The 56,746-nt window shown below is 74.8% G+C and carries 45 protein-coding genes (1 of these 45 cut by a window edge); 14 read left to right on the top strand and 31 right to left on the bottom strand.

Annotated elements, in window-relative coordinates; translation table 11 throughout:
* Positions 1-38: the 5' end (the start) of a hypothetical protein gene (locus ABZ873_RS18915; protein WP_360872889.1), read on the bottom strand. Its footprint begins 796 nt before the window's first position; 38 of the gene's 834 nt are visible here — the first part of the coding sequence; it begins with the start codon at positions 36-38; the stop codon falls past the left edge of the window.
* 588 nt (positions 39-626) lie between these two features.
* On the opposite strand from ABZ873_RS18915, the gene ABZ873_RS18910 reads away from it, so the two are divergent.
* Complete coding sequence (locus tag ABZ873_RS18910; protein ID WP_360872886.1) at positions 627-1,910, top strand: helix-turn-helix domain-containing protein; 1,284 nt, start codon at positions 627-629, stop codon at positions 1,908-1,910.
* 338 nt (positions 1,911-2,248) lie between these two features.
* Here the strand turns inward: ABZ873_RS18910 and ABZ873_RS18905 are convergent, their stop codons facing one another.
* From ABZ873_RS18905 to ABZ873_RS18890, 4 genes are all read right to left on the bottom strand, one after another.
* Positions 2,249-3,625, bottom strand: coding sequence for a DUF1996 domain-containing protein (locus tag ABZ873_RS18905; protein ID WP_360872883.1), 1,377 nt, complete (start codon positions 3,623-3,625; stop codon positions 2,249-2,251).
* Between the two features lie 9 nt (positions 3,626-3,634).
* Positions 3,635-4,276 carry a DUF4142 domain-containing protein gene (locus ABZ873_RS18900; protein WP_360872880.1) on the bottom strand — a complete coding sequence of 214 codons (642 nt, stop codon included), beginning with the start codon at positions 4,274-4,276 and terminating at the stop codon, positions 3,635-3,637.
* A gap of 401 nt (positions 4,277-4,677) precedes the next feature.
* Positions 4,678-5,379, bottom strand: a complete 702-nt coding sequence (locus tag ABZ873_RS18895; protein ID WP_360872877.1) for a sigma-70 family RNA polymerase sigma factor — start codon at positions 5,377-5,379, stop codon at positions 4,678-4,680.
* A gap of 157 nt (positions 5,380-5,536) precedes the next feature.
* The gene (locus tag ABZ873_RS18890; RefSeq protein WP_360872874.1) at positions 5,537-6,205 is read right to left on the bottom strand and encodes a hypothetical protein; all 669 of its coding nucleotides are present in this window, start codon (positions 6,203-6,205) and stop codon (positions 5,537-5,539) included.
* 226 nt (positions 6,206-6,431) lie between these two features.
* Here ABZ873_RS18890 and ABZ873_RS18885 point away from each other — a divergent pair, with 226 nt between their 5' ends.
* Together ABZ873_RS18885 and ABZ873_RS18880 are read left to right on the top strand one after the other, a co-directional pair.
* Positions 6,432-7,682, top strand: a complete 1,251-nt coding sequence (locus ABZ873_RS18885) for an MFS transporter (protein ID WP_360872872.1) — start codon at positions 6,432-6,434, stop codon at positions 7,680-7,682.
* A complete protein-coding gene (locus ABZ873_RS18880) occupies positions 7,679-8,839 on the top strand; it encodes a sugar ABC transporter permease (RefSeq protein WP_360872869.1) in 1,161 nt (386 codons plus the stop codon). Before ABZ873_RS18885 ends, ABZ873_RS18880 begins: the two co-directional genes overlap by 4 nt.
* Here the strand turns inward: ABZ873_RS18880 and ABZ873_RS18875 are convergent.
* Positions 8,826-9,995: an acyl-CoA dehydrogenase family protein gene (locus tag ABZ873_RS18875; protein WP_360872918.1), complete on the bottom strand. Its 1,170-nt coding sequence runs from the start codon at positions 9,993-9,995 to the stop codon at positions 8,826-8,828. The genes ABZ873_RS18880 and ABZ873_RS18875 overlap by 14 nt on opposite strands.
* A gap of 215 nt (positions 9,996-10,210) precedes the next feature.
* Between ABZ873_RS18875 and ABZ873_RS18870 the strand changes: the two genes are divergently transcribed.
* Both ABZ873_RS18870 and ABZ873_RS18865 read left to right on the top strand, forming a co-directional pair.
* The gene (locus ABZ873_RS18870) at positions 10,211-12,067 is read left to right on the top strand and encodes a CoA transferase (RefSeq protein WP_360872866.1); all 1,857 of its coding nucleotides are present in this window, start codon (positions 10,211-10,213) and stop codon (positions 12,065-12,067) included.
* Positions 12,064-13,713, top strand: coding sequence for a class I adenylate-forming enzyme family protein (locus tag ABZ873_RS18865; protein WP_360872863.1), 1,650 nt, complete (start codon positions 12,064-12,066; stop codon positions 13,711-13,713). The genes ABZ873_RS18870 and ABZ873_RS18865 overlap by 4 nt, the downstream gene beginning before the upstream one ends.
* An 88-nt stretch (positions 13,714-13,801) precedes the next feature.
* Here the strand turns inward: ABZ873_RS18865 and ABZ873_RS18860 are convergent, their stop codons facing one another.
* Genes ABZ873_RS18860 through ABZ873_RS18850 form a run of 3 tightly spaced genes read right to left on the bottom strand, consistent with a single transcriptional unit; the run spans position 13,802 to position 16,061 of the window.
* Positions 13,802-14,605 (bottom strand): zinc ABC transporter substrate-binding protein, encoded by an 804-nt coding sequence (locus ABZ873_RS18860; RefSeq protein ID WP_360872860.1) that lies wholly within the window; start codon positions 14,603-14,605, stop codon positions 13,802-13,804.
* Positions 14,563-15,429, bottom strand: coding sequence for a metal ABC transporter permease (locus tag ABZ873_RS18855; protein WP_360872856.1), 867 nt, complete (start codon positions 15,427-15,429; stop codon positions 14,563-14,565). The genes ABZ873_RS18860 and ABZ873_RS18855 overlap by 43 nt, the downstream gene beginning before the upstream one ends.
* Complete coding sequence (locus ABZ873_RS18850) at positions 15,426-16,061, bottom strand: ATP-binding cassette domain-containing protein (RefSeq protein WP_360872854.1); 636 nt, start codon at positions 16,059-16,061, stop codon at positions 15,426-15,428. The genes ABZ873_RS18855 and ABZ873_RS18850 overlap by 4 nt, the downstream gene beginning before the upstream one ends.
* Positions 16,062-16,274: 213 nt before the next feature.
* Here ABZ873_RS18850 and ABZ873_RS18845 point away from each other — a divergent pair, with 213 nt between their 5' ends.
* A complete protein-coding gene (locus ABZ873_RS18845; protein WP_360872915.1) occupies positions 16,275-17,132 on the top strand; it encodes a hypothetical protein in 858 nt (285 codons plus the stop codon).
* Here ABZ873_RS18845 and ABZ873_RS18840 read toward each other — a convergent pair.
* The 3 genes from ABZ873_RS18840 to ABZ873_RS18830 form a co-directional block, all read right to left on the bottom strand.
* Positions 17,123-17,968 (bottom strand): aldo/keto reductase, encoded by an 846-nt coding sequence (locus ABZ873_RS18840; protein ID WP_360872851.1) that lies wholly within the window; start codon positions 17,966-17,968, stop codon positions 17,123-17,125. The two genes, ABZ873_RS18845 and ABZ873_RS18840, sit on opposite strands and share 10 nt — an antisense overlap.
* Positions 17,902-19,113, bottom strand: a complete 1,212-nt coding sequence (locus tag ABZ873_RS18835) for a cupin domain-containing protein (protein WP_360872848.1) — start codon at positions 19,111-19,113, stop codon at positions 17,902-17,904. Before ABZ873_RS18835 ends, ABZ873_RS18840 begins: the two co-directional genes overlap by 67 nt.
* 98 nt (positions 19,114-19,211) lie before the next feature.
* Entirely contained in the window at positions 19,212-19,367 is a 156-nt protein-coding gene (locus tag ABZ873_RS18830; RefSeq protein ID WP_360872845.1) for a hypothetical protein, read from the bottom strand.
* Between the two features lie 275 nt (positions 19,368-19,642).
* Between ABZ873_RS18830 and ABZ873_RS18825 the strand changes: the two genes are divergently transcribed.
* Complete coding sequence (locus ABZ873_RS18825) at positions 19,643-21,001, top strand: helix-turn-helix transcriptional regulator (protein ID WP_360872842.1); 1,359 nt, start codon at positions 19,643-19,645, stop codon at positions 20,999-21,001.
* On the opposite strand, the gene ABZ873_RS18820 is transcribed toward ABZ873_RS18825, so the two are convergent.
* Entirely contained in the window at positions 20,971-21,504 is a 534-nt protein-coding gene (locus ABZ873_RS18820) for an NUDIX hydrolase (RefSeq protein ID WP_360872840.1), read from the bottom strand. The two genes, ABZ873_RS18825 and ABZ873_RS18820, sit on opposite strands and share 31 nt — an antisense overlap.
* Before the next feature lie 375 nt (positions 21,505-21,879).
* Here ABZ873_RS18820 and ABZ873_RS18815 point away from each other — a divergent pair, with 375 nt between their 5' ends.
* A complete protein-coding gene (locus ABZ873_RS18815) occupies positions 21,880-25,083 on the top strand; it encodes a hypothetical protein (RefSeq protein ID WP_360872837.1) in 3,204 nt (1,067 codons plus the stop codon).
* A gap of 10 nt (positions 25,084-25,093) precedes the next feature.
* On the opposite strand, the gene ABZ873_RS18810 is transcribed toward ABZ873_RS18815, so the two are convergent.
* Positions 25,094-25,510, bottom strand: coding sequence for a VOC family protein (locus ABZ873_RS18810; protein ID WP_360872834.1), 417 nt, complete (start codon positions 25,508-25,510; stop codon positions 25,094-25,096).
* A 254-nt stretch (positions 25,511-25,764) separates the two neighbouring features.
* Between ABZ873_RS18810 and ABZ873_RS18805 the strand changes: the two genes are divergently transcribed.
* Positions 25,765-26,184, top strand: coding sequence for a TOBE domain-containing protein (locus ABZ873_RS18805; RefSeq protein WP_360872831.1), 420 nt, complete (start codon positions 25,765-25,767; stop codon positions 26,182-26,184).
* A 12-nt stretch (positions 26,185-26,196) separates the two neighbouring features.
* Here the strand turns inward: ABZ873_RS18805 and ABZ873_RS18800 are convergent, their stop codons facing one another.
* The 3 genes from ABZ873_RS18800 to ABZ873_RS18790 form a co-directional block, all read right to left on the bottom strand.
* Positions 26,197-26,637, bottom strand: coding sequence for a molybdopterin-dependent oxidoreductase (locus ABZ873_RS18800; protein ID WP_360872828.1), 441 nt, complete (start codon positions 26,635-26,637; stop codon positions 26,197-26,199).
* A gap of 83 nt (positions 26,638-26,720) precedes the next feature.
* A complete protein-coding gene (locus ABZ873_RS18795; RefSeq protein WP_360872825.1) occupies positions 26,721-29,489 on the bottom strand; it encodes a molybdopterin-dependent oxidoreductase in 2,769 nt (922 codons plus the stop codon).
* Positions 29,486-30,310 (bottom strand): FAD binding domain-containing protein, encoded by an 825-nt coding sequence (locus tag ABZ873_RS18790; protein WP_360872822.1) that lies wholly within the window; start codon positions 30,308-30,310, stop codon positions 29,486-29,488. Before ABZ873_RS18790 ends, ABZ873_RS18795 begins: the two co-directional genes overlap by 4 nt.
* 226 nt (positions 30,311-30,536) lie before the next feature.
* Here ABZ873_RS18790 and ABZ873_RS18785 point away from each other — a divergent pair, with 226 nt between their 5' ends.
* Positions 30,537-31,991, top strand: a complete 1,455-nt coding sequence (locus ABZ873_RS18785) for a PucR family transcriptional regulator ligand-binding domain-containing protein (protein WP_360872819.1) — start codon at positions 30,537-30,539, stop codon at positions 31,989-31,991.
* A 45-nt stretch (positions 31,992-32,036) separates the two neighbouring features.
* Here ABZ873_RS18785 and ABZ873_RS18780 read toward each other — a convergent pair whose 3' ends face one another.
* Both ABZ873_RS18780 and ABZ873_RS18775 read right to left on the bottom strand, forming a co-directional pair.
* A complete protein-coding gene (locus ABZ873_RS18780; RefSeq protein WP_360872816.1) occupies positions 32,037-32,498 on the bottom strand; it encodes a GNAT family N-acetyltransferase in 462 nt (153 codons plus the stop codon).
* Positions 32,499-32,629: 131 nt separating this feature from the next.
* Positions 32,630-33,046: a VOC family protein gene (locus ABZ873_RS18775; protein ID WP_360872813.1), complete on the bottom strand. Its 417-nt coding sequence runs from the start codon at positions 33,044-33,046 to the stop codon at positions 32,630-32,632.
* Between the two features lie 173 nt (positions 33,047-33,219).
* Between ABZ873_RS18775 and ABZ873_RS18770 the strand changes: the two genes are divergently transcribed.
* The 3 genes from ABZ873_RS18770 to ABZ873_RS18760 all read left to right on the top strand — a co-directional run bounded on the left by ABZ873_RS18770 (position 33,220) and on the right by ABZ873_RS18760 (position 35,233).
* A complete protein-coding gene (locus ABZ873_RS18770; protein WP_360872811.1) occupies positions 33,220-33,495 on the top strand; it encodes a hypothetical protein in 276 nt (91 codons plus the stop codon).
* A gap of 203 nt (positions 33,496-33,698) precedes the next feature.
* The gene (locus ABZ873_RS18765) at positions 33,699-34,307 is read left to right on the top strand and encodes a DUF5133 domain-containing protein (RefSeq protein ID WP_360872808.1); all 609 of its coding nucleotides are present in this window, start codon (positions 33,699-33,701) and stop codon (positions 34,305-34,307) included.
* 137 nt (positions 34,308-34,444) lie between these two features.
* Positions 34,445-35,233, top strand: coding sequence for a VOC family protein (locus tag ABZ873_RS18760; RefSeq protein ID WP_360872805.1), 789 nt, complete (start codon positions 34,445-34,447; stop codon positions 35,231-35,233).
* A 10-nt stretch (positions 35,234-35,243) separates the two neighbouring features.
* Here ABZ873_RS18760 and ABZ873_RS18755 read toward each other — a convergent pair whose 3' ends face one another.
* The 5 genes from ABZ873_RS18755 to ABZ873_RS18735 all read right to left on the bottom strand — a co-directional run bounded on the left by ABZ873_RS18755 (position 35,244) and on the right by ABZ873_RS18735 (position 41,329).
* A complete protein-coding gene (locus ABZ873_RS18755) occupies positions 35,244-37,142 on the bottom strand; it encodes a siderophore-interacting protein (RefSeq protein ID WP_360872802.1) in 1,899 nt (632 codons plus the stop codon).
* Positions 37,143-37,263: 121 nt separating this feature from the next.
* Positions 37,264-38,325, bottom strand: a complete 1,062-nt coding sequence (locus tag ABZ873_RS18750) for an ABC transporter substrate-binding protein (RefSeq protein WP_360872799.1) — start codon at positions 38,323-38,325, stop codon at positions 37,264-37,266.
* 21 nt (positions 38,326-38,346) lie between these two features.
* Positions 38,347-39,165, bottom strand: a complete 819-nt coding sequence (locus tag ABZ873_RS18745; protein ID WP_360872796.1) for an ABC transporter ATP-binding protein — start codon at positions 39,163-39,165, stop codon at positions 38,347-38,349.
* Positions 39,162-40,316, bottom strand: a complete 1,155-nt coding sequence (locus ABZ873_RS18740; RefSeq protein WP_360872793.1) for an iron ABC transporter permease — start codon at positions 40,314-40,316, stop codon at positions 39,162-39,164. The genes ABZ873_RS18745 and ABZ873_RS18740 overlap by 4 nt, the downstream gene beginning before the upstream one ends.
* Before the next feature lie 5 nt (positions 40,317-40,321).
* Entirely contained in the window at positions 40,322-41,329 is a 1,008-nt protein-coding gene (locus tag ABZ873_RS18735) for an iron ABC transporter permease (RefSeq protein ID WP_360872790.1), read from the bottom strand.
* Positions 41,330-41,513: 184 nt separating this feature from the next.
* Here ABZ873_RS18735 and ABZ873_RS18730 point away from each other — a divergent pair, with 184 nt between their 5' ends.
* The gene (locus ABZ873_RS18730) at positions 41,514-42,356 is read left to right on the top strand and encodes an AraC family transcriptional regulator (RefSeq protein ID WP_360872787.1); all 843 of its coding nucleotides are present in this window, start codon (positions 41,514-41,516) and stop codon (positions 42,354-42,356) included.
* A 7-nt stretch (positions 42,357-42,363) separates the two neighbouring features.
* On the opposite strand, the gene ABZ873_RS18725 is transcribed toward ABZ873_RS18730, so the two are convergent.
* The 7 genes from ABZ873_RS18725 to ABZ873_RS18695 all read right to left on the bottom strand — a co-directional run.
* On the bottom strand, positions 42,364-42,819 hold the full coding sequence (locus tag ABZ873_RS18725) for a DoxX family protein (RefSeq protein WP_360872784.1): 456 nt from the start codon (positions 42,817-42,819) through the stop codon (positions 42,364-42,366).
* A 68-nt stretch (positions 42,820-42,887) separates the two neighbouring features.
* Complete coding sequence (locus ABZ873_RS18720) at positions 42,888-43,520, bottom strand: isochorismatase family protein (RefSeq protein ID WP_360872781.1); 633 nt, start codon at positions 43,518-43,520, stop codon at positions 42,888-42,890.
* A 96-nt stretch (positions 43,521-43,616) separates the two neighbouring features.
* Positions 43,617-45,329: a (2,3-dihydroxybenzoyl)adenylate synthase gene (locus ABZ873_RS18715; RefSeq protein WP_360872912.1), complete on the bottom strand. Its 1,713-nt coding sequence runs from the start codon at positions 45,327-45,329 to the stop codon at positions 43,617-43,619.
* A 41-nt stretch (positions 45,330-45,370) separates the two neighbouring features.
* A complete protein-coding gene (locus ABZ873_RS18710; protein ID WP_360872909.1) occupies positions 45,371-46,501 on the bottom strand; it encodes an isochorismate synthase in 1,131 nt (376 codons plus the stop codon).
* Positions 46,502-46,838: 337 nt separating this feature from the next.
* The gene (locus ABZ873_RS18705) at positions 46,839-47,663 is read right to left on the bottom strand and encodes a 2,3-dihydro-2,3-dihydroxybenzoate dehydrogenase (RefSeq protein WP_360872778.1); all 825 of its coding nucleotides are present in this window, start codon (positions 47,661-47,663) and stop codon (positions 46,839-46,841) included.
* Positions 47,664-47,777: 114 nt separating this feature from the next.
* Positions 47,778-54,962 (bottom strand): amino acid adenylation domain-containing protein, encoded by a 7,185-nt coding sequence (locus ABZ873_RS18700; protein ID WP_360872775.1) that lies wholly within the window; start codon positions 54,960-54,962, stop codon positions 47,778-47,780.
* On the bottom strand, positions 54,959-56,746 hold a 1,788-nt coding region (locus ABZ873_RS18695), incomplete at its 5' end, for a condensation domain-containing protein (protein WP_360872773.1). The genes ABZ873_RS18700 and ABZ873_RS18695, both read right to left, overlap by 4 nt.

Here is a 56,746-nt window from a genome sequence, read left to right as displayed (position 1 = left end):
ACGGCCGCGCCGACGGCGCAGATCGCGCCGGGGCTCATCCGGCCGGCTGTCGGAAGGAGGGAGGGCCGCCGGACGGCCCTGCGGCCGGTGGCCTGGACCGGCATCGATGCCGCGTGGCGGCTCTTCCGGCGGGCTCTGTGCGGGCGAGGCATGTGAGGCTGGGGCAGGGGCATCCAGTTCTCCTGTGCGCCTGGGCTCCGAGCACTCCACCTGGCGCTCGGCGCCCTGGGTCGTTGTCGTCAGTGCCCGGCAGCGCTTGAAACTCCGCGCCGGCCGCGGGAACTTGGGGCCGGAGTGCAGCAGCATCGTGGAGCTGCACAGCACCTCCACGGGATTTATCGAAACGTGATAATTTCTCGCACCGCGTCTCCGACGCATCGAACAACACCGGAAGATTCCCCTCCAGCGGAGGTTGCGACAGGCCACCGCGCCGCCCGCCACCTACGCGTCCCCGACCGTAAAAACACGGTAAAACCGGGGATCCGTAGGTGACCGGACCTCTCAAGAAGGGAGTGCGAGGGCCGCAACTCCCGTGCCAGGCAACATTGTTGGCGCGGGGGGCAACCTCGGCGGGCTTGCCACACCCCTCTCGGGCAAGCCTCACCCCGGCACGAACGAGGAAAACGATGTGCGAACTTCTGAACCGCATCTGGTCCCGCCCACGTGGCGAGTGGACCCGCGTCCTGCGCAGGGAACTCCCCGCGCTGGCCGCCGAGATAGTGGAGGAGCTTCTGCATGGAATTCCGGAATTTTCCGCCCTTATCGATGACAACGATGCCATTGATGAAGAAGTGCTCCGCCAGGCAGTCGAGGAAGCCCTCCTCACCGCCCTCGGCTACCAGGCGCACTCCAGGGAGCACGGACCGGACGAGAACGAGGACCCGGCCGAGAGCCAGGTCGAAACCCAGGCCGGAGCCTGCGCCAAGGAGGCGAGCAGGGACGAATGCGAGATCATGCACGAAGGCAGGGAAGAAGGAGTGCGCGAGGCGGTCCGGGAGGTCGCCCGTGACGGCACCCGCGAGGACGGCTTCCGCGACAGCGCCCGGGACAGCCTCCGGGACACCGTCCGGGACGGCATACGCGACAGCGCCCGGGACGGCGGCGCCCGCGGCTACGAACGGGCGCGCCACGAGCTGTTCAGGGCGCTCACCGACGACCGCGCCGCATCCGACAGCTCGCTCGTCGAGCTCGCCGAGGCGGCCGGCTGGCCCCTCCCGCTGGCCGTCCGGGCCATTGTTCCGGCCACGCCCGGCGAGGCCCAGCAGCTGACCGGCCTCCTGGACGACGCCCTCGTCGGCGTCTTCGCCGGCCGGCCCTGCCTGCTGGTCCCCAGCCCCGACGCGGACGTCCGCGGCCCGCTGGAACACCTGCTGCGCGGCCGGTTCGCCGCCGTCGGCCACGCCGTACCGCTCCGTGACACCGCCTCCTCGCTGCGCTGGGCGCTGCGCCTGATCGCGCTGACCCCGGCGCGGCCGGGCATGGAGCCGCGGGCGGTGTTCGTGGACGACCACCTCTCGACCCTGCTGCTCCTCCAGGACGAGCCGCTGGCCCACGCGCTGGCCGCCCGGTGGCTGCGCCCGCTCGCGGATCTGACCCCGCGCCAGAGCGAGCGGCTGGAGGTGACCCTGCTCGCCTGGCTGGAAGGCGGCGGGGCCCCCGAGGCGGCCAAGGCCCTCAGTGTGCACCCGCAGACCGTGCGGTACCGCATGCGCCAGCTGGAGAAGCTGTTCGGAACCGGTCTGCGTGATCCCCGGACCCGGTTCGAGCTGGAGATGGCCCTGCGCAGCCGCCGGCTGATGGCCCAGGTGCGGCGTCAGCACTCGCGCGTCAGCCGCAGGACGGCCCGTGTGATCCAGGCCGACTTCACCCCCCTCGTCGTCGGCCGCATGGCCCGCGTCAACGGCCTCTGACACCACCCCACCCCCCCCTCCGGCCACAAGCCCGGCCCGGCCCCCCACCCACGGGGCCGGGCCGGGCTTCTTCGTACGCGCGCGCCCCCGCACCCGCGAGTCCGTACCTACGGCCCGTACCTCCAAGCCCGTACCTACAGGCCCCTGCCTACGAGCCCCCGTACCCGCGAGCCCCCCACCCCCGCGCGCCGCGGTGCCCGGCCGCGCCCGAACGCGGCCGGACACACAGAAGCGGTGTCGGCCCGAAGCCGGCTTCGGGCCAACACCTGTCCCGGGCGGGCGCGGCGTGGGGTGAGGGGGCGCGCCCGCCCGGGAGTGGAGGGGAGTTCCCGCCGCCGTCAGCGGCAGTTGCGTCCTTCGTTGATGCAGCCGACGGCCTTGTTCATCAGGTTGTTCGACATCACGTTGATGAAGTCGTCGTGGTCGGTGATCGGCTTGTGCAGCTGCTCGGGGAAGGTGTCCACGGCGATCCGCGCCCCCGGCGCCACCCCGTAGGTCAGGCGCATCACCAGCTGCGGTATGGCCTTGAAGCCGTTCTGGCAGCGGCCGTTCTTGTCCGGGAAGGCCACGTGCGTGCGGTGGTTGGCGCTGTCGATGTTCTTGCCGTCCCAGCAGCTCTGGAAGGTGAAGCTGCGCACCACGTCGCTGCCCTTGGGGCAGACCGGGTACTTGTCCTTGAGCTGGCGGTTCTCGAAGCCGGTGCAGCTCCAGGAGGAGTTGGCGTTGGCCGTGCCGTTGGTGAACGCCTTCGCGTCACCGGTGATGATGCGCAGGAAGCGGGGCATCGCGGTGACCTTGTCGGTGGGGCTGCCCTTGAAGGTGATGGACACCTGCTTGGGCTTGAGGATCGTGCCGACGTTGGCGTCCTGGCCGCCGCCGGGCGCGTTGGCGTCGCGCTCCGCCCTGCCGTCGCGCAGGCGCAGCACGGGCCAGTAGTAGCTGGACTGGTCGCCGTTGGTGCAGGTGGTGCCGGAGCGGGCGAGGCTGTCGTTGGTGGAGAAGGCGTCGGTGGAGTTGTTGCCCACGTAGTCGTGCATGTGGTGGGCGCCGTTGGAGACGCCGGGCGCGACGATCACGTTGTCCGGGTTGAAGTGGCCGTTGTCGTTGCGGCCGCACTGCGAGGTGAACGAGCCGGTGGAGGCGCCCCGGCCGGGCGCGGGCGTGCGGACATTGGGCCGGACCCGGGTGATGTCGGCGAAGTCGCTCTTGGCCGGGCCGGCCTTCTGCCCGGCGGCGGAGGCCGCCACCCCGGCGTTGGCCGCGGCCGCGCCCTCCTGGGCGTTCTCCTCGGGGGCGGGTGCCTTCTTCATCTCGCAGGCGCTCAGCCGGCTCAGTTCTCCCGGCCGCTGGCCGCCCCGGCCGATCGCGTCCTGCATGCCCGAGATGGTCTTGTCCCGCTTCTGCTTGAGCTCGCCGAGCAGCTGGTTGCCCTGGGCCTGCCCGGCGGCGAGCCGCCGGTAGGCGTCGGCCACCTGGTCGTCCAGCTTGGCCAGGCCCGTGTCCACCTCGGCCTTCGCCTGGTCGGGCACGGCCTTGATCTGTTCGCCCACGTCCGGGCAGTCGATGGTGGAGGTGAGCCGTCCGGCACGGTCCTCCTGTCCGGCGTTGGCGTTGCCGGCGACGACGGCGACACCGCCGCCGCCGAGGACGAGCGCGGAGACCAGTCCCAGCACTTTCGCCGTCAACCGGGGGCGCTTGTGGCCCTTCTGACTCATGAGATCACTTCACTTCTTCGGGGGGACAGTGTCGGAGAGCGCGTCGAAGTCGACCAGTCCGGTGTCCTCAAGGACCGTGATGTGGTCCAGGACGGTGGTGTTGGCGGACGTGGCGAGCGCCCGGACCATGGAATTGCGGGTCTGAGCCCGGATCCCGGCCAGGAGTGCGAACACCTTTCCGTGAGCGCGGCGCAGCAGGTCCACGAAGATCCGTTCGTACTCGTCTCCGCGGGCGCGGCTCATCTGGCCGAGCCAGTCCTGCTGCTGGGCCGAGGGCTGGTTGGGGAGATCGATGCCGAGGGCCTGGCCGACCTGGATGACCTGCCGGTCGAGCTCGGTGTGGCCCTCGACGAGATGGTCTCCCGCGGTACGGATCGCGGGCTTGCTCCCGCGCTGCTGGGCCTGCCGGCCCGCGGGCAGCTCCCACAGGCCGGCGAGGCGGACCTTGCGCACGAAGTCGCGGTCCGCGGCCGTCAGCGGCCCGAAGGCGGTGCTGATCGTGCCGAGGCCGTCGTCGTCGGCCGCCGCCGGGGTGGCCGCGGCGGCCTGGGCCCGGTTGCCGAAGCTGTCCACCGGGACCAGCAGCGCGATCAGGGTCAGGGCGAGGGCGGTGATGACGATGCCGCTCGCGAGCGAGTATCTGGTGGCCACCGACCAGCTGCTGATGCTTCTCCGCCGCGTTGAAAGCAATGTGCCTCCTTGCTCCGTGGGGCCGGGAGGTGGCGGGGCAGGAGGGGCCGCACGCCGTGCGGTGCACACCCGCATTCCCGGGGGTGTCACGGGACGCTAGTGGCAGGCGTGTCGGCGCTGCGGGAGGAAGTCACCATCGGACAAACATCAGGGGGACTCCCCGAAAGGCTGATATCTTGCCGCGCGCGCCCCCGTCTCGGCCGGGCCGCCGCGCGGTGCCCTCGTACGGGCGTGCCCGCGTGCGCGACAGGATGGCGCGGGCCCTGAACTCGCCCTGCTGGAGCGGTGGTTGAGCATGCGGCGCAGGGGCCGGGCGGGGCGTGTACGACGCCCCGCCCGGCCCCTCCGGCCGTCCCGGGAGATCAGGCGGTGGCCGCCGCCAGGGCGGTCTCGCGTGCCGCCCCGGGGGCGGAATCCGGCCGCGCCCCCGCCGCCGTCCCGTCCGGCTCCGCCACGGGCGCCGGGGCGTCCGTCAGCAGGGCGATCAGGGAGGTACGGGCGCGGGCCACGCGGGAGCGCACCGTTCCGATCGGGCAGCCGATCGCCGTGGCCGCCTCGGCGTAGGGCAGCCCCAGCAACTGCGTGAGCACGAAGGCTTCGCGCCGCTCCGGGGGGATCGTCGCCAGCAGCTCCGCCAGCGCGATGCCGTCCTCGAAGCCCGGTACCCCGTACGGCTGGGCCTGTTCGGCGGCCGTCTGCCAGTCGCAGCGGTCCGAGAGTCTGGGGCGGGCGGCCGCGTGGCGCAGGCTGTCCACGACGGTACGGCGCGCGATGGACAGCAGCCACGTCCGCGCGGAGGAGCGGCCCTCGAAGCGGTGCAGCCCGGCGAGCGCCCGCAGGAACACGTCCTGCGTGAGGTCGTCGGCGGCCTGGGCGTCGGCGCTGAGGTAGGCGACGTATCGCCAGACGTCGCGGTGCAGCGCGCGCACGAACCGGTCGGTCTTCACCCGGTCGCCGTCCCGGGCGGCCAGCGCCAGCCGGGTCACCTCCGCGTCGGAGTCGTGGGTGTGCCGGGCCGGCCTCTCGGCGGCGGGACGGGTGGGGGCGTGCAGGGCAGGAGTCATCGCCAAAGGTCCTTATGTACAAGGGGAGTCCGGCGCCGCGAGCGGAGTCGCGGACCGGTGAGGGGTGCGGCCTGCCGGAGGGCATGACCGAGGCCCGAGGCACGGGGGTCGACCGCGACGGGAGGAAGGTCGCGGGCACGGCTCGGGTGACCGGCTGTCAGAGGACAGCAGACTCCGCCGGAGGACCCCTCGAGGTGATGGCGTGTACGAGGAACAGCCGGCGCGGCGCGCGCTGCCGGCGGCGTCGGCCCATCCGCTGCCGCGGCGGGACCTCCACCGCGGCCGGCGGGCGCAGCAGCAGACCGAGCGGGGTCCACAGCCGGGCGGCGACCGCGCGCAGCACGCGGAACGCGGCGCGCTCACCGTGGGCGAGCCAGAGGCCGCACAGGACGGCGGCCAGGAGGTGGACGGCCAGCATGCCGGCCGGGGACATCAGGGCCGGGGGCAGCCAGTCCGCCGGGGCGGAGGCCATGTCGTGGCCGGAGCCGAGGGAGCTCATGGACCCGGCGGAGGCCAGGTCCGCCGCCCCGTGCGGGCCGTGCGCGCCGTGGTGGGCGTGCGCCGCGAGGGCGGGTGATCCGGTGCCCGGCGTCGGCCGGGCTTCCGGGGCCGGGGACTGGGCCAGGGAGAAGACCGTGTGGAGCACGGCCTGCGCGAGGACCGCCGCCGAGGTGACCGCTAATGTGCCGCGCTCGCGTCCGGCGAGGGTCCAGGCCGCCGCCGAGGTCCCGGCGAAACCGGCGGACAGGGCCCACCAGGGCACCGTCGCACCGGACATGAGCACGTGTCCGACCGCCGCGAGCACCACACAGAGGGCTGCGAACATCGCAGCCCTGAGGGCACGTGAACAGCGGACCGGCTTCATGGCGGGCTCATCCTCGCACCGGCCTCCCGAGCGGCACACCGTGGTGCGCACTTCCGGACAAGTTCCCGCGGCCCACCTTGTCAGAAGGGGGTCGCCTGCCTCATGTGGTGCAGGGCACAGAGGAGAGCGGGGAACCGTCCCGCCGCTCCGACCGACTGCCTACCCGGGCGGTCGGAGAGTTCAACCTATGGGCGAGGGAGAGTTTGTGGCGGCGGAGGGTACGGCGGCCGTGACACCGGCGAAGACGGACGACGGCGGCGGCGACGACCGCGACGGCGGCGGCTCGGGGCGGCAGCTGACGGCGCTGCTCACCTGCGCCATGGCCTTCTCCATGCTCCAGTTGTTCCTGCTGGGAGCCCTCGGGCCACGCCTCGTGGCCGAACTCGGTGTCTCGCCTGCGGTGTTGGGCCTGACTACCACCATCGGCTTCGGCACGGCCGCCGTCCTGTCGCCGGCCGGCGGGCGGATCGTGGACCGGATCGGACCGCGCCGCTCGCTCGTCGCCCTGCTGCTGGTCTCCGCGGTGGCGCTGGCCCTGATCGGCGCCGCGCCCGGCGCCGCTCTGCTGCTGGCCGCCGTCGCGCTGGGCGGCGTACCGCAGGCACTGGCCAATCCCGCCACGAACAAGGCGGTGCTGCGGGCGGTCCCGCCGGAGCGGCGCGCGGCGGTGACCGGGCTCAAGCAGTCCGGGGTGCAGCTCGGGGCCTTCGCGGCGGGCGCGCCGCTGGCGCTGCTCGCGGGCGGGATCGGCTGGCGCGGGGCGGTCTGGGCGGGTGCCGGGGCCGCGCTGCTCGCGGGGATGTGGGCGCTGCGCGCGCTGCCCGCCGATCCGCCGCCGGGGCCCGCGGGGCCGCGTACGGCGCTCGTACCGCGCGGGATGGTGGCCTGGCTGGCGGCCTTCTCGCTCTTCCTCGGAGCCGGGATCGCCTCGGTCAACACGTACGTGGCCCTGTTCGGCGTCCAGCGGCTGGGCCTGGGCCCGACCGCCGCGGGCGCGCTGGTCGCCGTACTGGGCGTGGCCGGGATCGCGGGCCGCGTCGGCTGGTCGAAGGCGGCCCGCCCCGGCCGTGCCGAGTGGCTGCCCGGACTGCTGGCCGTCGGGGCGCTGGGCGCGGCGGGCCTGCTGGTGGCGGCCGTACTGGTGGCTCCGCTGGTGTGGCTCGGCGCGGTGGCGGTCGGGGTCTTCGCGGTCGCGGGCAACGCGGTCTCGATGGTCCTGATCCTCCAGCGCGCCGCCCCGGGCCGCGCGGGCCAGGACTCCGCCCTGGTGGCGGCGGGCTTCTTCGCCGGCTTCGCGGCGGGCCCACCGCTCTTCGGCCTCCTGGCGCAGAGAGACCAGTACGGGCCGGCCTGGCTCCTCGTGGCGGCGGAATTCGCCGTGGCGGCGGCGACAGCCATCACCTGGGCCGCCCGGGACCGCGCGGGGGTGCGGCGATGACGGCGGAGGAACGGACCGCCCCGGGGCGCGCCGAAGCAGGCGCCGCGGTGCCCGTGCCGGTGGACGCGCGGTGGGTGGAGGGTGCGCTGGAGCTGGTGATGGAACGGGTGGCGGGGACCGCTCGTGAGGTGGGGGAGCGGTTCCCGTTGTATGCCGGGGCCGGGGACGGCCGCTGGGCCACCACCGCGCGGGGCTCCTGGACCGGGGGGTTCTGGGCCGGGCTGCTGTGGATGCGCGCCCGGTACACCGGGGACGCGGGGGACCGGCGGGCGGCCCTTGACTGTACGGCTCGGCTGGAGCAGTGGACCGGGGCCGATACCGCCACGCGGGGGCTCATCTTCTGGTACGGGACCACGCCGGCGGGGGACGAGCCCGAGGCCGTCGCCCTGCGGGAGCGCGCGGCTCGGGCCTGCCTGGCGGACTTCGACCACGGGCTCGGGATCCTGCCCTGGGGCGGGGCGCTGGGCGGGCCGCGCCTGCTGGCCCGGGTGGACGCCGTGCCCGGTACGGTGCCGCTGCTGGCGGCGGCCGGGGCGCGGGGCGCGGAGGCGGCCGCCTCCCATCTGGAGCGGCACCTCGACCTCTGCCTGGACCGGCGGGCCGACGCTGCGGCGGGCCTGTACCCGTGGTTCCGCCCCGCGCTGGACTTCGACGCGGTCTGCGGGTGGCGGCCCCTGGCCGATCCGCCGCAGGGCTGGACCCGGGGCCGGGCCTGGCTGCTGCTCGCGGCCGCCGACGCACTGCTGCGCCCGGACACCGCCGCCGGTCCCCGGGCCGCCGAGGCCGCCGCGCTGCTCCTGGAGCGGGGCGGATTCCTGTCCGGGCCGCCCGTACCGCCCGCCGACACCGACCTGCCGGACGGCGGCCCCCTGGACAGCTCCACCGCCGCCATCGCCGCGGTCGCACTGCTGAGACTGGCCCGCGTGCCCGGCCCGCGCGCCGCCTGGTACGCGCACCGGGCCGAGACCGTGCTGCGCGGACTCGTCGGCTCGCACCTCACCGGGCGCGGCGAGGACCGCCCGCCCGGCATGCTGCTGGACGGCTGCTACGACGCGGCCAAGGGGCTGGCGGTCCGTCATGAGCTCGTCTGGGGAGACTACTTCCTCGCGCTGGGGCTGTCGGCCCTGCACGGCTCCGTCGACCTCACCCGCGTGTAGCCGCGCCGTAGTCCCGCAGCACCCGCCGGGCCACCGCCGTGATGTGCAGCTCGTCGGGCCCGTCGAGGATCCGCGCGGCCCGTCCCGTACGGAACAGCGCGGGCAGCGGGGTGTCCGGGCCCAGCCCGGCGGCCCCGTGGACCTGGATGGCGGAGTCCGCCACCCGCTGGAGCATCCGGGCGGCGGCCACCTTCGCCAGACCCACCTCGGTCCGGGCGTCCCGCCCGGCGGCGACCAGTGCCACCGCCTCCATGACCAGCGGCCGGGTGGTGCGCAGCGCGAGCAGCGCGTCGAACACGTGCTGCTGCACCAACTGCTGCTCGGCGAGCGGCCCGTGGGACCCCTCGTGCGTCGCGGCCCGCTCGCACATCAGGTCGAAGGCCCGCCGCGCCTGCCCGAGCCACCGCAGGCAGCGCAGCGTACGCCCCAGCTGCAGCCGCTCGCCCGCGATGTCCAGGGCCCGGCCCGGCTCCGCGAGGAGGTGGTCGGCGGGGACGCGCACCCGGTCGAGCTGGATCTCGTACGGGCCGGAAGCCCCCAGCACGGGCAGTTCGCGTACCACCCGGAAACCGGGCGAGCCGGTGGGTACGAGCAGCAGCGACAGGCCCTCGCGGTCCCCGGCGGCGCCCCCGGTGCGGGCCAGGACCGTCACCAGGCCGGCGCCCGCCGCGCCGGAGGTGAACCACTTGCGGCCGGTGACCAGCCAGCCGCCGTCGGGCTGCCGCTCGGCCCGGGTGGCGGTGCGCAGCGGCGCGGTACCGGGCACCCCGGGCTCGGTCATGGCGTAGCAGGCCCGGATCTCCCCGGCGACCAGCGGTTTCAGATACGCCTCGCGCACGCCGGGGCTGCCGTGCCGCGCCAGCATCCGTACGTCGAGCAGCGCGGCCGATCCCACGGCGGCGGGCCCGTGGTCGCTGGCCCCCTCCGCCTCGGCCAGCTCCGCGTACTCCTCGAAGGGCAGCCCGCCGCCGCCCAGTTCGGCGGGGAGCGGCAGCGCCCACAGGCCCGCCGCGCGGGCCTCGTCCCGCAGGGCCGCCAGGATCGCGGCCGCCCCGGGACCGCCCGCGTCCAGCGCGGCCTCCTGCGGGAAGACGCGCTCGCGGACGAACCGGGCCATGCGCTCGCCCAACTCCGCTCGTGCGGGCGTCCGTTCCAGGCCCTCGGCGTTCTCCGTGCGGCGATTCTCCACTGTCTGTCTCCAATTCCCCGGTGTTTTCCGGGCCCTGCCGGAATTCGCGGGAGCGTGCGGGAACTCGTACGAACGGCCGAGCGACTGTCTGTCCGTGGAACTGGTCGGGCGTACACGCTCCCCGGTTCCCGCATCCCGCAAGACCCCGGCTGCGGCCATCGCCGCGCCAGGAGAGGAGAGGCATGGCGTCACCAGCACCCACGCAGACGGTCCGGCCGCTCGACACACTGCGCTTCGAGACCTCGGGGCCCCCGCAGATCACGAGCGTCGTCGCCGAACACCTGCGGCTGCTCGGCGCGGCACCGGCCGCCCGCCACGGACGCGAGGACCGGCCTGCGGCACCCCGGCGCGCCCGGACCGCACCCACCGGCCCCGCATCCGCCCCGGGCGCCACCGCCCCCGGCGCCACCACCCTCGGCGGCCCCGGCTTCGGCCCGGCGCGGGCCACCACCGGCTGGGCCGACCCCGCGAGCGGCCTCGTCGACGAGGCCACGATCCAGGCGGCCACCGGCATCATGGCCGTCCACGGCCGCCGCGACGGCGGCCCGCGCGGGCTCGCCGTCGACTACGCGGCCACCGCCACGGCCGTCCTGACCGTGCAGGGCCTGCTCGCGGACCTGGTGGGCCAGGCCCGCGGCCGGACCGCCACCGGCCCCCTCGCCACCAGCGCGGACCGGGCGGGCCTGCTCGCCGTCTCCCAGTACCTGGCCGCCGCGGGCGCCGACGAGGGCGAGGCCGCCGACATCGCGCCGGGCGGGCCGCCGTTCACCTCCGCCGACGGGATCCTCTTCGAGCTGGAGACGCTCGACCCGGGCGCCTGGGCCGCCTTCTGGAAGGCCCTGGACGCCCCCGCCGAGGCCCTGCGGGCCGGCTGGCGGCCCTTCCAGTTCCGCTACGCCACCGCCTGCGCCCCCTTCCCGCCCGCCCTCCACACCACGGCCGGCTCCCACGGCTGGGAGCGGATCCGCCGGGCCGCCGCCGCCTCCGGCGCCGAGGTGTGCGCGCTGCGCCCGCTCGCCCGGCGCGCCGCCGAGCACGACGGGGCCGCGCCCTGGTCGCTGACCCCGGCGGCCACCGGAGCACCCGCCCTGTGGCCGGGCCCGGCGGTCGCCGCCGCGGCCGGCCGCCCGCTCGCCGGACTGACCGTGCTGGAGGCGGGCCGCCGCATCCAGGCCCCGCTCGCCGCCCATCTGCTCGGGCTGCTCGGCGCCGAGATCATCCGGATCGAGCCGCCGGGCGGGGACCCGCTGCGCGGTATGCCCCCCGCCTGCTCGGGGATCTCCGCGCGCTGGCTCGCCCTCAACCGGGGCAAGAAGGCCGTCGAGATCGACATCAAGTCCGAGAGCGACCGGCACCGGCTGCGCGAACTCGCCGCCGGGGCGGACGTCTTCCTGCACAATTGGGCGCCGGGCAAGGCCGCCGCCCTCGGCCTGGACGCCGATGACCTGGCCCGCGTACATCCGGCGCTCGTGTACGCGTACACCAGCGGCTGGGCCGGACGGCTCGACGGCGCCCCCATGGGCACCGACTTCATGGTGCAGGCCCGCACCGGGGTCGGGGAGGCCGTCCGGCCCTCCGACGAACTGCCCGCGCCCTCCCTGATGACCCTGCTCGACGTGCTCGGTGGACTGCTCGGCGCCGAAGCCGTCCTCGCCGGTCTGCTGCTGCGCGAACGCACCGGCCGCGGCGTACGGGTGGACTCCTCGCTGCTCGGCGCCGCCGACACCCTCACCGGACCCGTGCTGCGCCGCGCCGCCCGGGGCGCGAACCCGCGCCGCCCCGCCGGTTTCCGCCGCCCGCTGCCCACCGCCGACGGCTGGGTCGCCCCCGCCGACGCCGACGCCCGGGCCGCCGCCGCGCACGACCTGCGCGGCCTCACCACGGCCGAGGCGCTGACCCGGCTGCGCGAGCGCGGACTGAGCGCGACCGCCGTCACCACGGACCTGTCCGCCCTGCACCACGACCCCCGCCTCACCGCCCCGATCGGCCGCGACGCGTACGGCGCCCCGGCGGTCCCCGACCCCTGGAGCTTCGCGTGACCATCGCCCTGCACGACCTGCTGCCCGCCGAACTCCGCCGCGCCTGGGTGGTCGACGGCACCTGCCCCGACCTCGACCTCTACAGCCTCTTCCGGGCCCGCCAGATCGCCGACCTGCACCGCACCGCCGTCATCGACGCCAAGGGCTCGCTCTGCTACACGGCCCTCGACCGCAAGGTCCGATGTCTGGCCACCGGCCTGCGGGGGCTCGGGATCGGCCCCGGCGACGTGGTCGGCGTCCAGCTCCCCGACGGCCGGGCCGCCGTCATCGCGGACCTGGCGCTGGCCGCCCTCGGCGCGGTCTCCCTGCCCTTCCCCGTGGGCCGGGGGGTGCTCGAAGCGGAATGCCTGCTGCGGCGGGCCGAGGCCGTCGCCGTCATCGCCGCCGTCGAGCACCGCGAGTTCCGGCACGCGGCCGATCTGCTGACGCTGGCCGGCGCCCTGCCGGGGCTGCGCCACGTCATCGCCGCCGGGCCCGGTACCGCGCCCGAAGGAACGATTCCGCTGGCCGGGCTGCTGCGGGCCGACCCCACCGGCTTCGTGCCCGCCCGTCCCGACCCCGACAGCGCGGCCCGCATCCTCGTCTCCTCCGGCTCCGAGGCCGAGCCGAAGATGGTCGCCTACTCGCACAACGCGCTCGCCGGCGGCCGCGGCAACTTCCTGGCCTCCCTCATCCCGGACGGGACACCCCCGCGGTGCCTCTTCCTCGTCCCGCTGGCCTCCGCCTTCGGCTCCAACGGCACGGCCGTCACCCTCGCCCGGCACGGCGGCACCCTGGTCCTGCTCGACCGGTTCAGCGCCGAGGCGGCCCTGGACGCCGTACGCGCGCACCGGCCGACGCATGTCCTCGGCGTCCCCACCATGGTCCGCATGATGCTCGAACGCCTGGACGGAACGGGCGAGCGGCTGCCCGCCCCGACCGCGCTGGTCCTGGGCGGGGCGCCGCTGGACGAGACCACCGCGGCGGCCGCGGCGGAGGCGTTCGGCTGCGCCGTCGTCAACCTCTACGGATCCGCCGACGGGGTCAACTGCCATACGGGGCTGGGCAGTACGGTGCCCCCGACCGACGGCTCCGGCGTGGTCGCGGGCCGCCCCGACCCCCGGGTCGCGGAGATCCGTATCGCCGACCCCGACACCCACGCACCGCTCCCCGACGGCGCCGTCGGCGAGATCATCTCGCGCGGGCCGATGACCCCGCTGTGCTACGTCGGCGCCCCCGAGCTCGACGCCCGCTACCGCACGCCCGACGGCTGGGTGCGCACCGGGGACCTCGGCTACCTCGACGCCGACCGCGTGCTGCACGTGGTCGGCCGCCTCAAGGACATCGTCATCCGCGGCGGCGCCAACATCAGCCCGGCCGAGGTGGAACGCGCGCTCACCGCGCACCCCCAGGTCCGGGACGTGGCCTGCGTCGGCGTCCCCGACCCGCTGATGGGCGAACGGCTCGCCGCCTGCGTGGTCGCCCGGGGCGCGCAGGCCCCCACCCTCGCCTCCCTTGGGGAACACCTCACGGGGCGGGGGCTGGAGCGCCGCAAGCACCCCGAACAGCTGCTCCTCGTACCGGAACTGCCGCTGACGGCGGCCGGGAAGCCCGACCGGGCCGCGCTGCGCAGGCGGCTGACGGAGAGCGTCGCCCTGCTGCCGTGAAGCCCTGATGCCCTGATGCCCTGATCCGCGGGAGCGGATGCCGAAGGGGCCGCCGGTTCACCACCGGCGGCCCCTTCGTGCGGGCGGGTCAGGACCCGGACATCGCCTTCTTGAGCTCCGCCGCGGCGTTGCGGTAGACCGGCAGCAGATCCAGGTCGTCCCCCGGATAGTTGACGATCTTCACCTGCCGGGCACCGGAGTCGGGCAGTACCGGACCTGTCGACATGTGCGCGTTGTCCAGCACCAGCGCGGGCTTCTTCGCGGCGAGTTCGGCGAGCTGCGCCGGGGTCACCGCCTCCGGACCGTACGTCCCCACCGTCGTCGCGCCCGCCAGCTTCGCCGACCAGGCGGTGAACACCTGCGTCACCACCGCCGGGCTGCGGCCGCCGGGCCAGCCGGCCTCCAGCTCCTTGTTCAGCTTCGCGTACTCGGCGTCGAAGCCCGTCTTCCATCGCGCGGCGGCGTCCGCCGTGCCGAACAGCCCGGCCAGCCGCCCGACTTCGGCCGACACCTTCGCCGGGTCGTTGTCGAGCTCCACCTCGACCAGCTTCGCCTTCGACCCGGCGGCCTCCTTGATCTTCGCCGCGTACGGTTCGAAGGGCGCGTACAGCACGAAGTCGGCCTTGGCCACCGCCGCGAGGTCCGAGGGCTTGGGATCGTAGTCCGGGGCGTGGTGCACGGACTGCGGCACGATCACCTGGATGTCCTCGGCGCCCGCGGCCTTCGCGAAGGCGCCCTCCCAGGTGGTGGTGACGACCACGGACGGCTTGCCCTCGGGCGGCCGCGCCCCGTCCTTCGGGGCGGGATCGTCGGCGGCTCCGCAGCCGGTGGTCAGGAAGAGGGCCGCGCTCAGTGCGAGGAAGGAAGCGATACGGACGCGGGTGCGCGCCATGAGCTGATTCTCCGTTCGGGTATGAAATGCACCGCGAGGACCACTGCCCCCGCGGTCAGGACGAGGACCGGGCCGGGCGGCCAGTCCAGCCACAGGGCCAGCAGGAACCCCGTCAGATTCACCGCCACACCGATGCCGACCGCCCACAGGGTGATCGACCGCAGCGAGCCGCCGAGGCGGCGCGCGGCGAGGGCGGGCAGCAGGGTCAGCGCGTCGACGAGCAGCGCGCCGGTGAGTTTGATCGCCCCGGCGACCGCGACGGCGACGAGCAGCAGCAGCGCCGCCGTCAGCGCCCGCACCGGGACACCGGAGCACTGGGCGAGCTCGCGGTCGTGGAGCAGCAGGCCGATCTCGCGCCGCCGCCACCAGAACAGGCCCGGTACGGCGACGGCCAGCACCCCGAGGACGACGAGGTCCGGGGTCCCGACGGACAGGATCGAGCCCCACAGCAGGGCGAAGGCGCCGGAGGCGTTGACCCCCGACACGGCCAGCAGGAGCAGCGCCGCCGCGATGGCCAGGCTCATCAGCAGGCCCATGGCCCCGGAGAGCCCGTCGGGGGTGCGGGCGAGCGGGGCCACACCGACCCCGGCCAGCGCGCAGGCCACCAGCGCGCACACCATGGGGTCCAGTCCGGTGAGCAGGCCCACGGCGATGCCGAGCAGGGCCACGTGCATCATCGCGAACCGGACCGGCATGATGTCGAGCCCGACGATGACGACCCCGATGACCGGCAGCCCGACCGCCGCCAACAGCAGGGCCAGGCCCGCGCGTTGTACGGGGAGCAGCTGGAGGAGCGTACCGAGGTCGGCGGTGGCGAGGCTCACCGCACCTCCCGCAGCCGGCCCGCGGCCATCTCCAGGACGCGGTCGCAGCGGTCGGCGAGGGCCCGGTCGTGCGTGACGACGATCAGGGTCACGGGGAGCGAGGTCAGTACGTCGGCGGCCTCGGCCTGCCCGTCGAAGTCGAGGGCGGCGGTGGGCTCGTCGGCCAGCAGCAGCTCGGCCCCCGCGGCGACGCAACCGATGGCCCGCGCCAGGTACATGCGCTGCAACTGGCCGCCGGAGAGGGTGTGCAGGGGCCGGCCCGTGAGCGCGCCCACCCCCAGCCGCTCGGCGGCCTCGGCCGCCTCGGCGGGGGCGTGACTGGCGGCGAGCAGTTCCCGGCCGAGCAGCGGGAAGCGGCCGGCGGCCGGCTTCTGCGGGATCCACGCGCAGGCCCTGCGCCGCCAGGCCCACTCCGCGGGGGAGCGGCCCTCCCGCCCGCCGACCAGGATCGACCCGGTCGTCTGCCGGTGCAGCCCGAGCACGGCCCGCAGCAGCGTGCTCTTCCCGGACCCGTTGGTCCCGGTCAGCGCGACGCGCTCCCCGGCGGCGAGCTCCAGATCAACCCCCGTGACGGCCTCATTCCGCCCATGCCGGCACCCGACCCCCCGCATCCGCACATCAAGCCCACCCATGCCACCCGCCTCCTTACCCCTGCCATCCCGCACGCGGGGTCTGGTCACGAAGCCCCCGCGCAGCAGTAGTCGGGCGCGGGGGGCGGGGGGTTCCCGGGGGCGGGGAATCGGACCCGGACCGGGCGGGATCGGCCGATGCGCTGATCGGGTGCTGATCCGGCACGACGGCCGAGGCGGCCCTGCTACGGTCATCCGTTCGCCGAGGAGGTCATGATGGCTGTTTCCCCGCCTGTCGCTGCCCCAGTGGATCTGCGTCGTCAGCCGGTCGACGACGTACTGGAGCGCGTGGAGCAGGCCCTGCACCTGCGAGTGGACCGGCAGACGCTGGTACGCAAGCGCCGCTCCCTGGGCGGCCCTACGGACCGGGGCACATGGGTGCGCATCGAGCGGCGGGGGTTCGAGCGGATCGGGCCGCAGGGCTGGAACGGGACCGAGGCCGCTGCCGTGCTGCAAGGGGTCGCGATGCCCGAGTGGTACCAGGGCGTGGCCTGGCGCGAGCCCGGCGAGCCGGTGATGTGGCGGGCGGACGAGCTGGAACTGCTGGCGTCACCGTCCGTCGGCAAGGGCGCCCTGGTACTCGAAGACCCGGGTCTGCCGGACTCATGGTGGGCGGCGCTGAACGCTTCGCTGGACGCGCTGGCCTCACAGCGGACGCCGCGGATCGCGACGCCGGACACGGTGACGATCACCCAGGAGCAGGTGACGCAGACGCTCGGGGCGGTGTTCCCCGGGGTGGCCGATACGCGGATCGAGCGGTGGGCGCCGGCTCACGCGGATCTGACCTGGGCGAACGTGATGGGACCGGAGTTCTCGATCATCGACTGGGAGGACTGGGGCATGGCGCCCCGTGGCCTGGACGCCGCGACGCTCTGGGGCAACGCGCTGGCCGTCCCGGCGCTCGCGGACCGCGTCCGCCAGGAGCGGCGCGCGGACGTGGAGAGCCGGGACGGCAGGCTGATGTCCCTGTACTTCCTGTCGAAGGTCGTCGGACCCCACGCGTACGAGGAGGATCCGCTGCTGGCGCCGGCCCGGAAGGAGGCCGAGCGCCTGGTGGCCGCTCTTCAGCGCTGACGGAGCCCTTGGAGGGCGCGGACGTACTGGCTGACGGCGGCGGTGTCCACCTCCGCGCCCAGGGCATGGACCAACTGCGCCAGGTGAGCGCGGTCGTCGGTGCCGACGGCCACCGCGGCAGCGCGCGGCAGGTGGAAGGCTGTACGGAAAGCCGCCTGCACGCGGGACCAGCCATCGCGTGGTGATCTGAGGAACGGGCGGGGGTCGAAGCCCTCCCAGACCTTCGCGTGGCCGCCCCCGAAGGGGCTCATGCCCCAGACCTCGCCCGCCTGCCAGGCGGCGCGCAGGACGGTGGTGACGTCGAGCAGGTCGATACCGACGAGGAACCCGGCGCGGACCATCAGGACGTCCGGCGACGGCAGGCCGGTCACCTGGACCGGGCCGAGGGGCCGGGTGTCCCAGGAGGCCACGCCCCAGGCGCCGCACAGACCGTCCCGGGCGGTGTCTGCCAGGGCGGTGCAGGCGTTGCCGAGGGCGGCGTGGCCATCGGCCGGGGAGAGGCTCGCGAGGCTCCGTTCGGGGTTGTGGAGGAGGACCGTGTCGGGTTCCCTGCCGAGCTCCTGGGCCGCCCGCTCGACAGCCCGGCGCAGCCGGACCGGATCAAGGGAATGCTCTGCGCCTCCGGCGCTCGGGAAGAAGCCCACCTTGGTGGAGAGGGTGAACTCCGGGAGCAGATCCGCGGCCGTCCCGGCCAGTACCGCGTGCGAGCGGAAGCCGAGGTAGGGAGCCGCGGTGTCCAGGGCGGTGACGCCGAGGTCGAGTGCGGCCGTCAGGAGGCCACGGTGGTGACGAGACCGGTGAAGGCCGAGGACAAGGCGGGGGTCAGCTCCGTGCACAGTTCCTCCCTCAGCAGGGTCCCGGCCAGCTGTTCCACGTCCAGGCCGGTCTTCTCGGCGGCGTGGGCGATGTCGACGGGGTGGCCGCTCAGCAGCAGGGCGAGGGCGGGGAACGCCTTGCCGGCGAAGGTGAGCTTCTTGCCTGCGGCGAGCACGTCCACGGTGTCGTGGTGCTGCTCGATCACGGGCTCGAAGTCGGTGACGCACACGACGGCCTCGGGCTTGCCGAACAGGTCGGTGGACGGGACATGCCGGGCGGCCAGGCGTTCCCGTTCCCGTGCGTCGAGGAAGTCCTGCGGGGTCAGCTTCGTAGCCAACTCGGCGACGGCGTCGGTCAGGAGTCGCTGCTGTCCCTCCCACTGTCCGGGGGAGTTCCAGCGGTCCAGGTCGTACCGGAACACCAACTGCGTACGGGCCTGGTCCGCGAGCCAGGCCAGCCAGTTCACGCCGACGCGCTTCACGATGCCGAAGGTGGCGTGCAGGCTGTAGCCGTCGCCCTGGTCGTCGCGGGTGGCCTGGTGCCAGAAGCCGCGGGGAATGTGCATCACGTCGCCCGGCTCCATGACTCCCCGCCACGTGATCTCTTCGCTGGGCTCGGAGTTGGGCGCGGAGTCGCGGTACATCGGAGCCTTGCGCGAGGCGCCGCGGACTTCCCAGCTCTTGCGGCCGGCGAGCTGGACGATCACCACGTCGTGGTCGTCCCAGTGGAGCTTGAAACCGCTGGCGTCCTGGGTGGTCAGGTAGGCGTTCACCTGCACCAACTCATGGGCCCACCACTGGAGTGCGCGGCAGGTGGTCTCCATGGCCGGGTCGAAGAAGTCGACCTCGTCCAGGACCATGGTGCAGCCCTCGCGCATGAGCGCGCCGACCCGGCGCATGTTTGCCACGGGGATGGCCTGCCCCCGCCGGGTGACGGCGGGGTGGATGTAGCGGCCGGGGTGCAGCTCGGTGCCGTCCTGGAAGATACGGAACTGGGGGGTGGTGAGGCTGCGACGCATCACCAGATCCAGCAGTTTCTGCGGGTTGAGCAGGCGATCGAGCAGTTCCAGATCCTCGATCGTCCCGCGGGCGAAAGCGGCGCCGAGTTCCCTGGGTCCGTCCCAGCCGAGGGCCTTCTCCAACGCGGTGACGAAGGGGTGGTCCATACGTTCCTCCGGTCTGTGCCGTGGGCGTGAGGGCCGGGGGCCCGCCGTGGACGGCGAACCCCCGGGGTGGTGCTGTGCCGTACTGGTGCCGGGTGCCGCTACTCCTGCGGGAGGTTCAGACCGTCGCGGTTCTCGCCGTCGTCGCCCGCGGAGGTGCCGGTGGGGTCGGACTCCGCCGCCTCGGCGGTGAAGCGGTCCTGCACCCTGATCAGGCTCTCGACGCCGATCAGCAGGTCTTCGTTCTGCGCTGCCATGTGTGTCTCCGATTCCTGGACTTCCAGGGCCGACGAGCGCCGGCCCCGGCCCCGATGCGGGGCACGCCTCACCAGCCCGGCTGGTTGTTCGGGACAGTGAGGAGACGGGGGTGTCAGCCACGGATCGAGCGAACTCGGGATTCATGAGGGCTGTTCGCTGAGCATCGCGATCAGGACGCCGGCCCAGAAAGGCCCAGCGGGTTACCCAACTTGGGTAACATCACCGTCGGTTGAGCCCTTGAAGCGATCCGTGGTCATCCTCCGGAGCGTGCCCGATGCCCGAGTCACGTCACACGAAGGAACTACCGGCCAGTCTGCTCACCGATCCCGAGATGATCGACGCGTGCCGCGAGCGGGACTTCGCGAGGGTGTTTCGCCTGCTCAAGGCGCACGCGGGTATCTATCCGTCCATGATCGCGCGTCGGTGCGAGCTGACCCCGAGCCGGGTGGGGGAGGTCGTCGCCGGCCGACGACAGCTGCTCCACATGGACGTGATCGAGCGGATCGCAGACGGGTTGCGCATCCCGGGGCACATGCTCGGGCTTGCCCGACGGGAGTGGGAAGCGCCGCTCGCGCGGGCCGCGGTAGAGCGAGAGCCATCGGAGTCGGTGCACCCACCTGGCCGGCTCAAGCCGCTCGCGGCCCTCCCCGGGGTGGAGGTCGACAGCGTCCTCGCCCTGGCTGCCGGGACCAGGCCGAGCCCTTCCACCCTGCAGGCGCTCCAATCCTCGATCGAGGACTACTGGCGCCGCGACGACGAGCACGGAGGGGAAACCCTCCGACCGGCCGTCGTCGGTCAGCTGCGGTACGTCGAAGGGCTGCTCAACAGCGGGAGGCCGGCGCCGATGCAGAACGGCCTCTACGGCATCGCGGCGGAGCTGGCTCGGCTGACAGGCTGGACGTACTTCGACGCCCGGCAGTACCAGCAGGCCCGCGCGTACTTCTCGGAGGCTCTGCGCCTGGCCAGGGAGATCGACGACCATCCGTTCATGGCCAATGTGCTGGCCTGCATGAGTTTGCAAGCCACCTATCAGGACAGACCTGCGGACGCGCTTGCACTGGTGTCCGCCGCCCAGGACCAGGCTCGTGCCGCCAGCGGGGCGACGCCGAGAGTACGGGCGATGCTGGCCATGCGCGAAGCCTTCGCCCACGCGGCCTTGGGGGACCGGAAGGCGACACATGAGGCGATCTCCGAGGCCCACCGCCGGTTCGAGCGCATCCGCGAGGGCGACCCGGACCCGGCGTGGGTGGCGTACTTCGACGAGCCGAAGCTCATCGTGGACACGGGCATCGCCTACGGCCGCCTCGGTGAGGCGGCCCTCGCCGAACCGTTGATCGCGGCCGCGCTGGAGCGGGGAGACCCCGCGAACCAGCGGGGCAGGGCGTTCCACGCGGTCTGGCTGGCCCGTACTCAGCTCCAGCGCGGCAAGCTCGACCAGGCGTGCCACACGGCGACAGAGGCGCTGGCGCCCGCCGCAGCGGTGTCGTCCGAGCGGGTGATCTGGCACCTTCGCGAGTTCCACGAGCAGCTTGCGCCCTCCCGCGAGGTCCCGGCCGCGGTGGCCTTCGCGGCCCGGCTGCGCGCGGTGCTTCCCTTGCGGGGTCAGCGCACCCCCTCGTCCATGAGGACGTAGAGGAGGCCGACCAGGGAGCCACTGCTGACGATCTCGCGGCGGTCGATCATGCCCCGGATGTCCGCCAGCGGGATCCACTCGACCCGGTCCGATTCGTTCTTCTCGGTCGGTGGTCCCTCGTACGTGGCGCCGTCCGCGCGGAACAGGTGGTGCTGGGAGTCGGTGATGCCGTTCGCCGGTTCGGCGTAGATCAGCGGCTTCATCGGGCCCGGACACCAGCCGGTCTCTTCGAGGACCTCACGGGCGGCGGCCTCGCCGGGGGTCTCGCCCGCCTCCACCAGGCCCATGGGCAACTCCCAGGCCCACGCGTCCGTGATGAAGCGGTGGCGCCACATCATCAGGATTTCCCGGCGGTCGTTGACGACGGCGGCCACGGCAAGGTGGCGCAGCTTGACGACGTGGTGCTCCCAGCGGCTGCCGTCCGGTGTCTCGATGTCGGTGAGCCACAGGTTCACCCACTCGTTCTCGTAGACCGGACGTTCCCCATGGATCTTCCACTGCATCGCTGCGGCCCCTCTCGATCGGCCTCCAGCATCGCAGAGTCGGCGGGGCGCTCTCCGGAAAACCGTTGGGGTGGGGAGGGGGCTCCGCACACAATGGGCGGGATGATCGATACCGCTGAGAAGCTGCTTGTTGCTCTGGATCCGTTGCCCCATGCCGAGCGGCTTCGGGTTGTTGCCGTGCATGCTCGGGGGCTGGCCGGGCGGGGGGCCCTGGGGCCGTTGCTGGTTGAGCTTGACCGGCTTGGGGTCTATGAGCGGCGGCTCGCGGCCCTGGCTGCGTTTGTGGGTGGGGAACGGGAGTATCTCGCCGCGCGGCTCGCGGATGCTGATGCTGTGGTGCGGCGGTATGCGCTGCGCGGGGCGCATCGGCTGGGGGTGGCCGATCGGGCCGTTGAGGCGGCCTTCGAGGATGCGGCGCCCGAGGTGCGGGCCGGGCTGGCGCGGTTGTTGCGGGACGGGGGGCGGGCCGCGCTCGCCGAGCGGCTGGTGCCGTGGCTGCGGCGGGCCTACGGGGAGCGGGACGCGGCCGCCGTGTTGGCGGGGTGCGGGCCGGAGTTCGTGCGGCGGATGCTGCCCGAGCTGGCCGGCGCGGTGCCGTTCGAAGGGTGGGGGCGGCTCGGGGTGCGGCATCCCCTTGCCGTGATCGAGTACGCCGAGGCGGAGCTTCGGCGGCTGCCCGTGCGGGAGCAGGACTGGTGGAAGCGGCATGCGCTGGGGCTGGCCGCGGCGATGCCCGCCGATCCCGCGCGGGTGCTGGGGCTGATCGAGCGTTGGGGGCCCTGCACCCTGCCCGGGCCCGTCACCGAGCGGCTGGATCTGCTCGTTGCCGTGGACGCCGAGCGGGTCGCGCGGTGGCTCTGCCAGGAGGAACGGGGCACCGCGCGCTGGGAGCGGACCCCCGGGCGCCGGGCCCTGCGCGGGCTCGCCCTTGCCGCACCGCCCTCCCTGCCCGCGCTCGGCGCCCGGTGGCTGCCCCGGGAGGCGTTCCGGAGCCTGCTGGCCGCCACCCCGCCCGGGCGGCGGCTCGCACTGGCCGAGGAGGCCACGGCCCTGTTCCCGTACGGCACGAGGGAGCTCCCGGACGGCGTGCTGCCGCTGCTGCCCGTCGAGCAGCGGTACGCCGAGGCCGAGGCCCGGATCGCGGCCTGCCGGGCGGAGGGTGGGGCCGACATGCGCTGGCGGATCTGGCAGGCGCTGGTGCTGCTGCCGCCCGAGCGGGCGCGGCCGGAGCTGCTGGCCGCGCTGCCCGGGAGCGACGCCGAGGACCGGGAGGCGATCTGGTGCTTCCTCGTGGACAACGCCGGGCCGGCCGCCGATCCCGCCGCCCTGGCCGAGCTCGTCGCGCTGGCCGCGGGCCGGCTGCGCAGCGACCGCGACGCGGTGCGGCGGGAGTTCCTGGACTCCCTCGGGAATCTGGAGCCGGATCTGCTGGCCGCCGCCGTGGCCGAGGATCCGGACGGCTCACTGGAGGGGCTGTGCGGCGACGCGCTGCGCGCCGCCGACTGCACGGCCTGGACCCGGGACACCCTCCGTGACCTGGCCCTCGGCCTGCTCGCCCACACCTGGTCCCCGGCCCCGCCCCGCGCCGAAGCCTCCGCAGGGGTCCGCGGCACCGCCGCCCGGATCCTCGAAGCCCTCGCCGCGCACACCGGCACCGCCGACCTCGGCGGCCCCGGGCGGCTCGACGGCCCGCCGCGAAACGGCCTCGGCGTCGTGGTCCTCGACGCCCTCCGCCCCTGGCTGGACCGCGCCCGCGCCCGCGACGACCTCGGCCCGCTGCTGGCCGCCGCCGACGCCTTCGGTGCCCGCGGCCACCGCGTGCCCGCGCTCCAGGAACGCCTCGCGCACGCCCTGCTCCTCTGCCCCGCCGCCGACTTCGGCCGCCTGGCCGGGCCCTGGCTGGCCGATCCCGCCACCCGTGGCGCACGCGTGGCCCGGCTGCTGGAGCAGGATCCCTCGGCCGCCGTCACCGCGCCCGTGCTCGCCGTGCTCGCCACCGACCGCACCGACCTGCTGGACCTCGCCCTCGGCGAAGCCGTGCCACCCGGCCGCTTCCCCGCCCCGGGCGCCTCCCGCGCACTCCCCGGTCTACGCCACGCCGCCCGCTGGCTGCCCCGTCAGCAGCGGGCCGCCGTACGCCTGGTCGGCGCGGCCGTCGCCGACGCGGACCGGCCCCTTGACGAGCGGGCCGCGCTGCTGCGCGCCGTCGGCCCCGTCCCCGTCCACGGAGCCGCCCTCGCCGCCCGCTACCTGCCGCCGCCCAGAACCCCTGAGGCACCGGAAGCACCGGATGCGGCGGACGCGCCCGTGGCCCCGCACCCCGTCCTCGTACGGGCCGCCCTGGAGGCGTCCGGCCGCGCCGACGACCCCGCCGCCGCACTAGCGACCCTGCTGGCCCTGGCCGGGGCCGACGGGGCCGGGACCGTCTGGGCCGCCGCCGGGCGCGTGGCGAACCGTACGAGGCCCGGCCTGCTGGCCCCCGTACTGGAGGAGGTGCTGACCCGCGAGCACGGGGTGAAGGTCACCGTCCGCAAGACGGCGGCCCGCCTCACGGCCCGGCACCTGCCCCCGCGGCGAGCCGTACCGCTGCTCACCGCCGTGGCCCGCGACCCGCGCACGCATGTCGACGTACGCGTGGTGGTGACGGGCCTGGCCACCGGCCTGCTGGGCACGCCCGGAGCCTGGGAGCTGCTGGAGGACACCGTCACCGACGGCCCCCCGGCCGCCCGCCTCATCCTCGCCCGGCGCTCCCCGCCGGACCTCGCCGCCGCCCACCGTGCCCGGTACGGGATGCTGCTCGCCCGGCTCGCGGAGGTCGATGACGAGGAGGTGGCCGGCGAGGCGCTGGGCGCCCTCCCGGAATGGGCCGCCCATGCCCCCGGGGCCGTCGCTGTCCTCAGCGAGCGCTGCACCGATCTGACCTCCTCCGAGAAGGCCATGCGCACCGCCTTCTACCGGCTGCGCGACCTCCTCGGCTCGGGCCTGCCCCACCCCCTCGGCGGTGCGGAACCGGGCAGCCTGCTGCACGGCGTCGTGACCCGGCTCGTGGCCGCGGTCGCCGCGGGCGAGCGCGGGGGGGCCGCCCCGCACGAGGGCGGTGATCTGCCCGCCCGCAGACGCCTGGAGCAGCTGGCCGACGGGCTCTACGGGGCGCCCGGACTGTACGCGCCGCTCGCGCGCCTGCTCGACGGGACCCCGGAGCTGGCCCGGCTCCGCGCCGGGCTGCTCGCCAGGGCCGTGGACCTCGGCGCGCCCGCGGCGGAGCAGGCGGCGGCCCTGCGCCTGCTGGTGGCGGCGGTCCGGGAACGACCCGTCCTCGCCGGGGAGTTGGCCGGCGTGCTGTACGAGCAGCACTGCCGCGGCCCCCGCGTGGGCTCGCCGGACGGCACGCTCGATGTGCTCGCCGCACTGAACGGCGGCGGGCTCGCCGAGGGGCTGTTCGCGGTCGCGCTCACTTCGGCGCTCGGCCGCCGGCACCAATGGCCGGAGCGCTGCCGGACGGCCGTGCTCGGTCTGCGCCGCCACCCGGAGCCGGAGGTGCGCGACGCCGCGTACGCCGTCCGGATCGGCGGGGCCTGAGCGTGCGCCGTCAGGCGGGCTCCTCGTGGAGGTTCAGCTGCCAGGAGACCCCGAACCGGTCGTTCACCCAGCCGAAGCGGGCGCTGAAACCGTACGAGCCGAGCGGCATCAGCTCCTGCCCGTCCGCGGAGAGCGCCGCGTAGAGCCGGTCGAGCTCGTCCGGCCCCTCGCACTCGACGAACAGGGACACCGCCGGGGTGAAGCCGAAGGCGTGCTGGACATGGCTGTCGATGCACATCACGCGCTGCCCGGCGAGCGAGAAGGTGGCGCGCACCACCGTGCCCTCCGGGCCGGGGCCCTCGGGGCCGTAGCGGGTGATGTCGAGGACCTCGGAGTCCGCGAACAGGGAGGTGTAGAAGGTCAGCGCCTCCTCCGCCCTGCCCTCGAACATCAGGAACGGGGTGATCTTCTGCGGTGCCGCTTGCATCGGGCCTGCCTCCGGTGACGAGTGGGGCGTACGGGACCGAGGCTAGGCCGTCACCCCCGCCCCCCGGGGGCTTCGCGGCACGGGCGAGCCGGGCGGGTGGTTCGGGGTGGCACCTGCGAGGGGGTGCGAGCGGGGCCGGGGAAAGATCCCTAGTGTCGGTCGGGCGCGGTCCCCCCGGGCCGCGCGCGGGCCCTGCGGCGCACTCCGCGGGGGCCCGTCAGCGCACGCGAGAGCACGTAAGAGGTCGAAGCTCCATGAGTCTCAGCATCCGCAACCAGATCGCAGGCACCGTCACCTCCGTCACCACCGGCGAGGCCATGGCGGCGGTCAAGGTCCGGCTGGAAGGCGGCCAGGACATCACCGCGGCCATCACCGCCGAGGCCGTCAAGGACCTCGGCCTCGACACCGGCACCGCCGTCAAGGCGCTGGTCAAGGCGACCGAGGTGGCTCTCGCCACCGCCCCGGTCGAGAACATCTCCATCCGCAACCAGATCAGCGGCACCGTCGTCGACGTGTCCGCCGGACCGGCCATGGCCGCCGTCCGCGTGGACGTGGACGGCGGCGGGCTGACCGCGGCCGTCACCGCCGACGCCGTGGCGGCGCTGGGCCTGTCCGCGGGCTCCTCCGTGGTGGCGCTGATCAAGTCGACCGAGATCTCCCTCGCCACCGCCTGAGCGCACCCCGGCTCACCCCCCGGGTGCCTCCACCGCGCCGAACCACACCTGCGTGACCGCGCTGACATAGCGCGCCCCGCACCGGTCCGAGGGCACCACCAGCTGCGCACCCGCCTCGTCCAGCTCCTCCCCGTCGAGGCGGGTCGCCAGCAGCACCGGGCTGCCGACGAAGTCCGCGTCCAGTTCGGCCCAGGCCAGGACGGTGCGGTGGCCGTCCCCGCCGCTCACGGCGAGCAGGAAACGCGAACGGTCCTTGCGGCGCGCCGCGTCGAAGACCGGCCCGGCGCCGGCGACCACGTCGCGCAGCAGGGCGCCCTCGAAGACGTGGTGCCGGGCTCCGTCGGTGGCGCAGTCGAACACCACCTCCAGCCGGTGCTGTTCCCATCCCCGCAGGTCGGCGACGCTGAGGCGCGCCGGGCGGTCCACGTCCCCGTGCAGCATGAATTCGGCCATGGGCATGCGATGCCCGGCCCGGTCCGCCCCGGAAACGTATCTGCCGTCCCCATCTCACGATGTGGCTGGCAATTCCGTGAGGTCTACCCCCGTTCGGCTTGCATCTTCTGCCATACGACATCCCGCGTCACCGGCAGCTGCGTGAAGCGCACCCCCGTGGCGTCCCGCAGGGCGTTGGCGAAGGCGGGGGCCACCGGGTTGAAGGGGCTCTCGCTCATCGACTTCGCGCCCAGCGGGCCGATCGCGTCCGAGGTCTCCATGAAGTGCACCTCGGTCCGCGGGACGTCCGCGAACTGCGGGAGCCGGTAGCGGCGGAAGGCCGCCGTGGTGACCTCCCCGCGCTCGTCCACCCGTACCGTCTCGAAGAGCGTCGCGCCCAGCGCCTGCGCCACCCCGCCCTCCACCTGGCCGCGGCACTGCATCGGGTTCATGACCTTGCCCGCGTCGGCCGCGTGCACACTGCGCAGGATCCTCATCTCGCCCGTGTCCGGGTCGACGGCGAGGCGGAACCACTGGGCGTTGAAGGCCACCGAGCGCGGGGAGCCCGTCCAGTGGCCGTCCGCCGACATCTCCTCCAGCTTCCCCCTGTCGTGGGCGGCCTCGTACAGCTCTTTCAGGGTGACGGTCCGGCCCGCGCAGTCGAAGGACTCCGGCCCGGGTCTGCACAGGTGCCGGGGCACGCCCGTGTGGCGGGCGGCGAAGGTCTTGAGGCGTTCCGCGAGCGAGTCCGCCGCCAGCATCACCGCCTTGCCCGCCACCACCGTGCCCGCCGAGCCGAAGGCGCCGGTGTCGTGCCGGACGACGTCCGTGTCGGACTGGCGGACGGTGATCCGGTCGACGGTGGTGTTCAGGGCGCCGGCGGTGATCTGCTTGTGCACGGTGGTGGTGCCGTTGCCGAACTCGGCGGTGCCGACGGCGATGTCGTACGTACCGTCACGCAGCAGGCTCACCCTGGCGTCGGCGAAGTGCCCGCCCGGCGGACCGGTCGCGATCATCGCCACGGCCGTGCCGGTGCCGGTGAGCCAGCCCTCGGGCACGTCCTCGTGGCTGGTGTCCTCGGCGATGGCCCTGCGCACCACGTCCATGCACTGCTTCATGCCGTACGAGGCGATGAACAGGTCCGGTTCGTGGCCGATCGGGGTCACCATGTGGTCGCCCGCGCCGATGACGTTCCGCTCGCGCAGCGCGAGGGGGTCCATGCCCAGCCGGAGGGCGAGCTCGTCCATCACCGATTCGAGGGCGAAGAGGACCTGGCCCAGGCCGTAGCCGCGGAAGGCGCCCGCCGGGACGCCGTTGGTGTAGACGGAGTACGCCTCCACCTCCTTGTTCGGCGCCTTGTACACGGCGAAGGACTCGCCGACGCTGTGGAACATCACCGCCGGGCCGTGGTTGCCGTAGGCGCCGGTGTTGGCGAGGACCCGGATGCGCAGCGCGGTGAGGGTGCCGTCCGCCTTGGCGCCCACCTTGATGGTGATCTTGAACGGGTGGCGGGTGGTGGCCCCGTAGAACTGCTCGGCCCGGGTGAACTCCAGCTTCACCGGCCGGCGCAGCCTCAGCGCGGCCAGCACCACGATGTCCTCGGTCAGCATCTCCTGCTTGCCGCCGAAGCCGCCGCCCACCCGGCCCGCGACCACGCGGACCTCGTCCTCGTTCAGGTCGTAGAGCGCGCACAGCGCCCGCCGGGTCAGGAACGGCGCCTGGGTGGAGGAGCGGACGGTGATCCGCTCCCCGTCACCGTCCTCCTTGGGCTCGAAATAGGCGACGCTGCCGTGGGTCTCCAGGCTGGCGTGCTGCACGCGCTGGGTCTGGAAGGTCTCCTCGTGGACCACGTCCGCCTCGGCGTACCCCCGCTCCATGTCCCCGATCGTGTGGTGGACCTCGCCGCATACGTTGTTCTCCGCGCGGAAGATCCCCGACTCCGGGCCCTTGTCGTGCAGGACGGGCGCCCCCGGCAGCATCGCCTCCTCCGGGTCGATGACGTACGGCAGTTCCTCGTACGTGACGGCCACGCGGCGGCAGCCCTCCTCGGCCGCCTGCTCGCTGTCGGCCACCACGGCCGCCACCCGCTGGCCCACGAAGCGGACCACGTCGTCCAGGACCCGGGTGTCCATCGGGTCCTCGGTGGGGTGCTCGTGCCGGGCCGAGGAGTACAGGTGGGCGGGCGCGTCGTGGTGGGTGAACACGGCGTGCACGCCCGGGACCTGGAGGGCCTCGGTGGTGTCGATGGAGACGATCCGGGCGTGCGGGTGCGGGGAGCGCAGCAGCTTCATGTGCAGCAGCCCCGGCACCTCCACGTCGAAGGTGTAGCGGGCGGTACCGGTGACCACGAGCGGTCCGGCGGGCGCGCCCAGGGACCTGCCCACCGCCTGCCCCGCCTCGGGGAGCTCGGTGTGCCGGACCCCGCGCACCGCGTCCTCGATGGCCCGGTAGCCCGTACAGCGGCAGATGTTGCCCTTGAAGGCGCGGGGCAGGTCCTGGAGCTTGCCGTCGTCGTGGGCGGTACCCTCCTCCGCCTGGAGGGCGGCCGTGGTCATCAGGAAACCGGCCGTGCAGAAGCCGCACTGGAAGCCCTGCGCGTCCAGGAACTGCTTCTGCGCCGGGTGCAGTTCCCCGCCGGGCCGGGCCAGCCCCTCCACCGTGGTCACGGAACGGCCCTCCGCGCGCACCGCCGGGTAGAGGCAGCTGTGCACGGGCTGCCCGTCCACGTGGACCGTGCAGGCGCCGCAGTCGCCCTGGTCGCAGCCCTTCTTCACGCCGAACCAGCCGCGCTCGCGCAGATAGGTCCGCAGGCACTGGCCGGCGCGCGGCTCGGCCTCGAAGCGCTGCCGGTTGATCTCGATCTCGTACGTCATCGCTGTCCCTCCGTGGTCAGCTCGCGGCGGATCTCCTCGGCCAGGCGCAGGGCCATGTGCCGCCGCCACGCGGGCAGTCCGTGGATGTCGTCGAACCACTCCTCGGGCCGGACCCCGCCGTCGACCGCCGTACGCAGCTCGGCGGCGGTGGGCGGCAGCGCGAACCAGAAGCGGAAGGGGCGGGTGGTGGCCGCGCTGACGGTGACGGCGAGGGAGCCGTCGGCCGGGTCGCAGGCGCCGATGACGAGCACGCCGGAGCGCCCGAGCCCGTAGAGCGACGCCTGCCGGAAGGCGGTACGGAAGCCCAGCGCGTTCGGCGGCAGCCGCACGGACCGCAGCAGCTCGCCGTCGTGCAGGTCCTTCACCCCGGCGCCGCGGATGAAGTCCACGACGGGCAGCCGGCGGGTGGCGCCGTCCTGCCCCTGGAGGAGGACGGTGCCGTCGAGGGCGGCCGTGAGGGAGATCATCGGGCCGGCGGGCAGGCCGTTGCAGAGGTTCCCGCCGACGGTGGCCATGTTCCAGATCTTGAAGCTGGCGAGGAAGGCCCGGCAGCACTGCTCGAACAGCGGGGCGGCGGTCACCGGCAGGGTCCGGGCGAACCGCGACAGCTCGGTGATCGTGCAGGTCGCGGCGATGTCCAGGGAGCCGTCGGGCTGCCAGGACAGCGGCGGCCAGCCCATCCGGGACAGGTCGACCAGGCGGCGGATGTGCGGCTGCGGCTCGGAGAAGAGGTACGTGCCCCCGCCGAGCCAGGCGTCGCCCGGACGCCAGGGCTCCCGGCGGCGCGCGTCGCGCACGTCGAGCACCGTGTTGAGATCCAATTCGCGCCACCAGCCTTTCCGGCCTGACCGAGGGGTTTCCGCCAGTGAAGCAAGGGCGGAGGGGGCGCGACGACTGGTCCCGGACACGGAATCCGACGACTCCGGCAGGCCACTGTCTGGAGGATTGACCAAGAGCCCAAGAGGCGGCTTCGCCTAGCATTTACTATGTCCAAGCCTGTATTCACCTCGCGAATGTGGGTGGAGTTCATCGCAAGGAGTCCCCGCCGTGCACGTCCTCGACCTGCTCCAGCTCGACAGCCTCGGCCTCAGCCTGCTCTGGGGCGAAGAGACCCTTCTCGGCCAAGAGGTCGTCGGTGTCACCGCCACGGACCTGGAGGAGCCGGGCCGCTTCCTCGGCCCCGGAGAACTCGTCCTGAGCGGGCTCGTGTGGTGGGCCGACGGGGACCCGGCCAAGGCGGACCGCTTCGTCTCCGCCCTCGCCGACGCCGGAGCCACCGCGCTGCTGGCCGGTGTGGAGACCCACGGCGGGGTCCCCGACGCGCTGGTGGACGCCTGCCGGGCCCACCGGGTGCCGCTGGTGGCCGTGCCCGCGCGGACCAGCTTCCGCGCGGTGACCGAGGCCGTGTACCTGCGCCAGTGGGGGGACCTCAGCCGCCGCCCCACCCGGCTCTTCGCGCTGCCGGAGATCGTGCGCGGCGAACTGAGCCGCCTCGTGGAGGAGGGCGCCGGTCCCGCCGAACTCCTCGACCGGGCCTGCGCCCACCTGGGACGGGTCGACTGCTATCTGCTCACCGCCAGCGGCCGCACCGTCGCCCGCACCCCGTCGGCCCCCGTGCTGCCCGCCCCGCGGGCGGCGGACTCCGCCGGGCGGGACGGCGTCCGGGTGCGGATCGAGGCGGAGGGCTCCCCGTACGACGCCTGGCGCCTGTACGTGCCCGACGCGGACGCGGTGCCTCCGCGCGTGCTGCACGAGATCGCGGATGTGCTCGCCCGGTGCCGCGAGGCGCAGGGCCGCCGGTCCGCCGCCGGGCTTCGGGCCGGGCGGGAACTCGTCGACGCCCTGGAGGCCGAGGCGTCCGACACCGGCGTGCTCGACGAGGCGCTGGCCGCCGCCGGACTGCCCGCGGGCGGCCCGTACCGGGTCCTGGCCGCCACCTCCGGCGAGGCCCTGGCCGAGGCCCTGCGCCACCTGGAGGGCGCCGCGTACGCCGTGGGCCGAGTGGTGGCCGTGCTGTACGAGGACCCCGCCGCCGGGGCCGGCGCGGTGGACGGGCTGCGTTCCGCATGGCCGCTGCTGCTGCGGTGCGCGGAGCCCGGGGCGGGGCTCCGGCTGGGCATCGGCGCGCCGGCGGCCGGAGCCGAGGGGCTGCGGGCCTCGCTGCAGCAGGCCCGGTTCGCGCTGACGGCGGCGGACGAGGAGACGCCGGTGCGCGAGGTGGAGCGGCTGGACTCCCTCGGGGAGCTGATGGGCGGGGTGCCGCCGGAGGTCCGCTCGGTGTTCGCCGCCCGGATCCTCGGCGCGCTCGGTGACGGCATGCTGCGGGAGACCCTGGAGGTCTTCCTGGCCAAGAACTGCTCCTGGGCGCGCACGGCGGAGGCGCTGCACCTGCACGTCAACACCGTGCACTACCGCATCGAGCGGGTGGAGCTCCTGACGGGCCGCGACCTGTCCCGCCTGGACCACAAGCTGGACCTGTACGCGGCTCTGCGCTGCGGCTGACCCGGGCGGCGGGCCCGGTACGGACGGGCCCGGTAAGGACCGGCCTCAGGCGCGCGCGGCGGGGGCCATGTCGTACGTGACCCACATGGTGCGCGTGGCCACCTGGTCGTACTTGGCCCGCGCCCGGTGGTTGTCGTCGGCGGTGATCCAGCGGACCACGCTCCAGCCGCGCTCCGCCGCGAGCGCGCTCAGGGCCCCGAGCAGCCGGTCCGCGGCTCCGGAGCCCCGGTGCTCCGGGGCGACGAACAGGTCGTCCAGGAAGCAGCCGACCGTGGCGGACAGCGGCCGGGCGAAGGGGCGGTAGTGCGCCAGGCCCAGCAGCCGGCCCTCCGCGTCCTCCGCGACGAGCGCGCCGACCTCGTGGCCGGGATCGTTCACCCACGACCACACGGTGGCGGCCGCCTCCTCGGTCTGCTCGACCCGGTAGAAGTCGGCGTAACCGCGGTACAGGGCGCGCCACTGCGCGAAGTCCCCGGCGTGTACGGGCCGCACGGTGATGTCGGACATGGGCTGGACTCCCGGGATCGAGGGCGGGGCGGAGAGTCGATCATCCTGGAGCGGGGGCCGGGAGGCAGCTGCCTCGGTGTCCAAGAGCGGGCGTCCGGTCCGCCACCGTGGACGATGGCGGACCGGATCCGTCAGCCCTCCGTGCCGCTGATGTTGACGAGCCAGCTGACGCCGAAGCGGTCCGCGCACATGCCGAACACGTCGCCCCACATCTGCTTCTCCAGCGGCACCATCACCGTGCCGTCGGCGGAGAGCCGGTCCCAGTAGCCGCGCAGCTCCGCCGAGTCGTCGCCGCTGAGACTCACCGAGACGTCGTTCCCCGGCCGGTGCGGGGTCCCGGGCGGGTTGTCCGCGCCCATGAGGGTGAAGCCGGCGGAGGTTTCGAGCATGCCGTGCATGATCCGGTCCGCCGTCTCCCCGGCCGGCTGCCCGCCGAGGTCGCCGTAGGTGTTGAGGGCGAGGGTGCCGCCGAAGACCTCCTGGTAGAACTCCATGGCCTGCCGGGCGTCCCCGTCGAAGTTGAGGTACGGGTTGAGGCGAGAAGGCATGACTTCTTTCCCTTCCGGTGCTCTGTCGGTTCCGTGAGGTTAAGTGACGGTACGCCCCGTCCGGACGGGTGACGAGGCCCTCGCTCCGGCGGGTCGCGGGCCGGGGCGGCGCGGGCCGGTCAGGATGACCTCCGGAAAACGCGGGGCCGTCCTGGACGCAGAAGGAGCACTTCATGCTGGAACGACAGCGTCGGAAGAACACCACCGATGTCACTTTCGTGCTGCCCGAGGGCGACCCGCCCGGCCCCGTCAGCGTCGTGGGCACCTTCAACGGCTGGCAGCCGGGCACCCACGTGCTCGCACCCCGGCCCGACGGCATGCGCGCGGTGACGGTGGCGCTGCCCGCCAAGGTCACGCACTCCTTCCGCTACCTCGCGGCCGGTGACTACTGGTTCGACGACGAGAGCGCGGACGGCCACGACGGGGCGAACAGCCGCCTGCACACCTGAGATCCACCACCGCTCGGGGCCGCGCCCCGCGACGACGCCGGGGCGCCGTCGCGGGGCGCGCGTGTGTCCCGGGGTCAACGGCCCGCGCACCGCCTCACCCCATCGGGCGGACTGTTTCCGGACACCCGCGTGTACGGGCCGGGCGCCCGGGACGCGGGTGCTACACAGCGGGACCACCCCGACCGGACCCGAGGAGCGGACGGATGATCCAGGAACCCCGAGGCCCCCGCCCCGCACCCGGCGGGACCGGCACGCCCGGCATGCCCGGCGCCGCCGAGGACGCCGGGGCCCGGGCCGAGCTGGCCCGCGCCACCGGGATGGTCATGGCCCTGGTCCCGTGCACCGCCGAGACCGCCCGCCGGGTCCTCGGCAACGCCGCCCGCGCGGCCGGGGTCACCCCGCGGCTCATGGCGCGGGCGGTGATCGCCGGCTGTGCCCACCCCGACGAGGAGGTGGACCCGGTGTGCGGGCAGGCCCTGCGGGCGGAGATCGGGCACGCCCGGACCCCGCCGTCGGCCCCGGCTCCGGCCCCGGCGGGCCCGCGCCCGGACCCGTACGCGCTGCGCCGGCACCTGAACCGGCTGCGGGCCGCGCGCCGCCGTACCCTGGCCGCGCCCGACGACCCGTCGCTGCGGGCCGCCCTGGAGGACGCGGCGTACACGCTGTGCGTCCTGATGGGGCAGCGCAACGCGCACGGCGCGCTCGTCGCCGCCGAGGAGACGGTGGCCGCCCACCGCCTGCCGCCCGCCCCGGGCCACGCGCCCGCCCCGGGCCACGCGCCCGTACCGCATCCGGGGGCCGGGGCCCGCTGAGCGGCGCCCGCGCGCCCGCGCGCCCGCCCGCGTGGCGGGAATGGCCCGTTTCCTCCCGCTGTGTTAGGAGTGGGTCGGGTGGGGCACGCGCCCTGCGGAGGGACCGGACCCCGGTCCGGTGATCGGAGGCGGCGCACATGACCACGACCAGCCGAGAGGTGTTCGGCGCTCCCTGCTGGGTCAATCTCGCGACCCCCGACCTGGCACAGGCGCAGGAGTTCTACTCCGCGGTGCTGGGCTGGACCTTCCGCACCACCCGCATCGGCGAGAACTTCCGGGTGGCCCTGCTGGGGGGCCGGCCCGTGGCCTCCGTCGGGGCGCTCACCCCCAAGCTCGGGGTGCCGACCGCCTGGACCCCGTACTTCGCCGTCGACGACGCCGAGGTGACCGCCGCCCGGATCCGCGAACGCGGCGCCACCATGGCGATCGGGCCGCTGGCCCTGCCCACCGGCCGCGCCTCCCTGGCCGCCGACCCGTACGGCGCGGTCTTCGGCTTCTGGGAGGGCGAGGTGGTCCAGGCGTGGAACGCCGGCCGGGAGGACACGGCGGCGTGGGTGGAGCTCAGCACCCGCGACGCCTTCGCCGCCGCCGTCTTCTACGGGGAGGTCCTGGACTGGGCCTGCGACCGGCCCGGCTGCTGCGACGTGGCCTACGAGCACGACCACGTGGTGGTGCGCCGGGGCAACCAGACCGTGGCCCGGATCGACGCCGGCGCCGTGGAGGACGCCCCCGATCCGCAGGTGCGGCCCCGCTGGCACGTCCACTTCGCCGTGGCCGATCTCGACGCGGCGGTGGACGAGGCGGTCCGGCGCGGCGGGGCCGCGGTGACCCCCGTACGGCCCTCCCCGACCCACCGCCGCGTCACCCTCCGCGACACCGCCGGAGCCCTCTTCACCATCAGCGAGGACTCCGCCGGACGCGGCTGAGGGCGTACCGTCAGCGGGCCGCCGTCAGCTCCCACATGCGGTGGTCCCAGCCGATGTCGCGGCGCGCGCCGATCCGCAGCCCCGCCAGGGCGGCCAGCCGCTCGAAGTCGCCCTCGGTGCGCACGCCCGAGCCGAACGCCGCCTTCAGCCGCAGGTGGTGCAGGGCCGCCTCGGTGTCCACCGCGATGCCCTCCGCCCCCTCGACCTGCTCCACCAGCAGCAGCGCCCCGCCCTCGCCGACGGCCGCCGCGTTCTCGCGCAGCGCGAGCACCGCGTCCTCGTCCGGCAGCTGCTCCAGCAGCCGGCACAGCAGGACGGTACGGTCGCCCGCGGGGACCGGACCGCTGGTGGGCAGCAGCCGTACCCGGTCGCGCACGGCCGTCTCCAGCACCCGGTCCGCGACCGTGCGCAGGGCCGAGGGCAGCCCGGCCACCGCGACCCGCAGCTCCGGGAAGGCCGCCGCCAGGCTGCCCGCGACGGCGCCCGCGCCGGGGCCGGCCAGGGTCACCGATCCGGCCGCGGCCCAGTCGTAGCCGGTGCGCACGCCGGGGGCGATCCACAGCGCCTCGTCCTCCACGGCCTCCCGCGCGGACGCGCCGAGCCGTTCGTCCGCGGCCATGGCCACGGCCAGCGGGGCGCCGGAGGCCGTACGGTAGCCCGCGCGGCCGGTGCGCAGGGTCTCATGCAGGCCGGACAGCGAGAGATCCAGCGCGGCGTGGGCGCCCCGCAGATCGTACTCCTCCAACGAGTGGTCGTCCTCGACGAGTTCCTCGCCGACCGGGGTCAGCCGGTAGCCGTCGGCGTCGGCCGAGAACACCTCCAGCTCCACCAGGTAGGCGAGCAGCGCGGCCAGGGTCCGCCGGTCGGTGCCGGAGAGGTCGGCCAGCTCCTCGGCCGTGCGGGCGCCCTGCCAGACCAGGTCGACCAGGCCGACGGTCACGGCGGCGCGGATGGCCAGGCCCGGGGCCAGGTCGGTGAGTTCGTGCAGCCGGTCGTGCGGGTCGGTCTCCTCCGGCTCGGGCTCGGCGGTGCCCGCCGCGAGCACGGCGGCGGTGTCCGCGGTGTTCGCGGTGTCCGCCGGGGCCTTGGCGGCGGGCGCCTCGGTGCGCCGCCAGTAGCCGGTGATGTGGGTCTGCTCGCGGGGCACCGCGCGGTCCACGGCCAGGTGGCGGCGGATGCCCTTGAGGGTGACGCTCTCGCCGGCCGCCCACGCGAACACGGTGCCCGGCAGCCACTCCATCGCGCGGACCGCGGACTCCAGCAGGTCGGTGGTGCCCGCCGGGGCGCCGTCGCGCACCAGCCAGGTGATCTCGGCGTCCGCCCGGGTCGGCAGCTCCTGCCGGTGGCTCTCCTCGCCGACCTCGATGAACACCCGGGCGCGGGTGCCCTCGGGCATCTCGGCCAGCCAGCGGCCGATCGCGGGCAGCGCGGTCTCGTCACCGATGACGAGCAGCCAGTCGGCGCCCTCGGGGTGGCGGTGGGACATCTTGGGGCCGGCGATCCAGGTGACATCGCCCGGCTCGGCACTCTGCGCCCAGGACGAGGCCACACCGCCGGCGTGGTTGACGAAGTCGAAGTCGATCTCACCGGCGGCCGGGTCGTAGCGCACCGGCGTGTAGTCCTTGGTGAGCGGCCGGGCGTCGGCCGGCCAGTCGAGGCTGGAGACGTTCTGCCCCGGCAGTACGGGGGCGTCCGCGCCCTCCTCGGCGAAGAAGAACTTCACGTGGTCGTCGAAGCCCTCGCTGCTCAGCTCCGGCAGGTCGAGGCCGTCCTTGCGGAACGCGCCGAGCTGCGGGCCGCCGAGGGTGAGCCGCCGCATGCCCGGGGTCACGTCGGTGACACGCAGCACCGTCAGCTCCCGCAGCACGATGGGAAAGGTGACGACGGAACGGGGGTTGCGGCTGGACATGCAGGGGCTCCTCGGATTGCACACGGATGGGGCGCGCCCTCGGGCGCGCGGAAGGGGCGGCGTACGCGGGCGCCGCCCGGCGGGACCCCCCACGGGTCCGGCCGGGCGGCCACCGTACGGCTCAGCTGCCGGCCACGGCCTTCGCCAGCAGCGGGGTCAGCTGCTCGGTGGCCCAGGGCGCGTTCAGCGCGTCGGGGTAGGCGATGGCGGAGGCGAGGTTGTTGTCCGAGGGCACCACCGCGAAGTGCTTGCCCTTGACGGCGTTCAGCGACTGGAACAGCTTGTTGCCCTCCAGCTCGGTCGGGCTGATCACGCCGCGGTCGCCGAACGGGTAGGTGACGAGGAGGACGTCGGCGTCGAGCTGGTCCAGGTTCTCCATGCTCACGCCGTTCTTGTCGGGCGCGTAGTTCTTCGCCTTGTCGGTCTTGACGAAGCCGAGCTTCTCGAAGATGCCCGGGTCCTGGGCCTCGTAGGACATGAAGCTGATCTGCTCGGGGTGCACGACCGCGTAGGTGTACTTCTTGCCCTTGAACTCGGGGTGCGCGGCGGCCGCGTCGGCGGTGGTCTTGTCGTTGGCCGCGATCACCTCCTCGGCCTTGGACTCCAGGCCCAGGGCCTGGGCGGCCCGGCGCAGGCGTTCCTGCCAGGTGAGGGTGTCGGCCTGCGGCTTGTCGGTGTAGGTGACGACGGGCGCGATCGGCGCCAGCTTCTCGTAGTCCTTGTCCATCTCCCAGGTGTTCATGCCCAGGATGATGTCGGGGGCCTCGGCGGCGATGGCCTCGTAGGCGGTGCCGTCGGTGTCGTCGTAGGTCTTGAGCTTGCCGGCCTTGAGGCCATCGATCGCCCGCTGCTTGAACTGCGGTACGGGGGAGCCGTCCTCCACGTCCGGGGTGATCACCGGGACGATGCCGAGCGCGAGCGCGATGGAGGTGTCGCCGTCGGAGACGGTGGCGACCTTGAGGGGCTTCTTCTTCACCTCGGTGGTGCCCCAGGCGTTCTTCTGGCTGACGGCCTTGAAGGCGCCGGCGTCGGCGGAGGCCCCGGCCGGCTTGTCCGAGCCCTTGTCCTCCGTGCCCCCGCCGCAGGCGGCGAGCAGGGTCAGCGACAGCGCGGCGGCCGTGGCGGTGGCGGCGCGCCGGACGCGACGGGCGGCGGAGGTGCGGGTTCTGGTGTACGTGGACAAGGGTGGTTCTCCTATGCGGGATCAGCGGTGCCGGCGGCCGAGAGGGAAGATCTGCGGCCGGTCGGTACGGGGGTGGGGGACGACGATGCAGTCCAGGCCGAACACCTCGGCGACGGTCTGCTCGGTGAGGACCTCGGACGGGCTGCCCTGCGCGGCGATCCGGCCGTCGCGCAGGGCGACGATCGTCGAGGCGTACAGGGCGGCCTGGTTGAGATCGTGGGAGACCAGGACGATGGTCCGGCCGGTCTGCTCGTTCAGGTCGGCGAGCAGGTCCATGACCTCGATCTGGTGCGCGATGTCGAGGTAGGTCGTGGGTTCGTCGAGCAGCAGGGTGGGGGTCTCCTGGGCCAGGGCCAGGGCGATCCACACCCGCTGCCGCTGGCCGCCGGAGAGCTGGTCCACGGGCCGGCCGATGAGTTCGGCGGTCCCGGTGGCCTCCAGTGCCTCGGCGACGATCAGGTCCTCGGCCGGGCTGCTGCGCTGCCCGAACCGCTGGTGCGGGTGGCGGCCGCGGCGGACCAGGTCCCCGACGGTGATGCCCTCGGGGGCGATCGGGGTCTGCGGCAGGATGCCGAGCCGGCGGGCCACCTCCCGGGTGGGGAGGGCGTGGATGTCCCGGCCGTCCAGGAGCACCGAGCCGGAGGCCACCGGCAGCAGCCGGGCCAGCGACTTGAGCAGGGTGGACTTGCCGCAGGCGTTGGGGCCGACCAGGGCGGTGATCCGGCCGGGCTCGATCTCCAGCGACAGCGCGTCGACGACGGTCCGTCCGTCGTAGCCCGCGGTCACCGCGCGGGCCGCGAGGGCCGGCGGGGCGGGGAGATCGGTGACGGGGTGGCTCATGAGGGGGCTCCTTGCCCGCGGCGCAGGATCAGCAGGACGAAGTAGGGGGCGCCGACCAGCGCCGTGACGGCCCCGGTGGGCACCGGGGAGATCAGCGGACCGTGCTGGGCCATCACATCGGCGCCGAGCACGATCGCCGCGCCGACCGCGGGGGACAGGACGAGCGCCCGGTCCCCGCCGACCAGCCGGGCCGCGATGGGACCGCTGACCAGGGACACGAAGGCGATGGGCCCGGTGACACTGGTCGCCAGCGCCGCCGCGGCCGCGCCGAGCAGCAGCGCGGCCGTACGGGCCCCGCCCACGCGGGAGCCCAGTCCGGCGGCCAGCTCGTCCCCGAGGGAGAGCGCGGAGAGCGCCCGGTGCACGGGCACCGTGCACACCGCGCACACCGCCATGGCCACCGCGAGGGTGGTCACCCCGTCCCAGGTGGCGCCGCTGACGCTGCCGATCAGCCAGCGCATCACCTGGCTCAGGCCCTGCTTGCCGGCCATGGTGAACAGGTAGTTCGTATAGGCGGTGCACACCGCGGCCAGGCCGATACCGATGATGACCAGCCGGTAGGTGTCCACCTTGCCGCCCTGCCGGCTGAGCGCGATCACCGCGCCGACCAGGGCGAACGCCCCGCCCACGGCGGCCGCTTCCACCCCGAGCGGGACGGCCGGCAGCAGGAGCAGTACGGTGACCGCGCCCGCGCCGGCGCCGGCCGAGACACCGACGATGTCCGGGGTGGCCAGCGGGTTGCGCACCAGCCGCTGGTAGAGCGCGCCGGCCAGCCCGAAGAGGGCGCCGCCCAGCAGGGCCGCCAGGGCCCGGGGCAGCCGGATGCGGTGGATCACGTAGTCGGAGATCCCGGTACGCATCCCGAAGGCGGCCGGCAGCACGTCTCCGAGGCCGAAGTTGCGCAGCCCGCCCAGCAGCAGGGAGGCCACCAGCAGGCCGAGCAGCAGCAGGAGCAGCAGTACCCAGGCCAGGGTGAGCCGCCGGTTCGCCGCGCGCCGGGCGGCGCCCAGCAGCGCGGCGGTGGCGGCCGGACCGCCGGGCGTGGGCGCGAGGTCCTTGCGGGGTGCGGGTGCGGTGCGTACGGCCTCGGCCGGCGGAGCCGGGGCAGTCGTCGGCGCGGAACCCGCCGTGGTCACGGGGTTGTCGGGCATGTTCCTCACATCCGCACCAGGTCGCGGCGGCGGGCCAGCCACACGAAGAACGGCGTTCCGACGATGCCGGTCATCACCGACACCTGCACCTCGCCGTGGTCCAGGATCAGCCGGCCCGCCGTGTCCGCGCCGACCAGCAGGATCGCCCCGCACGCCATGGACAGCGGCAGCGACCAGCGGTGGTCGGAGCCGACGAGCATGCGCGCCACATGGGCGGCGACCAGCCCGACGAAGGCCACCGGCCCGACGGCGGCAGTGGCGGCCGCGCACAGCAGCACCGCGACCGCGGCGCCCGCCAGCTGCGCCCGCTCGACCCGTACGCCCAGCCCGCGGGCGGTGTCCTCGCCGAGGGCGAGCACGTTCAGGGTGCGCCCCAGCGGCAGCACGAGCAGCAGCCCGGCCAGCGCGAACGGCGCGATCTCGTCCAGTACCGCGCTGCGCCCGGCGAGTTGCCCCACCGACCAGAACCGCAGCGAGGAGAAGACCACCTCGTCGCGGACCACCAGCAGGGTCACCACGGAGGCGAGCAGCGCCGCCACCGCCACCCCGGCCAGGACCAGGCCGAGGGTACTGCTGCCGGCCCGGGTCCGGGTGCCGATCAGGTACACGACGGCCGCGGTGAGGGCCGAGCCGACCAGGGCCAGCCAGAAGAACCCGCTCGCGTCGTTGACGTCCAGGACCAGGATGCCGAGCACCACGAACAGCGCGGCCCCCTGCTGCACCCCGAGGATCCCGGGGTCCGACAGCGGATTGACCGTCAGGGCCTGCATGACCAGGCCGGACGCGCCGAGGGCGGCGCCGACGATCAGGCCGAGCAGGGTGCGCGGGATCCGCTCGGTCCACAGCACGTCGTGGTCGTAGCCGGTGCCGAAGGGGTCGAACAGGATCCGTACGACGGACATCGGCGGGATGTCGCGGGCGCCGAGGCCGATGCCGGCGACGACCACCACCGACAGGATCAGGCAGGCGAGCAGCGCGACCGGGGCACCACGGGCGGCACGGGTGTGTGCCACGGGTGGCGCCGACGCCGCCACCGGCGGGGCGGAGGGATTCATGGGGGTACGGAGGCTCCTCACCGGGTTCCACTGGACGGAACTTAGGTTAGCCTTACCGCAGTGGCAGTCGGTCCAATGCCGGAGGCAGACCGATCGCAGTCAGGGGTCAGATTCGGGCCCTGCCACGAACGGGAGGGATTACATGAGCACGATGACCCCGCACACGACGATCGACACCGCGCGGCGCTCGACCCCGCCGCGCCCGCGCCCCAGGCCCGCGCCGGCCGCGAGCCGGCCGCCCGAGCGCGCCGTACCACCCGGGCCGCCGGTCCTCGCGGACGAGAACTACATCACCGTCGGCGGACACCCGCCGCACGTCCACGACTTCCACCAGTTCCTCTACGTGCCGCTCGGCCGGATCACCGTGTCCGCGCTCGGCCGGGACCACGAACTGACCGCGTCCGTCGCCCTGTGGCTGCCGGCCGGCGTCGTGCACAGCGCCCGCTTCGCGCCGGACGCGGTGGTGGTGTCGGAGTCCTTCGACGCCGGGCTGTTCGAGCTGCCCTACACCGAACCCACCCCGGTCAACGTCACGGACGCCCAACGCGCCCTGCTGCTGGGCCGGATGCGCAGCAGCACCGCCGAGCCGGACGACCCGAAGGCGTTCGCCGCGCTGTCCGCCGCGCACCCCGACAGCCTGCCGCTGCCGCAGCCGGTCAGCCCGGCCGCCCTCGCGGTGGCCCGGGGCCTCGCCCGCGACCCGAGCGACGGCCGGACGGCCACCCAGTGGGCGGCCGAGCTCTACACCAGCTCCACCAGCCTGCGCCGGGCGTTCCGCGCGGAGACCGGCATGGCCTTCTCCGAGTGGCGCACCCGGCTGCGGCTGAACCACGCCCTGTACCTGCTGGGGCAGGGTCAGTTGGTGGGTCTGGTGGCCGCGCAGGTCGGCTTCGTCAGCACCAACGGATTCATCCTCGCCTTCCGCCGGTACTTCGGCCGGACCCCCGGTTCCTACGTGCAGCAGCACGCGGACCGGATGCTCTGAGGCGCGGTCAGGCGCGCGCGGTCGCGGCCGGGCCGGTGGCGTCGCCATCCGCCCGGCGCCCGGCCCCGGCCTTGACCAGCCGGTCCGCGGCGAAGGCGCCCGGACCGGTGAACACCAGCAGCAGGAAGGCCCAGCAGAACATCGCGGAGGACTCGCCGTGGTTCTGCAGCGGCCACAGGGCCTCGGCCTGGTGCTCGACGAAGTAGGCGTACGCCATGGACCCGGAGGCCAGGAAGGCCGCGCTCCGGGTACCGGCGCCCAGCAGCACCAGACCGCCGCACACCAGCTGGATCACCGCCGCGTACCAGCCCGGCCACGCCCCGGTGGGCACGGTGCCCCCGCCGTGCGCGCCGCCCAGCACGCCGAAGAGCGAGGCGGCTCCGTGGCAGGCGAACAGCAGGCCGATCACGATGCGGAACAGGCCCAGGGCGTAGGGCTGGGCGGCGGAGAGACGCTCGGACATGGGGAACTCCTCAAGGGGGACGGGGGAGATGAGCGGTCGGGGGAGGCGCGGGGCGGAGCGGCCCGGTCTCACCAGGCGGCGGCGACCCGGTCGGCGGTGGTGACATGGGCGCACCGGCCGGCCGCGTACTCCAGGGCCATCCGGTGCTCGCGCTCGGAGAAGTCCGCGACGGCGTCGGCCACCACGAACGCCTGGATGTCGCGCATCCACGCGTCGGCCGCCGTCAGCAGCACCCCGATGTGCGCGTAGACGCCCGTGATGACCAGCTGGTCGCGGCCGAGCTCCGCCATCCGCTCGGCCAGGTCGGTACGGACGAACGCGCTGTACTTCCACTTCGTGAGCACGCTGTCCGCAGACGCGGGGGCCACCGCTTCCGGGATGGCCTCCGCCACCGGGTCGGCGGGCAGCCCCGGCCCCCAGAAGTCCTGCTGGAGGCCGCGCTCCTCGGCGCTCTGGCCGCCGCGCTGGGCGGTCCACAGCACCGGGACCCCGGCCCGGTCGGCCTCGGCGCGCAGCCGGGCGACCGAGCCGAGCAGGGCGTCGACGGTCGGGGAGCCCTCGCCGTAGGCCGACAGGAAGTGGTTCTGGAGGTCGTGCACGAGCAGGACGGAGCGGGCCGGGTCCGGCTTCCAGTCCACCCGGTTGGCGGGCAGGCCGTCCTCGGAGGGCAGGGCGTAGGCGTCGATACGGGGCAGGCTCATGGCGTTCGGTGTTCCGTTCGGTTCTCGGTCGGGCGGCGACAACGGCGGGGCCGGCGGGGCCGGTGGGGCCGGGGCGGGAGAGGGCCCGCGGCCGGGTCAGGGCCGGGGCGCGGGTTCCGGCGTACCGGCGCTCTCGGCGGTGGCGGCGGCGCGCAGGTCCTTCTTGGAGACCTTGCCCACCCCCGTGGTGGGGAAGGCGGCGACGAACTCCACCCGGTCCGGCACCTTGTAGCCGGCCAGGCCGCGTCCGCGCAGGAAGGACTTCACGGCGGCGGGCCGCAGCGGCTCGGCGCCGGCGCGTAGGATCACGTACGCGCAGGTCCGCTCGCCGAGGTACGGGTCCGGTTCGGCGACCACGTTCGCGTCGTGCACCGACGGGTGGGCGAGGATGTGGTTCTCCACCTCCTCGGCGGCGATCTTCTCGCCGCCCCGGTTGATCTGGTCCTTGGCCCGGCCCTCCACGACCAGGTGGCCGCTGGGCAGGGCGCGGACGATGTCGCCCGTGCGGTAGAAGCCGTCGGCGGTGAAGGAGCGCGTGTTGTGCTCGGGGGCCCGCCAGTAGCCGCGGATGGTGTAGGGGCCGCGGGTCAGCAGGTGGCCGGTGGCGCCCTCGGGGACCTCGTGGTCCTCGTCGTCCACGATGCGGATCTCGTCCGCCTCGGAGATCGGGCGGCCCTGCGTGGTGTTCACCAGCTCGTCGGGGTCGTCCAGCCGCGTGTAGTTGACCAGGCCCTCGGCCATCCCGAAGACCTGCTGGAGCCGGCAGCCGAGGGCGGGGCCGGTGCGGCGGGCCGCCTCGTCGGAGAACTTGGCGCCACCCACCAGCAGCACGTCCAGGCTGCCGAGGTCGTGCGGGGTCGCGGCGGCGGCCTCCGTCCACAGCAGGGCCAGCGGCGGCACCAGCCCGGTGATCGTCACGCCCTCCCGCTCGATCAGCGGGAACGCCGTCTCCGGCGCGGGCTGCGGGCACATCACCACGCGGCCGCCCGCGTACAGCGCGCCCAGCGAACCGGGCGAGGACAGCGGGAAGTTGTGCGCGGCGGGCAGCGCCACCAGGTACACGGAGGCGTCGGTCACGGCGCAGATCTCGTTGGAGCCGCGCACCGAGTACAGGTAGTCGTCATGGGTGCGGGGGATCAGCTTGGGCACGCCGGTGCTGCCGCCGGACAGCTGGAGGAAGGCGATGTCCCCCGGCTGCGGTCCGGCCGCGTCCAGCGCCTCCCGGCCGGCGGGCGGGTCGACGGGTACCTCGGCGAGCGCCGTGAACGGGCCCGGGTCCGGGTCCGCGATGAAAACCAGCCGCAGCCCGGGGACCTCGGCGCGGACGGCCGCCGCCAGCTCCCGGTGGTCGAAACCGGCGAGCCGGCCCGGCCCGACGTAGGCCGCGGCCTGGGTGAAGGAGCAGAAGTAGCCGATCTCCGCCTGCCGGTGGGCGGGCAGCGCGAACACCGGCAGCGCCCCGATCCGGAAGAGGGCGAAGACCACCTCGAAGAACTCGGCGGTGTTCGGCAGCTGTACCACCACCTTGTCGCCCGCCGCGATACCCCGGGCCGCGAACCCGGCGGCCATCCGGTCGGCCCGCGCGTCGAGTTCGCCGTACGTCCAGGCCCGGCGGCCGCCGTCGGGGCCGCCCGCCGGGTCCACCAGCGCCACCCGGTCCGGGTGGGCGGCGGCCCGCTCGCGGAGCATGCCGCCCAGGGTCTCGCCGCGCCAGTAGCCGGCGGCGCGGTAGCGCTCGGCGAACTCGGCGGGCCACAGGGGCGCGTCGTCCTCGGGCGCGGCCTGGCAGGACACGTCGTCCGCGGTCACAGCGCTCACGGTCACAGCGTCCGCGGTCACGTCGTTCACGGTCACAGCGATGCCCCCACGGCGCGCAGGAAGGTACGGAACTTCGCGGCGGTCTCGGCGGTCTCGGCCGCCGGGTCCGAGGCGGCCACCACACCGGCGCCCGCGTACAGCCGCAGCCGGTCCCCGGACGCCTCCGCGCAGCGCAGGGTGACCACCCATTCGCCGTCGCCGGAGTCGTCCTGCCAGCCCACGACGCCGGTGAAGAAGCCCCGGTCGAAGGGCTCCAGCTCGGCGATGGCCCGGCGGGCCACATCGGTGGGCGTCCCGCACACGGCGGGCGTCGGGTGCAGGGAGCGGGCCACGTCCAGGGCGGTGGTGCCCGGGTCCGCGAGCCGGCCGGTGACCGTGGTGGACAGGTGCCACATCGCGGCGGTGCGCACCAGGGTGGGCCGCTCGGGGACCTCCAGCTCCGTGCAGTAGGGCGCCATGGCCTCGCGCACCCCGTCGACGACGACGGCGTGCTCGTGCAGGTCCTTCGCGGACTCCAGCAGGGCGGCGGCCCGGCGCACGTCCTCGGCCAGGTCCGTACTGCGCGGCACCGATCCGGCGAGCGGGTTCGCCACCAGGGCCCCGCCGCGCCGGGAGACCAGCAGTTCGGGGCTGGCGCCGAGCAGGGTGCGGTCCGGGCCGGTGGGCAGCGCGAAGGTGTAGCCCGAGGGGTCGCGGCGGGCCAGCCGGCCCAGCAGGGCGGCCAGGTCGGGGGTGCGGCCGCGGGCACTCAGCTCCAGGGTGCGGGCGAGGACCACCTTGTCGAACTCGCCGTCGGTCATCCGGGCCACGGCCGTGGCGACGGCCTTGCCGTACACCTCGGCGGAGGGCTCCTCGGACACCGTCCACTCCAGCGGCTCCGGCTCGACGGGCGGGAGCGCCACCAGCGGGTCGGCGCCGAGCGCGGGCCCGCTGCGCACGTCCAGCGGGACCACCAGGGCGGCCGGCCCATCGGCGTCGAAGGGGATCGCGCCGATCACCAGGGGCTGCCGCACCCCGGCCTCGCGGGCGGCGGCGAGCGCGGAGCGCACCCGCTCCGGCAGCGTGCCCCCGGCGGCGGGCACCTCGGCGTGCACGCCCTCGGCGAGCAGCGTACGGGTGGGGGTGGCCAGGAAGCGCGCCCCCGGCCGGTAGGCGTCGAGCAGGCCGGTCGCGGCGCCGACGGCCGGGTGCTCCGACGCGGCCGGGCGGGCGGCGTCGGAGCGCGCGGAGCCGGAGCGCGTGGCGTCGGGACGGACGGCCTCGGCGCGGGCGGACGGGACGGGAGCGGCGGGCGGCTCCGGGGGCGTGGGGGGTGCGGCGACTGGGCGGACCGTCGGCACGGTGACTCCTCGGGGTGTCGTGGCGCGGGGGCGCGCACGGGTCTGGGCGGGGCGGGTGCCTGCGCGCGGGGCGGAGGCGTTCGTACGGGTGGTGCGCGGGCGGGGGCTCCGGCGGCGGGCCGGGCGGTCTCCCGCCCGCGCGGGTGCCGGGCAGGTCCGGTCAGCGCAGGGAGGCGCCGCCGTCCACGTACAGCTGCTGCATCGTGATGTGGCGGGCCTCGTCGGAGGCGAGGAAGGCGACGGCGTCGGCGACGTCCGCCGGGTCCGCGATCCGGCCGAGCGGGATGGCGTTGCGGTAGCCCGAAGGGTCGCCCTCCAGCACCCGGCGCGGGACGGTGTCGCCCTCCCACAGGGACCGCTGCATCGGGGTGTCGGTGGAACCGGGGGCGACCACGTTGCAGCGGACGCCGCTGCGCGCGTACTCCAGCCCCAGGCACTTCGTGAACATGGTCGCGGCGGCCTTGGAGGCGGCGTAGGCGGCCATCCCGACGCGCGGTACGGCCGCCGCGTCGGAGGCGACGGTGACGATGCTGCCCCGGCCGCGCTCCGCCATCGCCGGGGCGAGTTCGCGGGCGGTGTGGAAGACGCCGGTGGCGTTCACGGCGAACAGCCGCGCCCAAGCCGCGTCGTCGACCCCGGTGGCGGGACCGGTGTGCAGGACGCCGGCCACGTTCACCAGGATGTCCACCGGCCCGAGCTCCGCGACCGTCTCGGCGACGGCGGCGCGGACCGCGTCGGGGTCGGCCACGTCGAGGGCGAGGGGCAGGAAGCGGCCCGCCGGTACGGCTTCGCCGGGGGCGGCCTCGGCGGTCACGCGCGCGGCGAGTTCCTTGACGGCGCCGCCGTGGATGTCGGTGGCGGCCACCGAGGCGCCGTGGGCGTACAGGGTGCGGGCGACCGCCTCCCCGATGCCGCTGCCGGCGCCGGTCACGAACGCGACCCGGCCCGCGAACCGCGGGTGCCCGGGAGCTGCGGGATCAGGCATCTGGTCCTCCAAGTCGGGTGAAGAGCGGGGGATGGTGCGGGCCCCGGGCCGGGCCGCCGCCCCTCCGAGAGGGGGGCGGCCCTGCGGTTCCGGGACCCGCGGTGGGGCCGGCCGTCAGCCGGCGGCCGGGGCCGGCGGCAGCGCCGCGAGGGCGCGCGCCAGCTCCGGGCCGATCTCCGCCAGCGCGGCGGGGGACATGAGCTCGTCGTGACCGAGGTCGAGCACGTGCTCCACGAGCCGGCCGTCCAGGTACTCCGGCCACACCAGGGCCGGTTCCTGGTCCGCCGGGGTGGTCCGGGCGGCGGTGAAGAACAGCACGTCACCGCGGTAGTGCCGGGTGCGGCTGCGGGCCAGCAGGCGGACGCAGTCCACGTTCACCGACACGATCGCGTCGAGCAGGCGCTCGTCGAAGCCGGCGAGCAGGCCGCGGCTGTCGCGGATCGCGGCGATCCGCTCCTCGCGGCCCGAGGGCCCGCCGTCCTCGGCCTCCTCCACCCCGGCCACCGACAGCAGGAAGCCGGACTCCTCCCGCTCCAGCCGCTCGCGCCACTCCGGGGACTCGGCGTACGACCAGTCCTCGGTCTCCGTCGGATAGGCGTCGAGCAGGCCCAGGAAGGCGACCTCCTCGCCGCGCTCCTGGAGCAGGGCCGCCAGGGTGTGGGCGACGGTCCCGCCGAAGGAGTAGCCGAGGAAGTGGTACGGGCCCTCCGGTTGCACCGTACGGATTTCCGCGAGGTACCGCTCGGCCAGCTCCGCCACGTCCGCGAACTCGGGCAGCTCCCCGGCCAGGCCGGGCGACTGGAGCCCGTACACCGGCCGGTCGGCGTCCAGATGGCGCAGCAGGCCCGTGTACTGCCAGGCGAAGCCCGAGGCCGGGTGGAAGCAGAACAGCGGCGCGGCCGAGCCCTGGGCGCGCAGCGGCATCAGCACCCGCAGCGCGTCGTCGCGGGCGTCCCCGGCGATGCGCGCGGCGATGTCGGCGACGGTCGGCGCGGACATCACCGCCCCCACCTGCACCGGCACGCCCAGTTCGGCGCGGATCCGGCCGACCAGCCGCATCGCGAGCAGCGAATGCCCGCCCAGCGCGAAGAAGTTGTCCTCCACACCGACCCGCTCCAGCCCCAGCACCTCCGCGAACAGCGCGGCCAGGGCCTCCTCGCGGGCGTCCTTCGGCGGCCGCCCGGAGACCTCCCCGAGGTCCGGCGCGGGCAGCGCCGCCCGGTCGGTCTTGCCGTTCACGGTCAGCGGCAGCGCGGCCAGTTCCACGAACGCGGCCGGCACCATGTACTCCGGCAGTACCGCCGCCAGCCGGGCCCGCAGCGCGGCCGGCCGGGCGGCCGGGCCGGTGGCTCCGGCGGCCGGCACGGTGTAGGCGACGAGCCGCTTCACGCCGGTCGCGCCGGTGTGCACGGTCACCGCCGCGGCGGCCACCTCCGGCAGCCCGGCGAGCACGGACTCGATCTCGCCCAGCTCGATCCGGAAGCCGCGGATCTTCACCTGGTCATCGGCCCGGCCCAGGTAGTCCAGCCCGCCGTCGGCGCGCCAGCGCACCAGGTCGCCGGTGCGGTACATCGGCGTACCGGGCTCTCCGAAGGGGTCGGCGACGAACCGCTCCGCCGTCAGCGACGGCCGGCCCAGGTAGCCGCGGGCCAGGCCCGCGCCCGCGAGGTACAGCTCGCCCGGTACGCCCTGCGCGGCCGGCCGCAGGGCCCGGTCGAGCACGTAGGCGCGGGTGTTGTAGATCGGGCGGCCGACGCAGGAGCCGGCGCTGTCGGCCACGTCCGCGCCCAGCGCGTTGATCGTGTACTCGGTGGGTCCGTACAGGTTGTAGGCCATCGTGCCCCCGGTCTCCGAGAGCAGCGTCCACAGGGAGTCCGGGACGGCCTCCCCGCCGAGCAGGACCAGCGCCGGACGGTGCCGTCCGGCGTCCAGCAGCCCGGCGTCCACCAGCTGCTGGCCGTAGGAGGGCGTCACGTTGACCACGTCGATGCCGACCCGGTCGTAGTGCGCGGTGAGCGCCGCCGGGTCCAGCCGCAGCTCCTCACCGATGACGTGCACCTCGTGCCCGTCGACCAGCCAGAAGAACTCCTCCCACGACATGTCGAAGGCGAAGGACACGGTGTGCGCCACCTTCATCCGGCGCCCGCCCGCCAGTTCCACCGCCGGGGCGAAGATCCGCTCCCGGTGGTTGAACAGCATGTTCGTCAGGCCCGAGTAGGGCACGACCACGCCCTTGGGGCGGCCCGTGGACCCGGAGGTGTAGATCACGTACGCCGGGTGGCGGCCGTCGCGGCGGCCCGTCAGCTCCGCCTCCGCCAGCGGGGCGTCGGACAGCCCGGCCAGCTCGGCCGTGACCGCCTCGGCGTCCAGCTCCAGCAGCGGCACCCCGGCCACCCGCGGGACCCGCGCCGCGACCGCGTCCACCGTCACCAGGCACAGCGGCCCGGCGTCCTCGACCATGGCGGCCAGCCGCTCCACCGGGTGGTCCAGGTCCAGCGGCAGATAGGCGGCGCCCGTCTTGAGTACGGCGAACAGCGCGACCACGAAGTCCGCGGAACGCGGCAGCCCCAGGGCCACCACCCGCTCCGGGCCCGCCCCGCGCGCCCGCAGGGCCCGCGCCAGCCGGTTGGCCCGCGCGTCCAGCTCGGCGTAGGTCAGCCGCTCGTCCTCGAAGACCAGCGCGGTCTCCTGCGGGGTCCGGGCCGCCTGCTGCGCGAACAGGTCCGCGAGGGACACGTCCGGGATCTCCTGCCCGGTGTCGTCGCCCAGCTCCAGCAGCCCGGCCCGCTCGGAGGCGGGCAGGGTGTGCAGCCGGCCCACCGGGACCGAGCCGTCCGCGGCGATCGCCTGCACCAGCTGCGCCAGCCGTCCGGCCAGCCGCCGCGCGGTGCCCGCGTCGTACAGGTCGGGCCGGTAGGCGAGGGTCAGCTCCAGGGCCCGGCCCGGGGTCACCGCCAGGGTCAGCGGGTAGTGCGTACCGTCCACGCTGTGCGTCCAGCCGATGTGGTGCTCGGCCACGGCCTCCTCGCGGGCCGAGTCGTCCAGCGGGGTGTTGCGGAACACGTACAGCGTGTCGAAGAGCTGGCCGATCCCGGTCTCGCGCTGGATCCGGCCCAGGCCCGTGTAGTGGTGCGGCAGCAGATCGGCGTGCTCGGCCTGCACCCGCACCAGCAGGTCCCGTACCGGCTCGGCCGGGCGCAGCGACACCCGGAACGGCAGGGTGTTCATGAACATGCCGATCATGCGGTCCACGCCCGGCAGGCCCGCGGGCCGGCCCGACACGGTCGCACCGAAGACCACGTCGTCGCGGCCGGTCATCCCGGCCAGCGCCATCGCCCACGCCGTGGACAGCACCGTGTTCAGGGTGATCCCGGCGCCGCGCGCGAACTCCCGCAGCCGGTCGCTGGACTCCTCGTCCAGCGACAGGTCCACCACCTCCGCTGTCACCGGCGGGCGCGCCGGATCGGCCTCGGCGACCAGCGTGCCCTGGTCCAGGCCCGACAGGTGGCCGCGCCAGGCGCGCACCGCCTCCTCGGTGTCCACGGCGGCCAGCCACCGCAGGTAGTCCCGGTACGGGGTGACCGGCGGCAGCACCGACTCCGCGCCCCGGGCCGCGTACAGGGCGAACAGCTCCTCGAAGAACAGGGACTCCGACCAGCCGTCCGTGAGGATGTGGTGCTGCGTCACGCACAGGATCCACCGGTCGGCGGCCATCCGTACGAGGGTCACGCGCACCAGCGGCGGCGCCCCCAGGTCGAAGCGCTCACCGGCGTCCGCGAGGGAGAACTCCCGCAGCGCGGCCTCCTGCCCCTCCCGGTCCAGGTCCGACCAGTCCAGCTCCCGCCACGGCAGCTCCCACGCGTCCGGCACCACCTGCACCGGCTGCGGCAGTCCCTCGTGCCGGAAACCGGAACGCAGGTTGGGGTGGCGGCGCAGCAGGGCCTCGAAGGCGTCCCGCAGCGCGGGCGCGTCCACCTCGTGCAGCAGCTCCACGAAGTTCTGCATCAGGTAGACGTCCAGCGCCCGGTCGTCGTACTGGGCGTGGAAGTACAGGCCCTCCTGGAGCGGGGACAGCGGCAGCACCTCCGCCACCGAGGCGAAGGCCCCCTCCAGCGAGGCCCGTTCGGCCTCGGTCAGCTCCACCAGCGGGCCCGTCCCGGAGAGCAGCCCGGCGCCGTCTGCCGCGTCGCCCGCCGTGCCCGCCGTCGCGGCCATCCGGGCCGGCGTACGGTGCTCGAACACGTCCCGGGGGGTGAGCAGCAGGCCCTCCTTGCGGGCCCGCGCCACCAGCCGGATCGAGACGATGCTGTCGCCGCCGAGGGCGAAGAAGTCGTCGTCGGCGCCGACCCGTTCCACGCCCAGCACCTCGGAGAACACCGCGCACAGCGCCTCCTCGCGGGGGCCGCGCGGGGCCCGCGAGGAGGCCCGGCCGGTCAGCACCGGCGCGGGCAGCGCCTTGCGGTCCAGCTTGCCGTTCACGGTCATGGGCAGCACGGGCAGCACCACCACCGCGGAGGGCACCAGGAACTCGGGCAGCCGCTCCGCCAGCAGCTCCCGGACCCGCTCCGGGTCCGCGGTGCCGGTCATGTAGCCCACCAGGCGCTTCACGCCCGGGGTGTCCTCGCGGACCACCACGGCCGCCGCCGACACCCCGTCCAGGGCGGCCAGCGCCGCTTCCGCCTCGGCCGGCTCCACCCGGTGCCCGCGGATCTTCACCTGGTCGTCGGCCCGGCCCAGGAACTCCAGCTCCCCGTCGGGCCGCAGCCGCACCAGGTCGCCCGTACGGTACATACGCCCGCCGGACGGGCCGAACGGGTCTGCGAGGAAACGTTCCGCCGTGGCCGCGGGCCGCCGCAGGTAGCCGCGGGCCTCGCCCGCGCCCGCCAGGTACAGCTCACCCGGGGTGCCCTCCGGCACCGGACGCAGCGCGCCGTCGAGCACGTACGCCGCCGTGTTCCCGATCGGGCGCCCCACCACCGGGGTCGCCGACGCGGACAGGTCCGCCGCCAGCGCGTCCACCGTGTACTCGGTCGGCCCGTACAGGTTGACCGACATCACCCCCGGCGTTTCCCGGACCTGCCGCCACAGCGCCTCCGGCACGCCCTCGCCGCCGAGCAGCAGCAGCCCCGGCCGGTGCGCCCCGCGGTCCAGCAGCCCGCACTCCAGCAGGGCCTGCGCATGCGTGGGCGTCACGTCGAGCGCGTCGATCCGGCGCTCGCGCACATAGGCCACGGTGAACTCGGCGTCCCGCCGCTCCGACTCGTCCAGGACGTGCAGCTCGTGCCCCAGGACCAGCCAGAACAGCTGCTCCCAGGAGGTGTCGAAGGAGAAGGACGCGGTGTGCAGGGCGCGCAGCCGCCGCCCGCCCGCCGCGGCCACCGCCGGGCCGAACACATGGGTCACGTGGTGCGCGTACAGCGCCGCGAGACCGCCGTGGGTGACCACGACCCCCTTCGGCACACCCGTCGAACCCGAGGTGTGGATCACGTACGCCGGATGCCCCGGCAGCGGCCGGCGGCGCGCCGGTACGAGGCCCTGCGCGGGCCCGGCCTCCGCCGCGTCCAGCACGATCCGCTCGGCCCCCGCGCCGTCCGCCGCCGGCAGCAGCGCCAGCGCCGCCTCCGTGGTCAGCACGCACACGGGCCGGGCGTCGTCCAGCATCAGCGCCAGCCGGTCGGCCGGGTGGTCCAGGTCCAGCGGCAGATAGGCGGCGCCCGTCCTGAGCACCGCGAGCAGCGCCGCGACCGCGTCCGCGGACCGGGGCACGGCCAGCGCCACCACGTCCTCGGGCCCGACCCCGCGCCCGGCCAGCAGCCCGGCCAGGGCCTCCGCACGGGCGTCCAGCTCCGCGAAGGTCAGCCGACGCCCGCCCGACACCACCGCGACCGCGTCCGGCGTGGCCGCCGCCCGCTCCGCGAACCGGTCCGCGACCGTGCCCCCGGGCACCTCGCAGTCCACGCCGCGCGCACCGGGCCGCAGCGCGGCCGGTTCGTCGGCGGCGAGCAGCCGCAGCGCGCCCACCGGCGTCTCCGGGTCCCCGGCCAGCTGCTCCAGCAGACCCGCCAGCCGGTCCGCGATCCGGGCGGCGCCGCGCGCGTCGAACAGGTCCGGGCGGTACTCCACGGCCAGTTCGGCCCGCTCGTCCAGGTTCACCGCGAGCGTCAGCGGGTAGTGCGTGCCGTCCCGGGCCTCGACCCCGGCCACCCGCACCCCGTCGGACAGCGCCGGCCGGGCCGACGGGTCCACCGGGTAGTTCTCCACGACCACGAGCGTGTCGAACAGCTCGCCGCCGCCCGCCTGCTTCTGGATCAGCCGCAGCCCCAGGTGGTGGTGGGCCAGCAGGCCGTTCTGCTCGTCCCGGAAGCGGCGGACGAGCCCGCCCACGGTGTCCCACGGGCGCGCGGCCAGCCGTACCGGCACGGTGGTGATGAACAGGCCCACCATCGACTCGACGCCGGGTATCTCCTCGGGCCGCCCCGAGACGGTCAGCCCGAACACCACGTCGTCCCGCCCGGTCAGCGAGCCCAGCAGCAGCCCCCAGGCCGCCTGCACCAGCGTGCTCGGCGTGGTGCCCAGCCGGCGGGCCGCGCCCGTCAGCCGGGCGGTGGCCTCCGCCGACAGCTCCAGCCGGTGCACGCCGGGGCGCACCGCCATCCGGCCGGTGTCGGCCGCCGCCACCAGCGTCGGCCCCTCCAGCCCCGTCAGCGCCTGCCGCCAGGCGGCCTCCGCGGCCGGCGCGTCCTGCGCCTTGAGCCAGCGCAGGTAGTCCTTGTACGGGCGCACCGGCGCGGGCCCGCCCGGCCGGCCGTCGGCCTCGTACAGCGCGAGCAGGTCACCGACCAGCAGCGGCATCGACCAGCCGTCCACCAGGATGTGATGGACCGTCACCACGAGGAGGTGGTCGTCCGGACCGCGCCGCGCCAGCAGCAGCCGCAGCAGCGGCGGCCGGTGCAGGCTGAACCGGCGGTTCAGCTCGGCCCGCTCCGCCCGGCGCACCGCCGAGGGCGAGGGGTCGTCCGACAGGTCCACCCGGTCCAGCGTGAACGGCACCTCCGCCGGCACGAACTGCACCGGCTGCGGAACCCCCTCGTGCCAGAAACCGGCCCGCAGGTTCGGGTGCCGTCGGAGCAGGGCGGCACCCGCCCGCTCCAGCCGTTCCGCGTCCACGGGCCCGGCCAGCGACACCGACACCTGCACGGTGTAGACGTCCGGCGCGGCGCCGTCGTAGAGGGAGTGGAACAGCATCCCCTGCTGCAAGGGGGACAGCGGGAGCATGTCCTCGATTCGAGCCTGGGTCACTGCTGGGCCCTCCACATGTCTTCGAGCATCGTGATCTGGTCCTGGTCGAGATCGACCAGGTCGAGGTCCGAGGGGGTGTACCCCCCGGTGGTGCCGTGCGCCGCCCAAGCGGCCAGGGCGTCCACGGCGGCCAGGAAGCCGTCCGCGAGCTCCCCGACGGCGTCCTGCGGGACGGCCTCGCCCGCCCACGTGAACGTCGCGGTCAGTTCCGGCCCGTCCGGGCCGTCACCGATCTCGGTGGTGATCTCCAGCGCGTGCGACAGCGGCAGCAGCGGATCGGGCCGCGCCGCCAGGGCGTCGCCCTCCGCCGCCGGACCCCAGTCGGGATCCGCCGTACCGGTCTGCCGGCCCAGGTAGTTCCACAGCACCTCGGGCCGGGCCGCGCCGTCGAACAGCCGGGCCGTCGCCGGGTTCGCGTACCGCAGCAGACCCGCGCCGACCCCGCCGTCCGGGACCTGCCGCAGCAGCTCCTTGACCTCCTTGAGGGCCGCGCCCGCGTCGTCCCGCCCGGCCAGCACCCCGGCCGCGTCGTAGGACCGGGCCGTCACCCGCAGCGGGTGGATCGCCGTGAACCAGCCCACCGTCCGCGTCAGATCCGCGCCCGGCAGCAGCTCCTGCTCCCGGCCGTGGCCCTCCAGGTCCACGGTGAACCCGTCGCCGTACGCGACGCCCGCACGCGCCGCGAAGCCGCCGACGGCCAGGGCCAGCGCCGTCAGCAGGGTGTCGCCGACCGTGCCGTGGAAGGCCGTCGGGACCTCCCGCAGCAGCGGAGCGGTCCGGTCCGCGGCCGCCCGCACGGTCAGCCGCCGGGCCGTGGCCACGGTGTCCGTACGCGGGTCCAGCGCGCGGCGCGCCAGCAGCGGGGCCGTGGCCGCGGAGGCCGCCAGCCAGTGCTCCAGCTCCGCCGTCCGCCGCGGGGCCTGCGCCTCGGCCAGGAGGTGCCCGGTCCAGGTCCGCAGCGAGGTCGGCACCGGCTCCAGCGCCGGCTTGCGGCCCGCGGCCACCGCCTCGTGGGCGGCCCGCAGGTCCGGCAGCAGGATCTGCCAGGACACCTCGTCCACCGCCAGGTGGTGCGCGGCCAGCAGCAGCCGGCCCGAGGCGTCCGGGCCGCGGTCGAAGTGGACCGCCCGCAGCATCACCCCGGACTCCGGGTCGAGCAGCCGGGACACCCGCCCGGACTCCCGCGCCAGCAGCTCGCGCAGCGCCTGCTCGTCGGCCCCGGCGGCGTCGACCGTGTCCAGCACGTCCCCGGCCGTGACCGCGCCCACGGGCCGCACCTCGGCGCTCCACACCCCGGGCCGTGCCACCGTCAGCGTCTGCCGGAGCCCGTCGTGGTGGTCCAGTACGGCCTGGAGCGCGGCGCCGAGCGCGGCCCGGTCCGTGCCGGCCGGCAGCCGCACCAGCCTGGCCTGCGCGAACGAGGCGAAGGGGCCGCCGCGTTCGGCCAGCCACTGCGCCACCGGAGGCAGCGCCAGCGGGCCGGGCCCGCCGTCGGCGGGCCGCGCCGGGGCGGCCGCCGCACCCTCGCGGCGGGTGGCGACCCCCGCGAGGGCCGCCGGGGTCGGGTGCTGGAACACCTGGCGGGCCGAGATGGTCAGCCCGGCCTTCCGGGCGAGCCCGACGAGGCGGATGGAGACGATGCTGTCGCCGCCCAGCTCGAAGTAGTTGTCGTCCGGGCCCACCGCGGGCAGCCCCAGCACCTCCGCGACCAGTGCCCGCAGCACGTCCACCGGTTCACCGCCGGCCACGGGGGCCGGGGCGGCAGCGGCGGCGGCCGCCACGCC

The sequence above is a fragment of the Streptomyces sp. NPDC047014 genome (assembly GCF_040644195.1).
In the GTDB taxonomy this organism is placed as follows: domain Bacteria; phylum Actinomycetota; class Actinomycetes; order Streptomycetales; family Streptomycetaceae; genus Streptomyces.
Note: the sequence above shows the minus strand (reverse complement) of the source record. Positions and strands in the feature narration are given on the sequence as shown.

Bases quoted from the DNA above. Each gene is read 5' to 3' on its own strand.
- ABZ873_RS18910 (WP_360872886.1), top strand. From the start codon at position 627: ATGTGCGAACTTCTGAACCGCATCTGGTCCCGCCCACGTGGCGAGTGG.
- ABZ873_RS18905 (WP_360872883.1), bottom strand. From the start codon at position 3,625: ATGAGTCAGAAGGGCCACAAGCGCCCCCGGTTGACGGCGAAAGTGCTG.
- ABZ873_RS18895 (WP_360872877.1), bottom strand. From the start codon at position 5,379: ATGACTCCTGCCCTGCACGCCCCCACCCGTCCCGCCGCCGAGAGGCCG.
- ABZ873_RS18890 (WP_360872874.1), bottom strand. From the start codon at position 6,205: ATGTTCGCAGCCCTCTGTGTGGTGCTCGCGGCGGTCGGACACGTGCTC.
- ABZ873_RS18885 (WP_360872872.1), top strand. From the start codon at position 6,432: ATGGGCGAGGGAGAGTTTGTGGCGGCGGAGGGTACGGCGGCCGTGACA.
- ABZ873_RS18880 (WP_360872869.1), top strand. From the start codon at position 7,679: ATGACGGCGGAGGAACGGACCGCCCCGGGGCGCGCCGAAGCAGGCGCC.
- ABZ873_RS18870 (WP_360872866.1), top strand. From the start codon at position 10,211: ATGGCGTCACCAGCACCCACGCAGACGGTCCGGCCGCTCGACACACTG.
- ABZ873_RS18860 (WP_360872860.1), bottom strand. From the start codon at position 14,605: ATGGCGCGCACCCGCGTCCGTATCGCTTCCTTCCTCGCACTGAGCGCG.
- ABZ873_RS18850 (WP_360872854.1), bottom strand. From the start codon at position 16,061: ATGGGTGGGCTTGATGTGCGGATGCGGGGGGTCGGGTGCCGGCATGGG.
- ABZ873_RS18845 (WP_360872915.1), top strand. From the start codon at position 16,275: ATGGCTGTTTCCCCGCCTGTCGCTGCCCCAGTGGATCTGCGTCGTCAG.
- ABZ873_RS18835 (WP_360872848.1), bottom strand. From the start codon at position 19,113: ATGGACCACCCCTTCGTCACCGCGTTGGAGAAGGCCCTCGGCTGGGAC.
- ABZ873_RS18830 (WP_360872845.1), bottom strand. From the start codon at position 19,367: ATGGCAGCGCAGAACGAAGACCTGCTGATCGGCGTCGAGAGCCTGATC.
- ABZ873_RS18825 (WP_360872842.1), top strand. From the start codon at position 19,643: ATGCCCGAGTCACGTCACACGAAGGAACTACCGGCCAGTCTGCTCACC.
- ABZ873_RS18820 (WP_360872840.1), bottom strand. From the start codon at position 21,504: ATGCAGTGGAAGATCCATGGGGAACGTCCGGTCTACGAGAACGAGTGG.
- ABZ873_RS18810 (WP_360872834.1), bottom strand. From the start codon at position 25,510: ATGCAAGCGGCACCGCAGAAGATCACCCCGTTCCTGATGTTCGAGGGC.
- ABZ873_RS18805 (WP_360872831.1), top strand. From the start codon at position 25,765: ATGAGTCTCAGCATCCGCAACCAGATCGCAGGCACCGTCACCTCCGTC.
- ABZ873_RS18800 (WP_360872828.1), bottom strand. From the start codon at position 26,637: ATGGCCGAATTCATGCTGCACGGGGACGTGGACCGCCCGGCGCGCCTC.
- ABZ873_RS18795 (WP_360872825.1), bottom strand. From the start codon at position 29,489: ATGACGTACGAGATCGAGATCAACCGGCAGCGCTTCGAGGCCGAGCCG.
- ABZ873_RS18780 (WP_360872816.1), bottom strand. From the start codon at position 32,498: ATGTCCGACATCACCGTGCGGCCCGTACACGCCGGGGACTTCGCGCAG.
- ABZ873_RS18775 (WP_360872813.1), bottom strand. From the start codon at position 33,046: ATGCCTTCTCGCCTCAACCCGTACCTCAACTTCGACGGGGACGCCCGG.
- ABZ873_RS18770 (WP_360872811.1), top strand. From the start codon at position 33,220: ATGCTGGAACGACAGCGTCGGAAGAACACCACCGATGTCACTTTCGTG.
- ABZ873_RS18765 (WP_360872808.1), top strand. From the start codon at position 33,699: ATGATCCAGGAACCCCGAGGCCCCCGCCCCGCACCCGGCGGGACCGGC.
- ABZ873_RS18760 (WP_360872805.1), top strand. From the start codon at position 34,445: ATGACCACGACCAGCCGAGAGGTGTTCGGCGCTCCCTGCTGGGTCAAT.
- ABZ873_RS18755 (WP_360872802.1), bottom strand. From the start codon at position 37,142: ATGTCCAGCCGCAACCCCCGTTCCGTCGTCACCTTTCCCATCGTGCTG.
- ABZ873_RS18745 (WP_360872796.1), bottom strand. From the start codon at position 39,165: ATGAGCCACCCCGTCACCGATCTCCCCGCCCCGCCGGCCCTCGCGGCC.
- ABZ873_RS18740 (WP_360872793.1), bottom strand. From the start codon at position 40,316: ATGCCCGACAACCCCGTGACCACGGCGGGTTCCGCGCCGACGACTGCC.
- ABZ873_RS18730 (WP_360872787.1), top strand. From the start codon at position 41,514: ATGAGCACGATGACCCCGCACACGACGATCGACACCGCGCGGCGCTCG.
- ABZ873_RS18725 (WP_360872784.1), bottom strand. From the start codon at position 42,819: ATGTCCGAGCGTCTCTCCGCCGCCCAGCCCTACGCCCTGGGCCTGTTC.
- ABZ873_RS18720 (WP_360872781.1), bottom strand. From the start codon at position 43,520: ATGAGCCTGCCCCGTATCGACGCCTACGCCCTGCCCTCCGAGGACGGC.
- ABZ873_RS18705 (WP_360872778.1), bottom strand. From the start codon at position 47,663: ATGCCTGATCCCGCAGCTCCCGGGCACCCGCGGTTCGCGGGCCGGGTC.